Source organism: Vampirovibrio chlorellavorus (assembly GCF_003149375.1).
Lineage (GTDB): Bacteria > Cyanobacteriota > Vampirovibrionia > Vampirovibrionales > Vampirovibrionaceae > Vampirovibrio > Vampirovibrio chlorellavorus_B.
This window is the reverse complement of the sequence record NZ_QFWH01000002.1, coordinates 57,672-114,304: the sequence shown is the minus strand read 5'-3', so window position 1 is coordinate 114,304 and position 56,633 is coordinate 57,672. Positions and strand designations below refer to the sequence as shown.

Below are 56,633 nucleotides of genomic sequence, written 5' to 3'. Positions count from 1 at the left end.
GGAAATCTGCAAGACATCGCCCGCAGCGGACTGGATGGACTTTTCGGAATCCGCCTTAAACGACCTGGAAAGGGACAGGACGGAATGCGCCTGATCCGCGCTGAACGCTGTTTTTGTGGCAGTTTCTTTGGGGCTTCCCTCACCGGAGCGGGGGCCCGGCAAGGGAAATATGGCTGGGGCAATGGCGATGTGGGTCATAATAGAAAACAATCCGGGGGCATTAGCACTGAAATGATTATCGATTCATCTTGTCTTAAACCGCAAACGCCTGAAAATTTGCGGGCTCATCCTGTGGGATTCACTGACAGGGGCAAGCATGGGCAGGCGTGGGCAAAGGGACATTAAGAAAGAGCCTAGCGGCTTGAGCAGGTTAAGGCTTGCCCCGCAAAAGACAATGGCTCTCAAATGGAACTTGATTGCGAAGCCCGTTTCAACCACTCGGAGGTTCGTTTCCAAATGGAGATCGGGTCTGTTTCCATGCGTTCCGGGGAATCCTCAGGAGCCTGCGCGGCAAGGTTCAGTAGGGCCGGACTCTTCTTCAGCCCACCCAGAGAAAAGTAAGCAACCGGCTTTTGATCCGGCTCCTCCTCCAGATCGGATACAGCCGACTCGAAATCCGAGTCACTCCACCCCAGGTCCGAGTCACCCAGGTCGAAGTCCGAATCCAGACTCTGACGGTTCCGACCGTCCTCATGCGTTGCTTGCAGCAGTTCACCCAGTTTTTCCGTGGGGTAATTAAAGCCCCACCCCTTACACCCCGCACGATTCAGAGTGAAGTAAGGCGCAATCTGGTTGGCAAAAAAGCCGTTGTTATTATCGGGCGTCATGTAGGGAAAAGCCAGACTCAACCCGTTATTCTTAAAACCCAAACTACCCACCACACGACACAACACCTGCTGCAGGCCAGGTGAAAGCGCCTGGAACGCGGGGTGCTTTTTGAAGCTCGGCACGACAGAGGCGGACAGATATGTCATATTTCGATCTCCTTGCCGTTCAAGCAGTGTTTGGGCGTTTGTAGTGGAAACAAGGGGGGCAATGATAATTTTTCCGGAAAAATTCTTACTTCGGATAGAGTGGTGAGCCCGGTGGAGACTGAAACCACTACCCGCCACATCATCCAGAACGACCAGAATACTGTCGGCCTGATTTTCAATAACGGCGGGATCTTCAATCAACTGGGCATAGGGTATCTCATTCACCATCAGGTGGTTGGCGCTAACCAGCCCATAACTCTTGGCAATGGTGGGAATGTAATAAAAAACACGCTCGGCAGGAACCTGATGCGCCCTGGCATAGTCCATGATTTTGAGATGCAGGGCCTGAGCGGTCAGGCTCAACCTTAGCGGGCTGAAGATTTCCGCCTGCTGGGCCAAAACCTCCAACGCCCCCTTTCGATAGGCGGGCTGCTGAAATTTTTTAAGCGCGCTGTCAAGATCATCTTCGGAAATACTGGCAGGGGCCAGTTGCTCCACAATAGTGTCACTGGAAGGAAAACGGTTCGAGTGAGTGAGCGTGGGGTTTAAAAGCGGACTTGCAGGAAAACCCGGCTCCAGCACTCTCAATCGTTTTTTAAGCCCCCAGCTTGCCAACAGGGATCGCGTGGGATACAACACTGCCTGCTTAACCGATTGCTCCTCGCTCAATCCTTGTTCTTGCTGTAACTGCTTGGCAATGTGCAACAATTTGGCCAGTTTAACGGCTATCCCTTCCACAGATAGCTGGTTAAACGGATTCACCCCTTCGTTCCAGCCCCGAGGGTACAACAGTCGCAGCTTGTGCTTCAGGACGTGGGCTCGCAAGGCCGGCGATTGGGCTAACTGATCCAGGGTTGCCGCATCCAGTAAAATGGCGCCCCGCGTCACTCTATCCAAAGATTTTTGTTTCAGCACGTTGTTTTGGAATGGAGACTGTAACGCTCTTAACTTGGACGGATGTTCCGGCAAGTCTGCATGTTTTTTGGCCAAGTAGTTCAGTGTACTCCCTAAAGAGCCTTCTCGCTGATAGTAAATATCCAGCTTCTTTTGCTGGTTTTTATGAACCAGAAGGCCTTGTAAGCCATTCAGGCTTTTCATACTGGCAAAGCGGGTCATCTCCTCCAGCAGTAAGGAGGCCAGCCGGTGATCCTCAGCCGGGAAATTGCTGACAATAATGTCTTCGATATCGGTTGCCTGAATCACCGCTTGTTGTTTTCGTATTTTTTCAACCACATCGCTGGGAGTGGCCGTCCAGAGACGCTCAAAAGCGTCCCCAGCGCCCTTAGTCGTATGCGCCCCCCCGGGAGCGGAGGTCTCCTGTTCCGCCGCTTGAAGCAAGGAGTGCCACAAGGATGCCCGGGCAGAGGCATCGGGGGAGACCGACATGGTGTCCGGTCGGCTTGAGGCAACCGAAGGATCCTGAGGGACACGAGGCAGGGGGGCGGGGGTCACACCCCGCAAATGATAGACAGACATTGAAAATATCCCGCTGATAAGGGCAAAAAAACAGGGAGAGCAGTGATGAAACGAATGGATCGCCCGGGTTGAGAGGTTGCTGGGCGTTGAACGTTTAAAGACGGAATGGCCCTAAAAAATGATACGCATTCCGTTTGTTTAAAGTGTGATCTCAGTGACACTCAAAATGATGAACGAAGTAGAAGAGAAATGGAGCGGGCGACGAGGCTCGAACTCGCGACCCTCAGCTTGGGAAGCTGATGCTCTACCAACTGAGCTACACCCGCATCCGGTGGTGGTTTGACACAGGGGAATTGCCATTGTTCCATAAATTGGGGCTGGCAAAACCCTGTATTGGTAATAGAATTATTCTCCCCTCCAAACGCTCCTGTCAAGTTTTCAAACCATAACCATCCGCTTGTTTCGCTTTGCCAGATACATACAATAGGACTGAGCCCCCCACTATGTTTGCCGCCATCAACCTCTATAAGCCCAAAGGCATCACCAGTCACGACGTGGTTTCCCGCTTGCGCCGGGTCTATGGCCTCAAGAAAATCGGTCACCTGGGGACTTTAGACCCCTTGGCAGAAGGCGTATTGCCACTTTGTTTGGGGCAGGCCACCCGCCTGATTGAATATTTCCCTTCCGATAAGCGCTACACGGCAGCCGTAACCTTGGGACAAACCACCGCCACCCTGGATAGCGAGGGCGAAGTGCTGACTGAGGTTGATTGCAGCGCTCTGGCGTTATCAGAAGAGCGCCTGCAATCGGTTCTGGCCCAGTTTCGGGGCGTCATCCAGCAGCAGGTGCCCTTGTATTCCGCGGTGCATGTGGGCGGCAAAAAATTGTATGAATTGGCCCGTCAGGGCAAAACGGCGGACTTGCCGGTGCGGGAAACGGTGATTTATGAGTTGACCTGCACCGGCCTGAACCGGGACAACCCAGCGCATCCGGTACTCACACTGGATGTCAAATGCGCCTCCGGCACCTATATTCGTTCTCTGGCCAGGGATATTGGGGAGGCCTTGGGCTGTGGCGCTTACATGTCCAGCCTGGTGCGCACGGAGCATGGCCAGTTTACCGTGGCGGACAGCGTGTCGCTGGAAACCCTTCAGCAGAGCGAAACCCCGGCGGCTTATTTGCAGGACCCCACCGCCTTCCTGAGTGTGCCGGTTATTGCTTTATCTCATGAGGACGAAGCCAAAAAGCTGTGGAACGGCGTGAAGGTGCTGCCTGCCGCTGATGACAGCGGTAAGGACAATACCTTGGTGAAACTGAAGCCAAACGCCCTGTATCTGGCCACCTGGCAAGGGAAGCCATTGGGCGTGGTGCAGTGCGTCAGTCATTGGCTCAAGCCCGTTAAAATCTTCCATTTGGATTGAACGCTTACATCCGCACAGGCGGTTACAAGCGCGCATATCCGCATAATTCCTCACCAAGACTTTTTAGGCGTTTGTCATTCCCACGCAGGCGGAAATCCACTTTGACAGGCTGCAAACGCACGCCAACTGGGAAAGTGCTGCTTGAGCATTGGGGTAGGGCTTGCTGACACAAAAATGCCCAATGACGGTTTTATGCCAACAGGTTTTATACCTAAAGTCACAGGATCCATTTTTTGAGTTGGGATGGTGCGTATGTCCAAGGTCGATTCATCATACGGGAGCAACCCGGATTACGACGTCTGGCGTTTGTCCCAGCCGCCCACGGCAAGCGATGGCGCGGATTTATACATAGAAAAGCTACTGACCCAAGCCGGTTTGGCTCCGTCCAAAGCCAACAAGGACAAGTTTGAAAAGGCCGGGGTGGCTTCCGCCCAGAAGAACAAGACCTTTGCCGATCAGGCCCTGAAGTGGGCCAGCATTATCTTTGCCGGTGCCTTGGGCGTGGTGGGCTTACGCTACGCCCTGGGCTCGGGGACGGCCAAAGCCGCTGCGGGAGCCGTCGAAAAAACCACCGGAGCAGTCAAAGTCGCTGCTGAAACCGCCATAAAAGCAACCGAGGCGGCTGTTAAGGCTTCTTAAACAAAGGTTTTTTCGTAGCTGTGTAGGCCATGGACGCCGCCTTCCACCTGAGCGGCATGGGTGCGCATCTCAAAGGCCAACCGTCCGGCGTACAGGTTGCTGTGCAGGTTTTTCAGGCTACGTGTGCCCAGATCCTGCAAGCCATGCTTGATGCCTTGCACCAGATAGGGCAGGAAGCGCTGAATGGAGCCTTTATCCACCACGGCGCCGGAAACGCCCTGAGCCACCCGAATTTTATCGCCTTCGCTGAAGTAGCGCTTGGCGCTGCCTTTTTTCATGGCCTCCAGAGAGCCCATGCCCCGGTATTTCTTGAGGCGAATGCCATCCTGATAGAAGTACTCGCCCGGTGCCTCTTCGGTTCCGGCCAGCATAGAACCCATCATCACACAGGAAGCCCCCAAAGACAGGGCCTTAATGATATGACCAATGGTGGAAATACCGCCATCGGCGATGACGGGCACCCCGAATTCCTGGGCGTACAGGGCAGTTTTGTACACGGCGGTGGCTTGAGGACGTCCACAGGCCATTACCTCCTGCGTAGTACAGATGGAGCCCACGCCCATACCGATGCGCAAGCCGTCCACGCCCGCCTGAATGAGGCTGCGGGCCTGATCCTGCGTCACAATATTGCCGCCAATCACTTCCAGATTGCTGTATTGGTGCTTGATATACTCGATCATCTGGATTTGATAGATGGAATCCCCTTGGGAGGAGTCCAGCACCACCAGATCCAGGCCCGCTTCCACCAAGGCGTCCAGCCGCTCCCGATCTTCCGGGCGGGTGCCGATGGCGGCCCCAGCCAGCAAACGTTTATTGACCGGATCTTTGGATGCCAGCGGGAAGTCTCGGTTCTTTTTCAGGTCGTTTCGCGAAATCAGGGCCACGATTTCCCCATTTTGATTGACGATGGGCAGCTTTCCCTTCTTGCTCTCCCGCAGAATCTGGTTGGCCTCTTCCAGGGTGCAGCCTTCCTTGCCCACCACCAGATTCGTGGTCATGACCTCGGATAAGCGCAAGTCACGATCCTGCACAAAGTCGATGTCCCGGTTGGTGACGATGCCCAGCAGCTTGGAGCCCATGGTGCCGCTTTCGGTAATGGGCACGCCGGAGAAGTTGAACTTCTTCTTGATTTCATCGATGTCCCGAATGGTGTGATCCGGACGCAGGGTCACCGGGCTGGTGATGAAACCATTTTTGTAGCGCTTGACCTTGGAAACCTCGTCCCGCTGCTCCTCGATTGAATTGTTGTAGTGGATGATGCCCATGCCACCTTGCAGGGCCATATTAATGGCCATCTCCGCTTCGGTCACCGTGTCCATGGGGGAACTAACCAGTGGGGTTTTCAGCTTGATGCGTCGGCTGATTTGGGTGTCCAGGCTCACTTCATCCGCGGAAAAATCGATGTGGCCGGGCAGCAGAATGAAATCGTCGTAGGTGTAGCCGGTGCCTTGCTCAAAAAACTGGCGGGCGCTCATGCCGTCCAGCAGGGGGTGTTGGGTGGAAAGTTCGGAATTGGGAGAAGGCATGGGGCGGTCCTTTCTGAAGGGGTGATTTGGCAGCGGTCTGCGGGGAAGTTGGCTGGTATCCTACCATAGGAAAGGCTTTTAGGCAAAAAATCCTGTTTTTTAATTCTGTTATTTTCCAGTTTTTTCTAGCCGCGTTCTACTGTTACAACAAAACCCCGGGATTGAAATTGATCGGGGGGGGGCCAATGGCTGGCATGTAAATGCTGGTGCGGCTCACCTGTTATTCACCGAGTGTTATCAAATCGGATGGTATAATCGAGGGTGTGGAAAAGAGTGTTGCTAAATTAGGCTATTCCCCCCAGCTGGATGGTTTGCGGGCGTTGGCTTTTTTTCTGGTGTTTTCAAACCATTTAAAACCCCTTCCTGAGGTTGGCCCCATCATTTCACCGTTCTGGGGGTTCCTGCAATCCCTGATGGGGTGGGGATGGATGGGCGTTCAAATTTTCTTTGTTCTCAGCGGGTTTCTAATCACGTCCTTGCTGCTGCAAGAGCGTGCTGACAAGAGCCGCATTGATTTACCCGCCTTTTTCATCAAGCGGGCTTTAAGAATTTGGCCGCTGTATTATTTGATGATTCTGATTAATTTTTTAATCCTGCCTCTGGTTTTAAGTCACGGGTCGCTGGGCTTTGGCGGGCCGGTCTGGTCGGCCATGTGTCAAACCTACCTATTACCCTTTTTGGGCTTTGTGGGAAATTTCTGGATGCCGACGCATGATGGCGTGAAGTTGCCGTTGTCGCTGGTTATCTTGTGGAGCGTGTGTGTAGAGGAGCAGTTTTACGTGTTCTGGGGATTCACGCTGGCCCGATTTAAAACGTTTCGGGCCTTGGGGCTGCTGCTGGTCGGCATCCTGACGGCAGCGGTATTAATCCGGGCGGGCTTGTATTATTTATCCAGAGACAACGGCGCATTTTATTTCCATACGCTGGCACAAATGGACACGCTGGCCGTGGGGGCCGTCATCGCCCTATTGAGGCATTGGGGTCAATTACCCGCGGCAGCAATCTCCCGGCATGGGGTTCTTTTTTTCGGCTTGCCTGTGGCCTATTACGCCTTTCTGGCCTCGGCGGTTCCCAATGTAGGCACGAATCACCCGTCCCAGATTTTGGTTTTTACGGGGAATGCCGTTTTTTCGGGGTGCCTGTTGCTTTCGTTGTTATATTGGCGGCCTGCCAGCCGGTGGTTTTCCCTGCCGTTTTTTGTGCTTATCGGACGCCATACCTATGCCATGTACCTGACGCACTTATTTGCCTTTATTCTGGCAGAGTCGTGGTTGGGTGGGCGCTTTCACCTGCTGGGCGATGTGGGTCACTGGTTGCTGCATACGGTGCTGGCGGCGTTATTGACCGCTCTCTTCGCCTTCCTGAGCTGGCATGCCATGGAAAAGTGGTTCCAGCGACTGCGGCAGTCATTCATTCGGTGAGTCGTTTCTGAGAGTCGTTTCTGACCTTTACTCATTTTTCCGCTAGAATAAGGAGGCCTTTGGGCCAGCGACAGCCTGAGCGCTGCGCTGCGTTTGATAGGGTTTGCATAAGGAATCGATTCCATGACCACCGCCACCGAAGTAAAAACGGCCACCCGTCAGGAGAAGGACTCGCTGGGCTACAAGGACGTCCCGGCGGACGTGTACTACGGCATTCAAACCCTGCGGGGCAAGGAGAACTTCCCCATTTCCGGGCTGACCGTGTGCCAGATGATGCCGGAACAGATTCGGGCGTTCGGCTGGATTAAAAAGGCCACCGCCAAAACCAATATGGAACTGGGCTTGCTGGATAAATCCGACGCCGCTCACAACAAGGCCATCGGCGAAGCGCTGATGAAGGCCGCCGACGAGATGATCGCAGGCAAATTCAACGATCAGTTCGTGGTGGACGTGTATCAGGGCGGCACTGGTACCTCCAACCACATGAACGCCAACGAAGTGCTGGCCAACCGGGCCACCGAATTGCTGGGCGGCAAGCTGGGCGAGTACAAGGTGCATCCCAACGATCATGCCAACTACGGGCAGTCCACCAACGATGTGACCCCCACCGTGATGCGCCTGACGTTCTTATCCATGCACGGCCCGTTGATCGAATCGTTGCAGACGTTTGAAAAGGTGCTGCGCCAAAAGAGCGTGGAATTCAAAAGCGTACTCATCCCCGGTCGTACCCACATGCAGGACGCCGTGCCGCTGACGCTGGGTCAGCAGTTTGGCGCTTACGCTCAGGCCATTGAAGATGCCATTGAGAACGTAGAGCATGCCAGCAAGCGTCTGCACTTTATCGGCTTGGGCGCATCGGCGCTGGGGACGGGCTTAAACACCCACCCCCAATACCGGGAGGTAGTGACCAAAAACCTGTCGGTCATCTCCGGTTTCCCCCTGTTGCAGGCCAAGGATTATTTTCAGGCCACCAGCAGCTTTGGCCTGTTTGGCGATTATTCCGCGGCCCTGCGCAGCGTGGCCCTGGAGCTGGAAAAAATCGCCCACGATATCAAGCTGTACTCGATGGGGCCGCGCACCGGTCTGGCGGAAATCAGCATCCCCGATTGGCAGCCGGGTTCCTCCATCATGCCGGGTAAGGTCAATCCCATTTACCCGGAGTTGATGGATCAACTCTCCTACATCGTGCAAGGCAACGATCACACCATTTCGTTGGCCGTGCAAAACGGGCAACTTCAGCTGAACGTGATGATGCCCACCATTCTGCTGAAAATGACCGAATCCATGCGCATTTTGACCAACGCTTTACCGGTCTTCGCCGAAAAGCTGATTGCGGGCATTCAGGCCAATCAGGAAATCGCCCAGTACCGTCTGGAAAACAGCGCCCAGATGGTCACGGCCCTGAACCCCATCATTGGCTATGAGCAAGCCGCTCAGGTGGCCAAAAAGGTGAATAAGGAAGGCAAAAGCGTTCCGGATGCCGTGGTGGAACTGGGGATTAAGGATCACGCGGGCAATCTGCTGACCAAGGAAAGCCTGGCCGCCATTTTATCCCCGGAGGCAATGACCGAGCCGCCCAAGGCCTAAGCGGATTCTTCGGTTTATCCGACTTCTTTATTTCTCAAGAAAGCAGCGATCTGATTTTATAATCGGGTCGCTGCTTTTTTGGATGGACTCATTGGATGGGCTCAGGGGAAACGCCCAATGCGGAATACAACGGTTACAATAGTAATACGAAATCCCATCAACCCCTGAAGCGGGTGCAGCGTGAGGCAAAGGCAGAGTGAGGTAAAGTATGAAGCATTCCCTGTGGCGCACCAAGCCGGTGGCTCAAATTCTGAGTGAGGCGGAGGGCAAAGAAGGCGGCCTGAAACGGGTGTTAACTGCCGTGGATTTAACCGCCATCGGGGTGGGGGCCATTATCGGGGCGGGCATTTTCGTGCTGACCGGTACCGCCGCCCGGGATGCCGCAGGCCCGGCCATCATGCTCTCTTACGTGTTTGCCGGGCTGGCCTGTATTTTGGCCGCCTTGTGCTACACGGAATTCGCCACCCGCTTGCCCATTTCCGGTTCCGCCTACAGCTACGCCTACGCCAGCGTGGGCGAACTATTCGCCTGGATTATTGGCTGGGATTTGATTCTGGAGTACACCATCGGCTCTTCCACGGTCGCTGTAGGCTGGACGCATTACCTGAGCGAGTGCTTAAAGGGCTTTGGACTGACGGTGCCGAACTGGCTGCTGGCCTTGCCGGTGGGCCCCGTGCAGCTCAATGTGGCCGCCGTGCTACTGATTGCCTTTCTGACCGGCCTGCTGTGCTTTGGCATTAAGGAATCGGCCCGCTTTAACGCCGTGATGGTCTTAATCAAGCTGGCCGTGGTGCTGTTTGTGATTGTGGCGGGCATTCCCTGGGTGCAACCGGCCAATTGGCATCCCTTTTTCCCGTTTGGGGTGGCCGGGGTGTTTCAGGGAGCCGCCCTGATCTTCTTTGCCTACATCGGCTTTGATGCCGTTTCCACGGCTGCCGAAGAGGTTAAAAATCCCCAGCGAGATTTGCCTATTGGCATCATCGCTTCCCTGTTAATTTGCACGGTGCTGTATGTGGCGGTTTCCGCCGTGATTACCGGGATGGTCCCCTTTGCGCAGATTGATGCGGGCGCTCCTTTGGCGGCCGCTTTTGGCAGTGTGGGCAATCCCCTGGCCCAAAAGCTGATTGGCCTGGGCGGCTTTGTGGGCCTAACCACGGTGGTGCTGATTCTGCTGATGTCCCAGCCTCGTATTTATTACGCCATGGCGCGAGATGGCTTGCTGTTCCCCTGGTTTGCCAAAATTCATCCCACCTTCCGCACGCCGGTAAACGCCAGCGTGGTGACCGGTCTGATTGCCGCGATCATGGCCGCCGCGGTGCCCATGGAGGACTTGCACCACATGGTAAGCATCGGGACCCTGTTTGCCTTTGTGGTGGTTTCGGCCAGTGTGCTGATTATGCGCTACAAAAGCGAAGACACCCCGCAACAAAGCGTGTGGACTGTTTTGCAGCTGGGCTTGGGCTTGACTGTATTTTGCTATGGATTGGCCCACGATTTTAGCAAGCCCTTGGCCCTGTTCGGCATGACCTGGCCCACCCCGCCAGTTTTTCTCACCCCGCTGGGCGCATCAGGCCTGTGTCTGGCTCAGGGGCTGAAGATGCTGGCCGGGCTGCTGATAGTGGCCAAGCCCCTGTGCGCCCTGGCCAACGCCAAACAGACCAATATTCCCACGGGCTTTCAGTGTCCCTGGATGCCCTGGGTGCCCATTTTAGCCATGGCCGGTAATATTTACATGATGGCGAATTTAAACATAGAGGCCTGGGTGCGCTTGCTGGTCTGGCTGGCGGTGGGGTTAATCTTCTATTTCCTCTACGGACAAAAGCGCAGCAAACTGGCTTCACCCCCGACCTCCGGGCAGTAAGTTATGCCTCCGGCCGCTTATTCGTCTTCTTGGCCGGTCGGGTGTTACGATACCCCCGCCAGTAGTAGGTAATGGCTGGTGGCAGGCCCAGTGCATCCGCCAGATGCTTGGTGGGTGTCGTGGGATTCTCTTGGGCCGCCCGGTGAAACAGTTGCTTCACGCTCTGGGGATAGCGATCGTTCTTTGATATTTTATAGCTCTGATATTGGGCCAGCAGGGGGGCGATTTCCCTGCGATAAGCCTCTAGCTGAGGTAGGGAGTTTGCGCGTTCTTTACTGCTTTTGCGGATTTTTTTCGTTTTGTGTTCAGCGGGCTCCAAATCGGTGTTAGGCATTTTATAACGCCGGGTCTGCGCAGAGAAGGGATTATCCTGCTGTCTTGGGGTTTCCGGCTGCTGATGCGGATGCCTGACAAAGGTGTCGCTGGCTTCTTGGTCCAAGTCGATAAATTCCAGTTGCTGCGGGGAAAGCCGGAGTATAGGCGGCAAATCAAAGTCTTGCGTGTCATTCAGGATGATAGGCGGTGACTGCATGTCCTGACCGTGCAAAGCCCGTGTTTGCGGTTGCAGGTGGAAAGACGGAGCAAAAACACGCATAAAAAACCCTCCCGATGTATGAATCAATGAAACGCCAGCGCCAATGAAAACAAATGCCTAGACAGCGAGCAAGCTCGCACAATATCTGAAACCCAATCCATTGGCTTATCTCAGGAAGCGGTGGGGATTTGACAGATGGTTTGAAGCCACTGCCCCTCTTCCGGCGTGAGTGTGTGAACCAACAAGCTGAGAATATCACAGTAGTACTGGGCAAGCCACTCTTTTTGGGCGGGTTCCAGAAGGCCCCAGTCGATCAGTTTCGAATCGAAGGGGATGTAGGTCAGGCTTTCAAAGCCGTACCAGCGTTGGCCCTGAGCATCTTCGCTCCGCTGCACGGTGAGATATAGATTCTCCAGGCGAATGCCGCCCCAGCCGGGCTCGTAAAACCCGGGTTCAATGCTGGTGATCATCCCCGGCTCCAGCGGCTTATGGGCCAGCTTATGGATACCATTGGGCCCTTCATGCACGTTTAAAAAAGCGCCTACCCCGTGCCCGGTGCCATGCCCATAATCCAATCCCTGTTGCCACAGGGTGGCCCGGGTAATCCCATCCAGCCTTGCTCCGTCCGTCCCTTTCGGGAACTGTTGTTTGGCGCAGTTGATATGGGCCTTCAACACTTCCGTGTAGCGCAGTTTTTGGGTGGGGGTGGCGGTGTCTCCCACCAACAGGGTGCGGGTGTCATCGGTGGTACCGCCCATAAACTGACAGCCGGAATCGATTAAAAACAACTCGCCCGGCTCCAGCCGTTTGTGGGGATTGGGGGTGCCGTAATGCACGATAGAACCGTTGGGCCCGGCTCCGGCAATGGTGTTGAAACTGAGGCCGAAAAAGCCCGCTTCCTCGGCGTAAAACCGTTCAATGGCCTGCTGAAAATCCACCTCGGTCACAGGTGTTCCCGCTTTGAGCTGTGTATCCAGCCAGGCCCAGGCCCGAATTTTCCCCCGGCTGGCCTTCAGGTTGGCCGCCTTCATCCCGGCGATTTCCACCGGATTTTTGAGGGCCTTCATCAGTTCAACCGGATGCTCTCCCTCTTGAATCTGGCCCCCACCGTCTTGAATCAGGCGCCAGGTGCCCTCCGTGGTGTGCTTGGGGTCGATCAGGACGGTTTTTCCGGCGCTGAAGGCTTTAAGCGTGTCTGCGTAGGCCGGGTAGGGATGGCAGGTGACCAGTCCCCCAAGGGCGTTCAGGGCCTCGGGCTCAACCCGCCTGCTGTCCATAAACAAATGGGCGGCCTCGGGCGTGATGAGGGCGTAGGCCGTAAACAGCGGGTTATAGGGAATATCCTGTCCCCGCCAGTTCAGCAGCCAGGCCACCTGATCCAGCTTGGTAACAGGCAGTAAATCCGCTTTGAGGGCCTTCAGTTTGGCTTGCACCGCCGCAATTTTATCCGCCGCGCTTTGCCCGGTTAGCGCTTCGGGAAGGGCGAAGACCTTGGAGCGCTGGGCGGGAGGGACCTCCTGCCACAGCGGATCAATCAGGTTCCCGGCCACCGGAACCAATTGAATGCCCGTATTTTTAAAGGCCTTCTGAAAACTCTGGAACTGCAAAACAGTCAGGGTAAAGGGATCAAAGCCCAGCTTAAAAACACGGGCGTCTCCGGCCATTTTTTTGACCGCTTCCGTCAGGCTGGGATAGCCTTCCAGTCCCAGTTTGCTGATGTGGATCTGCTCCGTGTCCACTTCGGAGTCGGCTTGCTCGTAATAGCGGGAATCGGCAAAGACCCAGGCCTCCGTTTTGCCAGCCACAAAGTCCCCGGCGGATCCGGTGAAGCCGCTAATCCAGGCCCGGCGCTGCTTGTTTTCCGGCAGGTACTCGTTAATATGCTCATCCACCGAGGGCACCAGATAGGCATCCAAGCCGTGGCGGGTCATGGCATCCCGCAAAGCCTGCAGTTTTACTTTCGTTGTGGTCAGCGACTGGCTCCCTGCGCCCATGTCATGGTGTCCTCTCATCGGTAGATGATTTGAATAGGGGCCAGCGGCCCCTTCATCTTCATTATAGCGATTCCTGACCCTGATTGCTGGAGCAGGAATAGATCGAGAGGCTTTGACACCCTGAAAGCAAACATGAATCGTGGCCCAGTAGGCTAGAATTAAAGTTTGTGGACTTTAAGCCGATAATCCAAAGCAGGTGAGTTCTGGCAGGAGATAAACAAGTCAAAAATGGGAAAACAGGCTTTACCAGCTCCAGGCTTTACCCTGGCCGAATTACTCATTTCCCTGGCTATTTTGGGGGTGATTGCCACCTTTACCATCCCCAAAATCCTCAGCACTCAGCAAAATTCAAGCAATATCGCTAAAATGAAAGAGGCCGCAGCCACTTTAAGCGCCGCGTTCCAGCAGGCCAAGCTGGCTGGAGCCATTACCACTTCCACCAAGCCCTCTGATCTGACGGCATACATCAATTATGTTTCCATTGATACCAGTGGTACCGTCATTGACGACTTGAATGGAGGGACCTCAACAATATGTAACAACTCTTACCCCTGCATAAAGCTGCATAACGGGGTCATTATAAGGGCTGATGACTTGGCTGCCTTTGGAGGCACCGCCACTACCAACTGCATCAATTTCCGTATCGATCCAGAGCCCGGGTATTCGGGGACCACCAACCCCGCTCGTGCTGTTGGTATTTTTCTTTATTACGATGGCTTTATGACCTCCCAATCTTTCATAAGAGCGAATAGTTACACTTCCGCAGGAGGGCCCTATAATCCGGGCAATTTCGATCCACCGTGGTTTAGCTGGCAGTAGAGCGGCTGAACGTTATTTTACGGAGGGTTCGCTGCAGTAACTGCCCCCCGTGACTGAGGAGTCTCAGTAAACACCAGTGATAAATGACGCTGAGAAGCAGGCACAGCAGCACGACGGGCAATAGCTGGGTCAGCAACACCACCGAGCCCAGGGACTTCAATTGCAGCACCAGCGCATAAAACACGCTGGCATCGGGAGCCGAGGCGTTGGACGCGCTCAGAAAACTTTTCCAGTCCAGCCAGCGGCTAAGACACAGCTGCAGCAACCAGAGCGAGGGAGACAGCACCGTTGAAAACAGGGTGGCCAGCATCACACTGCCCAGACTGGCTGGCTGAATGCGCTTGGGAATAGGAAACAACTTGGGCATACCTGAGTCATAATGGTTGTGGGCCGTATATAAAATAAAAAATTCCGGGCGGGCCGAAGTGCGGCAATATAACGCAGTGTAAAGGGTTCAGGGAAACCGCCTGACAGCGCCGCCCGGATGAGCCTGTGGCCCTGTGGGTCGGGGTGGACTTTACGGAAATCCGGGCAAGGGCGATTATAATAAAGGGCAGTTGGGCCTCCTCCCAATGGGAGTTATGGGGGCGGCGCGACATTGTTGGTAAGTCCCTAAGCCCCCGCAAGAGAAGGACGTTCGGCCTTGGCCGATGAGAATAAACAGTTTGAGGCCTCCGCCCAAAAGCTGAAGAAGGCCAAGGAAGAGGGTCAGGTCTTTAAAAGCAAGGATCTGTCCACGGCGCTCTTTCTCATGCTGATGTTTATGATGCTGTTTGGCATGGCCCCTTTCATCTGGAAGGAAATCGCCACCCTGTTTATTCTGGTGTTTGAGCAAATCCCCAATAAAAGCATTGAGAACATTGGCTGGCAGTACCTGACCCTGATTACCCTGAAGGCGGTGGCCTTTTTGATTGCCCCGTTTATTCTGGTGGCCGCCCTGCTGGGCATTGCCGGAGACTTTTTTCAGGTGGGGCCTATTTTCGCCACCAAGGCGGTCAGTCCCAAATTCGATAAACTGAACCCGGTCAAGGGCTTCCAGAATATTTTTTCCCAGCGAACGGTTATCGAACTGGTGAAAAACATCATCAAGATGCTGGTGCTGGGGGTGATGGCCTGGATCGTCTTTCAAAAGTATCTGGGGCACATGTTGGCCGTGGGCGGCACGGAAAATATCTTCGCCATTCTGGGCCTGCTGGGCGAAGTGCTGATGCAGTTTATTTTTTACGCCGGTGGAGCCTTCCTGGCCCTGGGCATGGCCGATTTTTTGTATCAGCGCTGGAAGTTCATGCAGGATCAAAAAATGTCCTTCAAAGAGGTGAAGGATGAGTTTAAAAACACCGAAGGCGATCCCATGGTCAAACACGCCATCCGACAGCGCCGCATGCAAATGCTGCAGCAAAGTATGCTGGAGGCGGTTCCTACAGCTGATGTAGTTACAACCAATCCCATACACATCGCTGTCGCCTTAAAGTATAATGCTGATGTAATGGAAGCGCCCCGAGTGGTGGCCAAGGGTACTGAGTTATTCGCGGAACGCATCAAGAAAATAGCGGCCGAGAATGGCGTGCCCGTGGTGGAAAACCCGGTGGTGGCCAGAGCGTTATTTCGGTTGGTAGAGATTGATCAGGAAATCCCCCCCGATTTATACCAGGCAGTGGCTGAGATTTTAATGTTCGCCTGGCGCGCCAAAGGAAAGACGCCTCCCTTGCAGAATTAAGGTACCCGAAATGGTTGGACTGAGCTGACGTGTCATCATCACCCAAAAAAGTACCCGGCAAAGTAAACATTACCCAGTTTCTCCCCCTGGTGGAGCGGGTGGCCAAGGTGGAATACCGCCGTATCCCCTCGCACATGGTGGATTACGAGGAACTGGTCAGCATTGGAGCCATTGCCATTCAGGCGTTACTGAAAAACAAAACCGCAGAAGAGGTGGAAAAACTCAACACCTCCTATATGGCCACAGCCACCCGCTGGGCCATCCGGAACGAATTGCGCTCCCGCTACAAGTGGTACACCCTGAAACACGCCAAAAGCGATGAAGAACAAGAGGGTGCCCCTGCTTCCGGCGAGGAGGGCGGTACGCCCATTAACGGGGCCACGGCCAACCCCTCTCAGGAGAACGTGCGGGAAGCCATTTACGAGACCATTCTATCCATTGAAGGCATTCAGGAAGGCCAGGACGGCGACACTTCCTACGATTTTATCAGCGATGGCTCAGCCACCCCGGAAGAGAGTCTGGAAATCGTGGAGTTGGGGCGGGCCATCAAACGGGCCATTGAAAGTTTACCTCCCAAGGACCGCACCATCATGGAGTATCGCTTTTACCGCAACATGCAGGTGAAAGATATCGCGGCCATGGTAGGCTTGTCCAGCTCCCGAATCACCCGCATCGTGCAGGCTTCGCTCAATCAGGTTCGGGAATACCTCCGGGAAAACAATCATCTGGACTGACCTGTCTGAGAGGGTGACACCCCCTCCAGAGGCTTCAGGTCAAATTTCCGTCAGAACGGCGGCTTTCGGACGATGAATGGGCCATGGCCACGGAACTTTTCCGCCGCCAATCATCCATTCAGTCATCCATCCAGTCATCCGTACGGACAAAAGGGGTTCGATTCCGGGCCACTTTCTGTATAATGATGGCTAACCGTCAATTGAAAAAGTTTTCTGATTTGCATGCGTAAGCCTTTCTCGTTCAAACTGGTGTTAAGCGCGGTTCTGCTTCTGGGCCTCATTGCATTGGGGGTTTCTTTTTCCGGGCTGTGGCCCTCTCAACCCGCCTTTAAACTGGCCGGTGAGGTACAGGCCCGTGAGTTCCGCAACGGCTCCCGCTTTGGTGGGCGTGTTTTACAAGTGCTGGTGCAGGAAGGGCAGGTTGTCCAGAAGGGTCAGCCATTGATTGTGTTTGATGAAACCGATTTGCAGGCCAAAATCGCGGAGGCCAAAGCGACTCTGGCTCAGGCGATGGCCCAGGAAACCCTGCTGGCCAAGGGCGCTGATACCGGGCAGCTGCGTCAGGCCAGCGCCAGCGTCCAGCAGGCGGAACAGCGCCTGAGAATTATCACCACCGGGGCCCGCCCGGAAGAGATTGCCCAGGCCCAAAGCAAGGTGCAAATCGCGGAATCGCAAGCCGATCAGGCCCAACAGGCATTGGATGGGGCCAAGTCCATGCTGGATGAGGGGATTATTTCCCGCCAGAAGTATGAAGGTCTGGTGGCCTCGGCGGAATCGGCCCAAAGCAACCTGAATGCCGCCAAGGCCGCCTTATCCCTGATGAAGTCCGGCGGACGGCCAGAGGAAAAGCGGATCGCCCGTGCCCAGTTATCAGCGGCAAAAGCCCAGTATGGGCAATTGGCCAAAGGTGCCCAGTCCGAAGAGTTGAGCATCGCCTCTGCCAATGTGGAAAAGGCCCGCAGCAACGTTAAAGCGCTGGAAGCCCAGTTGTCGGAACTGAGAATTCAAGCCCCCGCTGCCGGATACGTCAGCGTGGTGGCCGTGGCTCCCGGTGATTTGGTGGCCCCCGGTCGACCGGTGATTACCATCATCGACTATGACCACCTGTGGGCCGATGTGTTTATGCCGGAGTCCAAACTGGCCAGCCTGTCTGTTCAGCCGGGCCAGTCGGTCTCGGTGACGCCTCGCAGCAACCCCAAAACCCATTTTCGGGGCCAAGTGGCTATCGTCAACCCCAAAAGTGAGTTCATTCCCAACAGTGGGGGCGATAGCAGCAGCGAGGAATCCACATTCCGCCTGAAGATTACTGTGGCCAACAAGGATGAAACGGGTAAAGTCTCTCTCTATCCCGGCATGAAGGTGGATGTCTCCTTTGCCCGCTGATGAAGTGTCCCGCACCATTCGGCCACCAAAACTAAACCTGATTTTGGCCCACGCCACTCCCCAATTTTCAAAGTATTCATGATGACCCTTCCCGCCGAAACCCAGCCCCGCCAACCGTTGTCCGAACCGGCTATTCTCACTGAAGACCTGGTGCGCAGCTTTGGCGAGAAAGTGGCCGTGGATCACCTCAATCTGCGGATCGATAAGGGTGAGATTTTCGGCTTTCTGGGGCCCAACGGCTCTGGCAAGTCCACCACCATTAAAATGCTGTGCGGTCTGCTGGCACCCACCTCCGGGAAGGCCTTGGTTAGCGGCATTGATGTGCGCCGCGATCCCGAGCGGATTCGCTCCAAAATCGGCTATATGCCGCAAAAGTTCAGCCTGTACGAAGATCTGACGGTCAAAGAGAACATCGATTTCTACGCCCAGTTGTACGGGGTCAAGGGCTCCGGGGCCAAACGGCGCAAGGATGAAGTGATTGATCTGGTGGGCATCGGACATTACCGGAGCTTTCTGGCCCGGCAGTTATCGGGCGGCTGGAAGCAGCGACTGGCCTTGTGTTGCGCACTGGTACACCAGCCTGAGATTATCTTTCTGGATGAGCCCACCGCCTCCATGGACCCCGTGGCCCGACGTGGGTTGTGGGATTTATTGTTTACGCTAGCCAGCAATGGGGTCACGCTGTTTGTCACCACACACTACATGGATGAAGCCGAGCGATGCAGTAGCCTGGGCTATATTTATAACTCGAAACTGATTGTCAGCGGCGGACTGGAAGAATTGAAGCATGCCAAGGCCGTGGTTGGAGAAGGAAACGTTCGTCTGGAAGTGCTATGCAAACCACTGGTGAAGACCTTTAACCAGATCAAGGCACTTCCCTATGTGCAGGATGTGACCATTTTCGGGCAGGCCCTGCACGTGGTCAGCGAGGATGCCGAGGTGTTGGCCCGGCTGACCCGGGATCTGGACAGGGCTGATGTGGCCGTGCAGCAGATTCGAGAAATTGAACCGTCGCTGGAAGACGTGTTTGTGACCCTGACCAAGGCCAGCATGGCTGAGGACGAGATCCGCCAGAAGGATTTGGGCCACAAGCTGGCGCAGACCCATGCCAGTGGCTTTGATGACGATGAGGACGGCAACGATGCTTGAGGCCCTGAAGCGCGGCGAATTTTTGGGCCTGAGCTGGTCTGGCATACAGTCCATCTTCCGCAAGGAAATTATCCAGCTGTTGCGAGACCCTTATCTGGTCATGTTTATCATTGCCTTGCCGGTCATTCAGCTGATGGTGACGGGCCTGGCCGTGCAGAGGGATCTCAAGCACATTGCCACCGTGGTGGTGAACTACGATCAGGGCAGTGCGTCCCGCGATCTCATGGCGGATTTCCAGAACAGCACCCTGTTTGATCTGGATCAGGTGCCTTCGGATGCGGTCATGATGCAAAAGATCCGCAATGGGAACTACCGGGTAGGCATTATCATCCCCCCGGATTATTCCGAAAAAGCGTTGGCAGGCATCACGCCCCCGCAAATTAACATTATCGTGGATGGCACACAGGGCACCATTGCCAAAACCATTGTGGATGGGGCCAGTCAGTTGGTGTTTAACCATAACCGCAAACTGCTGGCGGAAGCCGGTCTGGGGAGCGGCGAAAGCGGCGGCCTGCCCGCGGGTACTGAGCTGAAAACCAAGGTGCTGTACAACCCCAAAATGTCCTCGGCTTACTATCTGGTACCGGCCATTCTGGCCATTGTCATGCACATGTTGACCATTTTATTCACCAGTTTTGCCGTGGTTCGGGAGCGAGAGTCGGGCACCTTGGAGCAATTAATGGTCAGTCCGGTCAAAGTCCCGGATCTCATGCTGGGAAAAGTCCTGCCCTATGCCTTTATCGGCTTTCTGGACATGCTGCTGACCCTGGGGGTGATGGTCTGGTTCTTCAACATCAGCATTAGCGGCAGCTTCTGGTTCCTGTGTCTGGCTTCCTTCATTTTTATCCTGACCTCTCTGGGCATTGGCCTGTTGATTTCCATTCTCTGCCGCACTCAGGTGCAGGCCATTCAGCTGACTGTGGCCATTTTCCTGCCCAGCCTGCTGCTCACCGGCTTTGTTTTTCCGCTGGAGCCCATGCCCTGGTTTATCAAGATTATCAGCTTCTCGCTGCCCCTGACCTACTATCTGGATATCATTCGCGGGGTGGTCATCAAGGGCATTGGGGGCGGCGATCTGTGGTTCCAGACCCTGATTTTACTGATTATGGCCGTGATCACCCTGGGGGCCAGTATTTTGCGTTTTAATAAGCAAATTACCTAGGGAGCCCGTACAATACTTTCAGCACGATAGAGGCAGTCATGAGTCCAATTTTCACACCGGATCTTCCAAATCGCCCCCTGCGCCTGACCATTGGGACTGGCCTGATTCTGATGCAACTGTTTTCCCCGGGTTTGGCTGCGACGCCAGTCCGTGAAGCCATACCGCTGGATGTGATGGCTCCCATGCCCACCGTCAATGGCCCCTTGGAGAAGCCTGCCAAACTGTCTCGTTCTTCTCGAAAACCCTTCGCCAGAACTGAAAAAACGGACGCCAAAACGGCCGCAGCCCCCTCAGATTCTGTCATTGCGGAAGTGTTGAAGCTAAAGTGGCAAACGGCCCCGTTATATGGGGCGGTGGATGATCTGCAAAAAATTGGCCTGGAAAAAGTGTTAAAGACAGCCGCAGAACGCAATTTATCTGTGCGTCAGGCCGAAGCACAGGCCAAAGAGGCTGAGACGCAGGCCCGGGATCTGGTGGAATCAAACCCCTTAATCCTGCTAAACCCCATTCAGCTAGGACTGATGAAGCAGGCGGAAAACGCCAACGTTCAGGCGGCTCAGGCGCATGTGCAGGTGGCTCGTCAAAAGGCACTGTTGGAAAGCGCCTCTCGGTATTACACCCTGACCCAGGCTTATTTGGCCAAATACTCCGCCTTTCAGGCCATTGAGCAAGGGAAAACCCAGCTCAAGGTAGAAGAAAGCCGCTTCATTAACGGGGAAACCGACCGCTTTGGGGTGACCCAGACGGAAATGGCACTGATCGACCGCTACAGCCGCTATATGAGCGCCGATCATGCCTATTACTCGGCTTCGGTAGCCCTGTGTAACTTTCTGGATTTACCCGAAGACAACGTTCTGGTGCCCGAGGAAGTCAGCCTGCAAAGCGAAATCAATATGGTGCCCACCCTCAAGCTGTTCCCGGACAGCTTAACCTTGGAGAAGGCCCAAAAAATCGCCCTGACCCGCCCGGACATTCAGGAAGTCGTGCTGCGGCGGGAGGCGCTGCAAAAACTCATCAAGGCCAGCTTTGGGCAGGAAAAGCGCAAGCGGGAAGCCGATTTAAAGCAACTGGATCTGCAGGCGGAACAGGGGCTGGACTTGGTATCAGCGGCGGTAAACCGGGCTTACGCGCAGGTGCAAACGGCTAAAAAGAACCTTCAACTGGCCCAACAACGCTATGAACTGGCGATTTCACTGGTACGCCAACTGGAAATCAGCAATAAGGCTGGCTTTAGCAGCACCAAAGACGTACTGGACGGCCAGCTGGAGTTGGCTCGCAGCAATGCCAACCTGATTGAGGCCAGACTTGGCAGCAATCTGGCCCAGATTCAACAGGCTTACGAGTTGGGCTTGTTACAGGCGGAGCTGATGTCGCAGCCTTTGCCCATCAATTTACTGTAAGCCCGGCAAAAGCGTCCGTGGGCGCCTTACACTGAAAACCGCCTCAGGCTAATGACCTCAGGCGGTTCAGGATAACGATGGCCTTTGTAACGGCCGTTAATTAATGCTGTGCCAGGGCAACAAGTCTGCCCAGAAATCCGGATTGGCTCTGCCCACTTCTACCGTTTGCAGTTTATTGATACAGAAAACCTGCTTGAGATACATAATTTCCGCTTGCAGCAGCGGATCGATATAAACTTTGTTATGCTCAGGCTCCACCACGAGTCCTAACGTTAAAGACAGTTCAGTTTCGGTCATGTGTCCTGCTCTCTCTTTCTTATCCTATGGTCCGGCAAGGCCGCTCAAGGCTTACTTCATCTCCATATATATAAAAAAACAAATAAAAGAGGCTGATTGCTTCCATGTCCGCATCTTGTTACGAAGTGCAATGTAAGCCGTTAAACCTGCTCCCCTGACAGAATACAAATGAGAACACCGCTCCGCAGGCCTGCCCCAAATCTGAAATAACCGGCAGAAAGTCCCGGCAACGCCGATATCCACTCCTAAATGGCCCCTCCGCAATGCCAACTCCTCAATGGCTCGTCCTCAGTGACCTTTCCTCGATGACCTCATCTCAATGTCCTCTCAGGAAGGCCTTCCCAAACACCAAGCGGCCCTGTCACTATTTTCGTGGCTGGGGGGGGGAGCGCTACCCCAGTTCGGATTGAGGCATCATGCGGGCCTCGGACGTCTCTTCCCAGCTGGGCAACTCGCTCAGGTCGCCATCCAGAATGTAGATGTAGTTGATCAGCTTCACCGCCATTTCCTGCTGATCCTCCGGGGCCAGGTGCTTGAGTAACTCCACCAGATGACGGGCATGCATTTCAAAGCCACTACGCCGGAAGTTGGGAAAGATGAAGCGCACGCGCTCGGTTTGGGTGCGAAGCTCAGCAGAATCGAGCAACCCACTGGCATCCATCACCGAAAACAAGTACCGGGCGGTCATTTCCTGATGCGTGTGCGAGGCGTTTTGCAGCAGGCTGATGGCCATCGACAGGGTGGGATCTTTGTCATACCAGCGTTGCTTCATAGGCACTAAACTCCCGCTTTGCGCGCTCAATAAAATGTCCAGCCTTGAGGGATATTAATCTCTATCGGTTCAAGGCGTTAAAAAGTTTAGACCTTAAAGACCAAATTTTAACAATTGGAAACAATAAGGGCCCTAAACTCAGTAAACTTCGGTGGGGGCCAGGGAAAACAGGCGGGTCAACCGGCCTGCGGCGGAGCCCCGGGTAAAGCGGGGGGGATCCAGATAAATATTGTAGAGCCCCAAGCCGCACCATAACCAGTTCTGGGCGTAGTAATCGTTTTTGGTGTTCCATTGGCCACCCGGCTTCAGATTGGGCACAATCTTTTTTTGCAGCAATTCCTCGCCCAACCGCGTATCTTGCAGGTATAAACCGGGGAAAACCGCCCCGTAAATGGCCCCGGACTGCAATTCAGGATGGCGGACAATGCCATCCCAGGTAATGGAAATGGGCAAATCCTTGCGGATTTTCCAGTAACGGGGCAGCATGTTTTTGGTTTTCAGCAGCTGGGTGGCCCGCTTTTCCAATGGATTCATCAGGGCATCCAGCGCTACCCGCCAATAGACCCGAATGGCCTCGTACCCAAAGTCACTGCGGGCATCCAGCGGATCGTTGTACAACTGGATGTTGTCATTGTCCAGCGAAATTTCCACCCAGTCCGGCATCAGACCGCTTTCGGCCTGGGTGACCGCCCGGCTCATAATCTCGTAGGAAGAATCGATCAACAACGTCCAGTCGTGGTTGTCGTCCGCTTCCGCGAACACCCGGTAGGCGTAAGGCGCAAAGTAGGAGGGATTGATCTGGTAAGTGCGCCCTTTTTGGGGCCAATCGCCCGGCAGTAAAACCCGCCCCAATGGCGCATTCAGGGTCAGGCGATCCCAAATCTCGTTGAGAATGGGCATGGCTTCACTTTGATACTGCGGCTCATTCCACACCTTTGCCGCCAGCAGCAAAGCCAAGGCGATATCCTGATCGGCGTCCGTGGCGCTGGTGGTATCCAGGGTGCCCCAGCTTTTATCGGCCTTTTGACCCCATTTCCAGGAGAACAGGTGATCGCCCCGGGGGATTTGCAGGTTGTCCTTGGCCCAGCGATAGGAAGCGTCAAAGGTGGCCTTGTCCCGCATCCACAGGGCCCGCAACATGGCGTAGGCCTGCCCTTCGGAGGTGCTGATATTGCCGTTGTAGTCGATCACCCGGCCATCCGCCTGAATGAAGGTGGTTTTATACTGGGCCCAGCTGCTTTGCAGCAAGCCCCGAACTTCCAGCTCATTCAGCAGGGGGGCGGCGCTGGCCCGGGACAGGCCAAAGGTTGCCAAAAACAGCAGCAGGGCAAGTACAAGCCCCATCCAGACAGGGTAGCGATGACCAGACCGGACAGAGCGCATCAATTAACCCACCTGTTGGGGCACGTTGACCATCTGCTTGCCTTTGGTGGTGATTTCCGCTTGCAGTTGCTCGGCAAACAGGCTGAGGGACACCGCCCCCAGGTCGCCTTTGCTACGGCTGCGGACGGCCACCTGATAGGCTTCCAGTTCCTTGTCGCCAATGATCAGCATGTAGGGCACTTTCGCCAACTGGGCCTGCCGGATTTTATGGCCGATGCCCTCGTTGGAGGTATCCGTTTTGGCCCGCACCATATCCGCCCGCAGGGTGGCTTCCACTTGCTGGGCATATTCCACATGTCGATCGGCAATGGGCAAAATGGCCACCTGTTGGGGGGCCAGCCACGCCGGGAAAGCGCCGGAGTAATGCTCGATCAGCGTGCCAGCGAAGCGCTCCAGACTGCCAAAAATGGCCCGGTGAATCATGATGGGCCGCTTGGCCTGACCATCCCGGTCGGTGTACTTCAGGTCAAAGCGCTCTGGCAAGTTGAAATCCAGCTGCACAGTAGAACATTGCCAGGTGCGGCCAATGGCGTCCTTCAGCTTGAAGTCGATTTTGGGGCCGTAGAAAGCGCCATCGCCTTCATTGATTTGATAGGTCAGGCCATATTCTTCCAGGGCTTCCTTCAGCGCCTGCTCAGCCTGATCCCAAATGGCGATATCCCCAATGCACTTTTCCGGACGGGTGGACAACTCCACCTCAAAGCTCATATCAAACAGCTTTAGGGTGTCATCCACAAAGCGAATCACTTCCACCACTTCGCTGCGAATCTGATCGATGCGGCAGAACAGGTGGGCATCATCCTGCGTGAAGCCCCGCACCCGGCTGAGCCCGTGCATGGTGCCGGATTTCTCGTAGCGGTACACGGTCCCCAGCTCGCTCAGGCGCAAGGGGAGTTCCCGGTAGCTGCGAATGCGCCCCTTGAAAATCAGCACGTGCATAGGGCAGTTCATGGGTTTGACGATGTATTCCTGCTCGTCGATTTCCATGGTGTACATGTTTTCCATGTAAAAACCGGTGTGCCCGGAGGTGTCCCACAGGTCCCGCTTGGCGATGTGCGGGGTGTACACCAGGTCGTAGCCCCGCTTGCGATGCTCACGGCGCCAGTAGTTTTCCAGCTCTTCCCGCACCGTGGCCAGGTTGGGATGCCACAGAATCAGACCGGAGCCCACCTCCTCTTCTATGCTGAACAAGTCGTATTCCTTGGACAGCTTGCGGTGATCCCGCTTGTCGGCCTCTTCCATCTGGTGCAGGTAGGCGTCCAGATCTTTTTGCTCCCAAAACGCCGTAGCGTAAACCCGTTGCAGCATGGGGTTATTGGCATCGCCACGCCAGTAGGCACCGGCCACGCTGAGAATTTTAAAGGCCTTCAGCCAGGAAGAATCCGGCAAGTGCGGACCTTCGCACAGATCAAACCAGATGTCCGCGCCGGTTTTGGCGTCTTTATTGATGTACAAGGTGCTTTCCGGGGCGTCTTTGTATTTTTCCAAAATCTCGGCCTTGTAACGCTCTCCGGTGGTTTTAAATTCAGCGATTTTGGCTTCAACATCCGGAATCACGAAGCGTTCAAACAGTTGCCCTTCTTTGGCGATGCGCTGCATTTCCGCTTCAATTTTGGGGAAATCATCGGGGCTGAGCTTGTGGTTGGGAATGTCCAAATCGTAGTAAAAGCCGGTTTCAATGGAAGGGCCGGTGGCCACTTTGGTGCCCGGCCACAGGGTTTGCACCGCTTGGGCCAAAATATGCGCGGCGGAGTGGCGCAATACATCCAGTGCTTCAGGATCTTTTTTGGTGAGGATGCGCACGGTGTCCCCATCGTTCAAGGGGGTTCGCAAATCCCGCACGGTACCGTTAATCACGGAAGCCATGGCCGCGCGGGCCAGCCCTGCCCCAATGGCGGCAGCCAGATCCTGCACGGTAGCCCCTTGGGCCAATTCTCTCACGCTACCATCGGGAAGTTTTACCTGAATACTACTTGTCATGGGAACCATCGCCGTTTCTTGCTGATTAATAACAGGCCTGACCCGGACGGGTCAGCGTAGGGGCACGCAAAGGCTATCCTACTTTACACCACTCATTATATGCACAACAAAAGGAAACCCCAAATCAAGGCCGGACAGCTTCCAGAGCAAAGACAATCCCGCAGAGCCGAGAGAAAAACAGAAGCGGCTACGGGCTATTCTGTTCGTATTGCTCCAGCCAAGCTGACAGCTCCTGAGCAGCCGAAGAAGGGTTGACTCGGGCATAATCGGCGGCAGTGTAGCCTTCATGATCCTTTTGCTGAGCCTTGGCCCCATTCTCCAGCAGAAGGTTGGCCAGCGTGACATTGCCGTGCAGGGACGCCCACATTAAAGGGGTCCTCCCGCACCAGTCCCGAGCGTTAAAGTCGGCCCCAAAAGTTTTGCACAACCGGATAATGCTGCGAAGCGTCTCAAAGGAACGCTCCGGCTGTAAAAGCCGTCCATTGGCCAAGAAGTGAAGCGCTGTCTGGTTTGCAACATCCTCCACCGTGTTAAACAAACTGCTCTGGCGCACCACGGAAGACTGTGTTCTCAGAATCCTCAGAATGCTGGGCAGATCAGCCTGATGCATGGCGTTTAAAAATTCGGCGTGGTTCCGTTCCCAGTCCCTGACATTCAACGCTTGCTGAAACCGGTGGCGCGGGGTGTCGGACAGCTTGGACATTTCCGACTGCCCTGCACTCACAGAATCACGAGCCCCAAAACGTGGAGATGGAGCAAGGGGATCCCTGGGACGACTACGATGGGACCCGGAGGCCAAAGGAAGGGGGCTGGATCGATGGGAGGAAAACGTAATCATGGCGTTCTGCCGAAACTCCTGTGGTGTTTTAGGGTGAAAAATAAAAAGACAGGTATTCGAGACTAGCGCAGACCCATCGCCTGTTTCAGCCCATCCACCCACTTGCCAATGATATCTTTGTCCTCATGGGCTTTAATGCGCTTCAAAGCCTCCTGGGCGGTTTGGTTGGTGGCGTTGATTTTGGAATCCAGATACGCCAGCCGATTGTTCAACTCGCCCAGCGATTGCTCTTGAGATTCCAGGCGGTTTTTAACGTCGCTGGCTTTCAGGGCGTCGTTCATAGTGGCCAGCTGACCAGACAACTGACTGATCTGGAATTGCTGATAAGCCACCAGCAAAACAAGGGCCACGGCAAGGCCTGCCAAAACATAAGTGGATTGCTTGCCCAGACGATTCTCCGGAGCGGGAGAGGCGAATGAGGTGCCACCGGGATGGGCAAACGGTTTTACGTTGGAAGCGGCAGGGTGTTGGGTATCTGTCATAAGGCATCTCCTCTGGATGAATGGCCGATGGGTAATAAAACCGGATCAGACTGGCGCGTTTGGCAATTACTAGAAAACAAAACCGACGCCTGAATTGTCGGATGCTCGTTCAAGGTTAACATCCCGTGCAACCCGGCCCATTTTTTTTTGATTAATGAAAAAGTTGCTGCAAACTGTCCAAAATCCCCCCTGACTGTTTTTCAGGAGGATTCTCCTCGGAGTCACCCGATGATTCAGCCGCCGTCTCTTCCGACTGCCGCAGTCGATCGCTGGCGGCTCGTTTATCAATCACTTTGGCCACCTTACTGTCCATATAGCCAAGCCGGGCGTTAATTTGCTCCAGTTGCGCCTGCGTTTGTTCATTCTGGGCCTCCAGATTTCGCAGGCGGTTCAGCAAGTCCAGATTGTGGCTGTTAAGCACTTTGTACTCATTACCCAGCTGTTTGAGTTGTCCCTGCTGATAGAGGGTAATCAGGGTGAACGCCAGTGCCAGGGCAATCAGGGCTTTATTTCGCATGAGGAGAACTCCTTATAAAACGGTGCCACCCGGTGTGTGTGTCAGCAATGGACGTTTTCCGGGGTGGAACGAAATGGTTTGCCCCATCGGGGCAGGCGGCCTAAGGCCTGTCTGCTCTATAGTGTAGCGGAAATACCGGCAAACCGTGGGCAAACGTTAGAGCTGAGCGGAGGAGGTCGCTGCGTTTTTTGATTCGTTTTCAGGTAAAATGCCCCTGAATCCGTTTTATTTTGTGAGCGAGAGGCTTTATTTTTTATGTCTGCCACCCTAAGCGCCCCGGTACTGCCGGAATATTTAAAAGGCCGGGATTTTTTAACCTTTCTGGAATACTCCCCTGAAGAATTGCAGGAATTGCTGACCCTGGCGGCCCAGCTCAAGCAGCTCAAGCGCAACCGCATTCCCCACAAATTGCTGGAAGGCCTGAGTGTGGCCATGTACTTTGAAAAACCCAGCAACCGCACCCGGGTCAGCTTTGAGGTGGGCATTTACGATCTGGGGGCGCATCCCTTTATGTTGCGTAAAGATGAAATCAATCTGGGCGTGCGGGAAACCATTGCCGACACCGCCCGTACCCTTTCCCGCTATGTGGATTGCATTATGATTCGTACCTTTGCCCAAAAGGACGTGGAAGAACTGGCCCAGTGGGCGGATGTGCCAGTGATCAACGGGCTGACGGACGATTACCACCCCTGCCAGGTGCTGGCCGATTTGTTGACCGTTCAGGAACGCTTTGGCAGCTTTAAAGGACGCAAACTGACCTACGTGGGCGATGGCAACAATATGGCCAACAGCCTGATGCTGGGTTGCGCCATGGTGGGCATGGATGTCACCATTGCCAGCCCCTCCGGCTACCAGCCTCAGCCTGCCATGGTGGAAAAAGCCCAGAGCATCGCGGCCCAAAGTGGGGCCACCGTGGCGGTGTCGGATGATGTGAAGGCCGCCGTGAAAGACGCTTCCGTGGTGTACACCGATGTGTGGGCCAGCATGGGGCAGGAAGCGGAAGCGGAGGCCCGCAAGCAGGTCTTCAAGGCTTATCAGGTCAATGCGGAGAATCTGGCGCTGGCCTTGCCGGAGGCCATTGTGCTGCACTGCTTACCCGCCCACCGGGGCGAGGAAATCACCGCCGAGGTGCTGGAAAAACACGCCGATGTGATTTTTGAGCAGGCCGAGAACCGCCTGCATGCTCAAAAAGCAGTTATGGCGGCCATTATTCGCTAATTCAGAGGTTTACTAATTTAGAGACAAATCCCCGCCGGTGCGTGTATTGGCGGGGATTTTTTTATTTTGTTCTTTAGGGTGACATTAACGCCCTGGCATCCACCCATGGATCAATCATGTCCCCCGCCAAAGTTCGGCCATGAGGTGGTCATTTTTATATGAGACTTTGATTATGATTTGAATGTGAGCAAGCCGAAAGAGAGGTCACCCCAGATGTTGAACTTCAATCAAATCACCAACTGGTTCCCGCAGTTCAGAAACCCTTTTGTTAGCGTCCGGGTGAAATGGCTGTTTCATCATAGTTATCAATACTAAGCCTGCGCCTGATTCTTTTCAGGCTGGCACTTCCCTAGAATGGCCGAGCCGTATTAGACTAGGGGTATGCTTAAAGTTTTAATCTCCAACGATGATGGCATTTACGCCACCGGCCTTCAGACATTGGCCGCCAAATTATCCCAGCATTACGAGGTTTATGTGGTGGCCCCGGATCGGGAGCGCAGCGCCATGGGTCATGCCCTGACCCTGCACAAGCCCATTCGTATTGACGAAGTGGAAATGAAGTTTCCGGTAGCCAAGGCCTTTTCCACCAGCGGCACCCCCAGCGACTGCGTCAAGCTGGCCTTGAACGCCTTGCTGGATGTCAAAATCGACGTGGTGGTCTCTGGCATTAATCATGGCCCTAACCTGGGGTCCGATGTCATTTATTCCGGTACGGTCAGCGCAGCGCTGGAAGGGGCCATCCATGGCATCCCCAGTATCGCTGTGTCCCTGGTCAACGGCTCGGACAAGCTGGCCGACTTTACCCACGGGGCGGAATTTATCGCTGAGTTTTTGCCCACGGCCATGAAGGTGGGCATTCCGGCCAAAAGCATCCTGAATGTGAACATCCCGGCGGTGTCCAAGCACCACTTCGCGGGCGTGCAAATCACGGAACTGGGCACCCGCATGTACACCGACAGCTATGAGCGTCGGGTGGATCCCCGTGGTGGGGTCTATTACTGGCTGGCCGGGGAAGTTATTGAAACCGGCGAGGCCGAAGGGACAGACGTGGAGGCCATTCGCAACAATATGGTGGCGGTATCCCCGGTGCATTACAACTTGTCCAACTACAGCGCCATGACGCTGCTCAAGGAAAAACTGGACGTTCAGCACTAGCCAGCAAATCCCCAGTCACCGGGCTTGGCCCTGCCTTCAGCCTGATTGTTGGTCAGGCTGGCTGACCTGATTTTGCTTTGTCCATTCTGCGTTGGAGCATAGGCAGCGCCGACCGTTTAGGGCACAATATAAGCTGATCGTTTTTTATGGTGACCTGCTTGTTTGCGTGTGTTTATCAGGAGGAGAGTAGTCATGACCCAATCGCATGAAGAGTTAACGCTGCCCATGGCCCAACCGATGGCCCGCCGGGAATTTTTAAAACTGGCCGCCGCGATGGGTGGTAGCGCCCTGGCCCTCAGTCAGTTCCGGCTGAATGCCCAGGCCGCCGCCAAGCCCGCCCCCAAAAGCATGTCCGGCAAGGGCCTGCCCAAGGATCACCCCATGCACCCTTATGATGCCAAGGAAAGCATTCAGGCCAAGACCTTCGAGAACCTGTCCACCGTGGAAGGCATCAGCCAGAATCAGCTGGAGCAGCACTTGGGCCTGTACAAAGGCTACGTCAGCAAAATCAACGATATTGAAAGCCAGATCAGCGCCATGCAGCCGGATCTGGAGAAAATGAATGCCACCTACAGCCCTTACCGGGAATTACACGCCGAGCAGACCTACGCCCTGAACGGGGTGATTTTGCACGAGTATTACTTTGAGAACATTGGCGGGGCCAAGACTGCGCCCACCGCCACAGAGATGGTGCATAAAATTTTCACCCAGGAATTCGGCAGCTGGGAGAATTACGTCAATCACCTGCTGGCCGTGGGCAAGTCCTCCCGGGGGTGGGCTTTAACCGGCTACAACATGCGCGATCACCGGGTGCATAACTACGGGCTGGATCTGCACAATCAGGGCGTGCCGGTGAATGTGATTCCCCTGCTGGTGCTGGATGTGTACGAGCATGCCTACATGATCGACTTTGGCACCAAGCGGCCCGCTTACCTGCAGGCCTTTATGAACAACGTGGACTGGGCTGTGGTGGAGGCCCGCCTGAAGACTATGATTCTACACGGCTAGGTCCTGCCTGGAAAATCCTAAATGGATACATCCCGCACGGATAAAGTCCGTTCCTGAAATTTAACGCCCAGAACCGCTTTAAACCCCGGTCACTTGCTGAGTACCGGGGTTTACGCTTGGCAAACAGTCTCCATACCGAGACAATCACTTTCATTCTCTAAAATGCCCTGTAAAATAGAATGCGCCGTAATAAAATGCGCTGTAAAATGAAAAGAATCCCCCATTACAGGGCGTCAAGCGTATGACCGTAGAAACCCCGGAGCAACTCGCCAGCCTCCGTAAAATTGGCCGCATTGTGGCCCAAACCATTCAGCTGATGGGCAAGCATATTCAACCCGGCGTGACCACGCTGGAACTGGACGCCATTGGCCGCCAGTATCTGGAAGCCCACGGGGCACGCTCCGCCCCCGAGTTGATTTACCAGTTCCCCGGCGCCACTTGCATCAGCGTCAATCACGAAGTAGCCCACAGGGTGCCGGGGAATCGGCGCATTCAACCCGGCGATCTGGTGAACATTGATGTCTCCGCGGAGCTGGACGGTTACTTTGCCGACAGTGGGTACTCCTTTTTGGTAGGCACGGTGTCAGACGTCAAGCGGGCGGTTACCCGCACGGCTCAAAAAGCCCTCAACCGGGCCATTGCCGTTGTTCGGGCCGGGGTTTCTCTCAATGCCATCGGCCGGGCCATCGAAACCACCGCCCGGGAGGCGGGTTGCAGCATTATTTTAAACCTGGGCAGCCACGGAGTAGGCACCGCATTGCATGAAGAACCCTTTTTTATCCCCCCGTACTTTGATGCCGCTGATACCCGAGTACTTGCGGAGGGCATGGTCATTACCATTGAGCCCTTTATTTCCAACGGGGCCTGGGAGGCCGCCCAGGCTGAGGATGGCTGGACACTGTACACCGCGCCGCATTTCGTTACGGCCCAGTACGAGCATTCCATGGTGGTGACCCGCACCGGAGTGACCCTGTTAACCGCCGCTTAACCGGCATGAAAGCGGAAATTCGGTGCCAAAAGAGCAGTCTGAAGATTTAACCCAGTTTTTCCAGACTTTTTTACTGGTGGGCTTTGGATAAGCGGGGATTCTTGGTTTCTTTGAGCGGTATTGTAGATACTGACTGCGTCTGCCCCCCGTTTTTCAGGCGATCATTTTCACGATCCAGCGGAGAGCCTACCACCTGAGTGGCCAGCCCCAGCCTACGGAACAAAGCGATGATCCAGTAAGTCACATCCAGCTCGTACCAGACAAAGCCCATTTTGGCGGAACGGGCATGGGCGTGGTGATTGTTATGCCAACCCTCTCCCCAGGTGAGCAGGGCCACCCACCAGTTGTTGCGGCTGGTATCCGGGGTGTCATAACGCCGGTATCCCCACAAGTGGGCGGCGGAATTAACCAGCCAGGTGACATTCAGCCCATAGATAATTCGCAAAAAGCCGCCCCACACCAAAATGGACAGCCCCATTTTAAGCCCCCCGCCCAGCCAGTAGCCCAAGCCAAACAGCAGCCCCAGAAACAGGACGTTAATCGCACTGTAATACCGCTCCAAAAAGCGCAGGCCCGGATCTTTCCACAAATCGGGGGCCAACCGGCGCAAGGTTTCCTCAGACTCATCCAGCTGAGGATGCCAGAAAAAAGGCCACAAAAAATGGGCCCACCACACGCTGTACTTTGGAGAATGCGGATCGCCCGCTTTGTCCGTCTTTCCGTGGTGCAGGCGATGGGTGGCCGTCCACCAGATGGGGCCTCGCTGAAAAGCCAGACAGCCCAAGAGGGCCAGAACATACGTGAGCGGTTTGGCCAGTTGATAACTCTGGTGGGCCAACAGGCGATGGTAACACAGGGTGATCCCCAGACAAATGGTAGAAAAGGAAAGGATTCCCATCACCAGCAGGCCTTGCCAGCTAAAAGTGAAAAATCCGGCCAATGCCACCCCGTGCAATAGCACATACAGGGAAAACAAGGGGGCGTTAAAACGCTGCCAGGTAGCATAAGCGGGTAACGCGGAGGAGGGTAGAAAACGGGAAAGAATCAAAAAAGTCTGCTCTCTCGATAAAAAACAAATTGGAGTGCGGTTACTATATATGGAAACATCATACCGCAAATACCCGAACATCCCCGTAGGATAGTTTTTTCTTGTACGGCCACCCTGTTTAAGATACAAGGAAATGCTAACAACTTTGAAACCTATGAAAAGATTGGAAAAACCCCTCATGACAGATCATCAGAACCAAGACGCATTGATTGATGCCTTGAACAACATTGCCAGCGAACTCAAACGCATCAATCAGGCTTTAGCTGGATTGGGGGGACAAACCGCTTCCAGACCGTCCGCGCCCAGCGCATCCCGAGGCCCTGCCTCTTACCGAAGCACGGCAACCGGCAGAGGCCCGGCCCCCCGTGGCGAAAAGCCCGCCTATGGCAAGTCCCGCCGAGAAGGCTTTGGGGCGACGGAGTCCGACAGTGAAGAGCGTGAAGGCGCACCCCGCTTTACCGGCAAAAAACCGCCCCTGCGTTCCGGCATTAAAAAGAAGCCCACCAAAAGCCCCTTGTCTTTCAAGAAAAAAGAAGGCTACCCCAAGCGCCCCAAATAGGCGTCTGACCAGCCACACCATACACAAACTGGGCCCAGCACTCACGCTGAGGCCCAGTTGGCGCATGAATCAAAAGCCTGGGTGAATATCCGCAATGAAGGCGGCACTGTCTGTCATCAGAGCTGAGTGCTATCAGGGCTGGCGCAGGCAGGTTTTACGGGTGACTTGTCTACCCTGCTGCAGTCTGGTTTTGCTGCTGCTGGTCAGTCCGGCGGGTGCAGTTGGCCTGATGCTGTTGCGATTAGGGCTTGCCGCTGGATTGAGTGACGCCGGTTCCTGGAGTGATAGACACGCCCAGATGCTTGGCTCTTTTCTCGGCCTGACGGCGCCAATTTTTCTCGTCCCTGGACTCCGTGGCATACTGGACGGCCAATCGCTGATGCAGCAAGGCCAAAGCCTCTTGATCCCGACGCGCCAGACTTCGGGCCACCTGCGCATGAACCCGCCCATGGGCATAGCCAACCTTGAGGGTTTCCGTGACCGCGTTTTGCCAATACGCGTTGGAAATCCGCCGGGGAAGAATGGACAGGGAAGCCACATGCTCTTCTAGCAGGTTCTGACTGTGCTGTACACGTTGCTGCAATATCTGGGCCGCATCCGCTTGCGCCGTCCCCTTGAAACTTTTTGCCGACAGCAGCGCTTGCGCCCCACTGTAATCCCCCAGTTCAAACAGTTGCCGGGCCAATGCCAGGCCATTGACGGACGAGGTTCTGGCATAGTTCAGCAAGCGCTGGTATTGGGCATGATTCCCCTGTAAGAAGTGCAGTTGGAGGGTTTCTCCCAGCTGGGCATCGGCGGGCGTGTAGTTGTCCGGCAGGGGGGGCAAGGCCTGTAAGGGGTCCAGAAACAGCAAATTTAAACGATTGGCAATATCGTACCCCTGCGCGGATTCGCCATTGGCCACCGCCGTGTTCAATCGGGCCTGCGCAAACTGACGAGCCTGGGCCGTAGCCGGGTCTTTCAGCAAGTCCAGCCGGTTAACAAGGCCCCGGCCATGCTGGTAGGCCGCCTGCAGAAAGAGATTGACCACCGCTTGCTGAGCGTCTGGATTGACATTGCTGTCGGACAGCACAGGCCCCACAAAGCCCAGCCCTTCGCTGTAAGCCTCATCCCATCGCTCTGCGTCTGCCAGACGGGATAACAGCAATTGAGCCAGGTAAGGCTGGCTCGGGCGATCCTTCAGCAGGGTTTTCAGCAAGAGGATACCGCGATCCACCTGCTTGCGCTGATCGTAAATCTTGAGCAAGGCGTCCACGGAATCCATATCCGCAGGATTCAGGGCAATGGCCTTCTCCAGAGCCTGAGCGGCGTCCTCCGGCTTCATTTTCAATTCGTAGGACTGGCTGAGGAGCTTCAGGCCATCCGCGTCTTCCGGGACAATCTGTAGCATTTGCTTCAGATTGATGATGGCGTCATCCACCTTGCCCGTCTCCAGAGAAGCTTTAGCCAACAGCAGGAAAATCTCCGGCTCCCGGGTGGTGGCTTTCTTAATCCCGTACAAATGCTGCAAGGCCTCTTCCGGCTTTTTCTGGGCCAGCAGCAACTCGGCTTCAGCCAGTTGAACGCTGAGGTTGTTGGGGCCATAGCTTTTGGCCTTTTTGACCCACTGTTCGGCATCACTGACCCGACCGCCGGAAAGCGCCACCTTGGCCAGACCCGCCCAGGCATAAGAAAGCCCGGGGGAAAGCCGGGTGGCCTGTCGAAACGCCCCTTCGGCAGCAGAAAGCCCTGATTCAAAACCTGCCTTGTCCCCGTGTTTTTGGGCGTACAAAGCGTGGGAGTAATGCGTCCAGCCCAAACCGTTCAAAGCGCCGGCCCGCAACCCCTGAGGCTTGTTACGACTTTTTTCCAGTACTTCGTTATACTGCAGGATGGCTTCCTGAAAATTCCCCTCGGCGCGTAGAATTTGCCCCCGCATCATCTGCAACGTCAGATTGTTTGAAGATTTTGCCAGGCGGCTGTTCACCAAGCGCAGGGCATCGTAATACCGGTGTTCATCCAGCAGGATCAACAAGGGATCGCGTGGTTTGGGCGGCCTGACCTTTTCCACGGCGATGGTTTTGATGATGACCTGTTTACTCCCGGGGACCGACTGAATAATGACCGTGGGGGCCGGTTCGGCGGGAGGCGAGCCCGTGGGCAGTAATTTCTGATCCGAGGGGGGCACAAAGCCGGGCGGATAATATTTTTTTGCGGCGTGTGCCGGGCTCTGAACAATCTGCACAGTGGCACTCAGCAACAAGCCGGTCACACACAGCAACGCTCCCTGATTCTTCATCCATTGCTCCCCGATGAAAAAACAACTCTTGAATACTGCAATGACTCACGCCTCTGGCAAATTACCGACAAGCCTTGATCACTCGATCATCCTGAGCAAGACGCTGGCTCATCACAAAAGTTTCTATGTATTTTATACGGCTACTCAATTTTGTCTATTGTACGAAAAAAATCGGGAAGCAGAGTATAATAATCGGACATTCAAAGTGCTTGGGCATTTTGAGGTACTGGTGAACGCTGGAAAGGACAACTAACCATGGAAAACGTCACGTCCACCAAATCCCAGGTAATCCGTCTCTTTATCGTGGAAGATTACCACCTGACACGCATGGGCCTGATGGCTGTGCTGGGAGAGTTCCCCCAAATTCAATTTATCGGGGAAGCCGAATCGGCAGAAGAAGGGTTGAGCAAACTGGAGCAGAACTGTCCGGACATTTTGCTGCTGGACCTGGGCCTACCGGGCATGAACGGCATTGACATGGCGCAAGAAGTGCGCAAACGCTACCCGGATGTGAAAATCGTCATCCTGACCTCTCACAGTGAGGAGCAGGAGGTCATTGCCGCCCTTGGGGCAGGGGCCAACGCCTATGTGCTGAAAGATGTTAAACCGGAACGGCTGGTTCATATAATTGAAACCGTTCAGGACGGGGCCGTGTGGCTGGATCCGGCCATCGCATCACTGGTGCTGACGCTGGTGAACGACCCTGCCGCCCTGGCCCAGCAAAAACGGCAAATCCACCAGGCCGAGAACCCTTCTATGGAATCCGACCTGACCGAACGGGAACTGGAAGTGCTGCAGCTGATTGTAGAGGGTAAAAGCAATCCGGAAATCGCGGAACAACTGTGCATCAGCATCCACACCGCCAAAGCCCACGTGGGCAGTATTTTAAACAAACTGTGCGTCAACGATCGCGTGCAGGCGGCCATTAAGGCCTTGAAGGAAAACATTGTATAACCCCGTATAATCCCAAAAATCCCCATATCATTCACCCAGGAGAGAGGACATGACTCAAAAATATGTTGGCCTGTTGTTAGGCGTGGCCGTCTGTGCCAGCAGCCTTGTGATCCTGTCGGGCTGCGATGAAAAAGCGGCCAGTCAGGCGGCAGCGCCTCAAAAAGAAGCGACCGCGTCTCAGCAGGCCAGTGAAGCGAGTGAGACCAGCGAAACCGGCAACGCAGCCTCCGTCAGAACCGTCAGTGGCATCCGGATTGAAGACGTGGAAGTGGGCGACGGCACGGAAGCAAAACGGGGCAACACCGTTTCGGTGAACTATCTGGGCACCCTGGCCTCCAACGGACGGAAATTTGACAGTTCCTACGACCGCAATCAACCCTTTACCTTCAAACTGGGTTCCGGTCAGGTGATTGAGGGCTGGGAAAAGGGGATTGTGGGCATGAAAGAAGGCGGCAAGCGCATTTTGACCATCCCTCCGGAGAAGGCCTACGGCCCCAACGGCTACCCCCCGGTTATTCCGGCCAACGCCACCCTGCAGTTTGAAGTCGAACTGGTTGAAGTGCAATAAGGACCTCTCATTTTGCTAGAGCTACTGCAACAGCCCCAAACCTACGTCAGTCTGGCCAGTTTAACCCTGCTGGAAATTGTTCTGGGGATCGATAACATCATCTTCATCTCCATTCTGGCTGGCAAGCTCCCCCAAGAGCAGCGCAACAAGGCCCGAATAGCAGGACTGGTGCTGGCGTTGGCAGGACGACTGGGACTATTGCTGAGCATTGCCTGGCTAACCAAGCTCACCCAGCCTTTACTGAGCCTGGGTGGGCTTGCGTTGTCCGGTAAGGATCTGGTTTTACTGGGCGGAGGCTTGTTCCTGATTGTTAAAAGCGCTCAGGAAATTTATGATAAGGTGGAAGGCGAACATCGTGAGGGCAGTACCGCCACCCCCAAATCGGTGACCATGGCCAGCGTCATTTTCCAGATCATTTTGATCGATATGGTTTTCTCCCTGGACTCCATCATCACCGCCGTGGGTCTGGTCTCTCAAATTCCCATTATGGTTACCGCCGTTGTCATTTCGCTGATCATCATGATTATTGCCGCCGGGAGCATTGGTGATTTTATCGATCGGCACCCCTCAGTTAAAGTGCTGGCCCTCAGCTTTTTGCTGATGATCGGGACGCTGCTGGTTGGTGAAGCCTTCGGCGCCCATATTCCCAAGGGCTATGTGTACTTCTCACTGGCCTTCTCCCTGTTTGTGGAATTTATTAACATCCGGGCGCACACCCGCCCACCCGTTACAAAAATAGAGACCCAATAAAAGCGAAAAACAGCGACAATGCTGCAAGTAAGCGCCTGAAAAGCACTGCCTCCCTATTCTATTTTTTTGCGAACGGTCAGCCAATAACGCTGGGGACTCTCTTTAAAGGGATAATACCAGGCTGGATTCTTGCGCAGGCCCTTCACCAGCACTTCAAAGTGCAGATGCGGCCCGGTGGAATGACCCGATGAGCCCACTTTGGCAATGGGCTGGCCTTTCATAACCCTGCTACCAACCGGCACCAACAATTGGGAGCAATGGGCATAGCGGGTCTGCAGGTCGCCGCCGTGATCCAGAACCACACTGTACCCATAGCCAGACTCCCAGCCGCTGTGGGTAACCGTACCATCCGAAATGGCGAAAATTGGCAGACCCGCCCGGGCGGCCAAATCAATCCCCTGATGGGGGCGTCCCCAGCGCTGACCATAGGGTGAGGAAATATGGGAATAATCCACGGGCAAGGGGACCCGCACCGTCTGTAAAGACGGATGAAAGCGTCCCAACCCCAGGGTCTGAAACACCGTTTGCTGCCAGGGCAAGGGCAGCAGCGCAAAAAGCATCAGGGCGATCAGGCCACGAGTGGCCAGCGTGGTGACAGCAGCCGTCAGGAAGCCGGGCCGTCGCCGGGTAATCCCGCCATGGCCAGCCTGCCCACCGCAAACAAGAGGCTCCCCTTGCCCCTGAGGGCCACGGGTCTTTGTGCTTTGCCGAACAAACACGGATGGCTTGACTTGCGAGAAAGGGTTCTCCACCGGGCTGGGCTTTGTCTGTGCTGAAAGGGGCATACCTGGCCTTCAAATGAATTGAGGATCGTTCCTCTGACAGTAATCTGGTGACAGTAATCTGGCGCCTGAGAGTCATCCGGCTGGATTCAGGCCGTTCGGCAGCATATATAAGTACACAAAACAAAGCCACACGCCAAGCAAAAACCGGGCAACGACAACACCACAAAACACAACAGGGACACCACTGGCCACAGGGCAAAAAAAAGAACCCCATCAGACGAGAAGAGGTTCCGCGAATTGATTCAACCAACGTAGAGCTCTACTATAAAGAATGAACAGCCCGGTGTACCGGATAAATCTTCGGTTTTACCAAACCGTCAGAATCCGCCTATCAGAAACCCTCCACGCAGCGACCATCCGGCCGGTTTTCGGATCGGCGTGGCGACAAGGCCTTAACCTCAAGCCCGGATAGGGCAAGCAAGACGTTTACAAGCCTCAGGAGAGCCTGAAGAGGACAGGAAGCCGGAAAACCCCAGAAATGGCAGATTTTGGGGCCCTCTTTCCGAAAACGTAACAAAATGGAGGGCTGAGGTTTAAGATAATCGGCTCCCGGGAAATAACTCCCTATCATGGATAATCAAGAGCCGCCTCTTCCCGCTGCAATGAATGAATCGCCCGATTATATTCGCTGGTACGATCGACAACCCAAACTGTCGCAGGCCTGCAAACTGCTGTTCAGCTTTCCGGATGAAATCAAGAGCCTGATCAGTGAGGCGGTGCTGATTATCGCTGAGCGGGAATTCAAGCAAAATAAAAAGCCGGAGCAGGTGCGCACCCTGGGCGGTGAAAAAATCCTGGGGCTCCATAAATCCAAAAACCGGCGCCGGGAATACGACATTAATCCCCACTTGCATCAAGCCATGAACGACATATACCTGCTGTCGGACAGCCAGCGTGATTTGATGGCGGAACGTATTTTAAACATGGTGCAGTACATTCAACACGAGCTGAAAACCCGAAAAATCAGTCAGGCAGAGCCCACATTGGCGGAGGCGCCAGCCCTGGCCAGCGCGTACCTTCAATCGGGAGATCCGGGTGTGGCCCTGTTCCTGAGGCACTTGCGGCTGGAGTTTTGTCAGAAGTCAAAAAACGGAGAAACACTCACTTTCAACACCCCCGCATTGCAGATTGTTGAATACGACGTCCAAACAAACGGAACGGATATGAAAATCCGGCACAAGGATTTGCCCCTGTCATAAAATCCAGAAAGTCGTCACAGGGAAAAGCCTTTCCACCAATCTAAACCCACTGAGCCTTTCTCATGGGGCCTTCTGACGCCTTCAAGCGGGGCTCCGCTGGGAAGCGGCTTCATGCTCCCCATTTTGGACAGGGCAAACCGATCGCTTGACGGCAGTGCTAGGTTTGCAATACATTACTGAGACTGCATTGGGATCAACATGCGGACTGTTCTTGATTACAAAATTCGTAATCCGTAATCACTGGCTCCACCGTCCAGACAAAGATGACTTCCCACCCTTAAAGTTTCTATCACTGGCTCTCACAAAAAGGATTGCAAACAATGACCACTGAGCTCATTAAAGAAATCGAAAAAGAGTATCTGAAACCGGAAGGCGAACTGCCTGCCCTGAATCCCGGCGACTCCGTCAAGGTAATGGTTCGCATTCGGGAAGGGAACAAAGAGCGTTTGCAGGGTTACGAAGGCGTCATCATCAAGTTGGCTGGCGCTGGCGTAAGCAAAACCATCACCGTGCGTCGTGTGTTCCAGGGTGTTGGCGTAGAGCGTGTGTTCTTGCTGCACTCTCCCAAAGTAGAAAGCATTAAAGTACTGCGCCGTGGCGATGTACGCCGCGCTAAATTGTACTACCTGCGCGAGCGCACTGGTAAAGCCGCCCGTATTCGTGAGAAAACCACCCAGAAATAAGGGTCTCACGCCACTTTACTCCACATTTCGCAAAGAACGAAGAGTTTCCTCTTCGTTCTTTTGTTTCCAGACCCGCCTCACCAGAACGCAACCCCGCCGGAGCCCTCATCCATGCAACAGTCGGACGTCATTACTCCTAAAATCCAGTGGTACCCTGGCCATATTGCCAAATACGAACGCAAGCTCAGCGAGCTTTTAAAATTGGTGGACGTGGTGGTCGAAGTTCTGGACGCCCGCTTGCCGGTGGCCTCCGTCAACCATCGGCTGGAAGCGACCATTCGCAACAAGCCCACCCTGATTATTCTGAATAAAAGCGATTTGGCGGATCCGGTGCAAAATAAGCGCTGGCAAAAAGCCCTGGCCGGAGAAAACCGACGGGTCATGCTCTATGATGCCAAGGGAGGGCAGGCCAAAGCCCAGCTCATTCAGCATGTACTGGCCCTGGGAGAGGCCGCCATGCAAAAGCTGGTGGCCCGGGGCCGCAAGCGTCGGCCCGTTCGGGTGCTGGTGGCCGGCATGCCCAACGTCGGCAAATCCACCCTGATCAACAGCATTGTGGGCCAGAAAAAAACCAAGACCGGACACCGGGCAGGGGTGACCCGAGACACCCAATGGGTTCGCATTCACCCCGAGGTGGAGCTGATGGACTCTCCGGGGGTCATTCCGCCCCAACTGGACTCGGATGAAGCCGGCGCCTTGCTGGCCACGGTCAGCTCCATTGGCGATGCGGCCTTTGATGAAGAAGAGATCGCCCGCTTTTTAATTGAAACCATCGACCGACTCTACCCCGGGCAATTGGCCCGTTACTTCAAGCTAGCGGACGGGGAAGCCCCGACCCTTGAAAATATGGCGTTGGCCCGGCATTATAAACTGAGTGGGGATCAGCCGGATTTACTGCGCACGGCCCAAGCCCTGCTCACCGAGTTTCGTCATGCCCGTCCGGGAAGGATCACCCTGGAACATGCCCAGCACACCCCCAAAGAGCCAGAGTCCGAAGAAGCGGAATGCCCTCCCCGGCAAACGCCAGAGCCAGCTGAGCCGCCTGCTGAAATTTGATCAGGCGCTTTTAAAGCAGCGTTCCTCGGCGTGTCACCTGATCGGTCTGGATGAAGTCGGTCGGGGCAGCCTGATTAGCAGCGTGGTCGGGGGAGCCGTCTGCCTGCCCCGCCAATTAACGCCCAGCCAAAAAAGGCTGCTGCATTGGCTCAATGACTCCAAGAAACTAACCCCCGCCCTGCGGGCCGAACTTTCAGAGGGCATCCACAGCTTTTGCTGGACGGGCATTGGTGAGGCCAGCCTGGAGGAAATCCAGACGCTGAACATTCACTATGCCTCCTTGTTATCGCTATACCGGGCTTTGGAACAACTATGCCGCCAAGCAGGTCTGTCCCTTGAGCAGCAGGATTTATTGGTCATCATGGACGGACGGGCCACCATCCCGGATCTGCCTGCCGATATGCAAGCCGCCATTGTCAAAGGGGACGGGTCCTCCGCGGCCATTGCCGCCGCTTCGGTCATAGCCAAGCACCATCGGGATCGGGACATTCAACGTCTGGCCGAGCAATATCCCGGCTACGGCTGGGAAGTCAACATGGGTTACCCCACCCCAGCTCATCTGGCGGGCATAGAGACACTGGGTGTGACCTCGCTTCATCGCAAAAATTTCAAAAAAGTGCATCAACAACTGGCCCTGGCCCTGAACGCTTGAACGCCCGCTAAGAGACGATCCGAAAAGTCCCCAGGCACGTCCACGCCGGAGGCGTAAATCAGGCTGAATCCCGGCTATTCCCGGGGAGAGCGGTACCTCATTTTTAAAGGCATGGACTTACTTGTCACAGGATGTAACAGTTCGTGGCGCGGAGACAATTTAGCCTAATTGCTTGTTTTTATTTTTGTACGAACAGTTTTTTTTGAAAGCGCAATTTTGAAAATATACCCACACTAAACGCCAGTCAATTTTTACTGGCAATCATCACTTGCGTTCACCCATGAGCCAAGTTCTTCCCTGTTTGAGTGTTAGATTTGAGGAAAGCGCATGATCGGTCCAATATCTTCTTTCGGTTTTAACCAGCTCCAACCTCCACTGCAAAACCAACTGCAGAGTCAGCCTGTTGTCTTACAGCAAACACCGCTGTTCACTCAACCAATGGTTCCCTCATTAGCGCCACAAGTCGATTTGAGCGCCGCCCAACTGGATCGCAATGCCGGTATTGCAAAAGCGATTGGCAGCGTCCTTCAGATGCTCAGTGTCATCCTTGCAGATATTTCAGGCACAAAAGGCTACCCTGCCCCTGCCCCAGCACCCCAGCCCATTCTTCCCGCCGCTCAGAGCGCCACTACCAGCGCTGCGCCCCAATCCATCTCCGCCTCACCGGATGCGCGCCTGAACAGTACCCTAAGCGCCATTGCCAATGACCCGGAAGGTGCCAGACTATTGGCGGCAGCGCAAGCCAACGGGTATACCATTGAAGTCGGAGATCCTTCCGCAGCCATTGGCGGCTCCTTCGACAAGGGGAATATCAGCTGCCCAGGTTGCCAAGCGGCCCTAGACGCCGGTCAGCAAATTAATGGTGTCACGCTACCAAGCCAGAAAAAAATTATCATCAACCCCAACGCGCCCGACTTTGAAAAAACCGTGGTCCATGAACTGGTACACGCCGCCACCCCCGGAGATGGCAACTCTCAAACGGAAGAAGGCATTGCCGATGTCATCGGGTACCGGGTCGCCAACCGGATTACCGGTAAAGCCGTTCCCGGCGACGCCCGTTCCATCTTCTTAAACAAAATTGCCAATTATCCGGGCCTGACCGGCGCTAATGGCATTAGAAACACCCTGGCCAACCTGGGCCTGAATGCCGGAATCTAGTAGCGGAGACGTCCACTCTCCGCCGCAGGATCACTGGCAGGAACCGGAGAGGCTCCGTAGCTTTGAGCCGAGGTAGCCGGTGAATCGGAGCGTCCCCGACGTCCCCGGTCCAATGGGATAACCCCATAACCCACCCGGGAGTTGGAGGCTGGGGGTGCGCTGCCATACCCGGGCAAGGGTTGCTGCTGCACGGGGGCCGGAGGCTCAGACGGAATGACCGGAACCAGCGGACGCCCCGTATTTTCTGGCGGCATAACCGGGTCCAGCGGCGGGCGTGCGGGGTTGTTCACCTCTGCGCCTGTACCGGGCTCCCCTGAAGGTGTATTTTCGCCACCGACCGTGGCATTGGGATCAGCCACCGGCTCCAAAGCCGGGTCCTGCTGAATTTCGCCGTTCTTCATTTCGCCAGTGGCCAAACTATTACTGGCCTCGTTGGTGGTGAGATTCTTGATGTCGTAGGTCACAAAGTCGGCGTCATCCAGGGCTTTGCTGTAGGCCAGGTCAAAGTCTTTGGCCGGACGGCTGGCCATGTATGGCTGCATAAAAGAACGCCAGATGTTGGCCGGTAAAGAACCACCCGTCATGCCCGGCATGGTGGTGTTATTGTCGTTCCCCACCCAAACGCCGGTCACCACATCCGGGGTGAAAGCCACAAACCAGGCATCCCGGTAATCATCACTGGTTCCGGTTTTACCCGCCACAGGGCGACCAATGCCGCCAGCCTTACCCGTACCGCGGGTCACCACCCTTTCCATCATCTTAACCATGGTATCCACGGTGGTGCGGTTGAGTACGTTAGTTTTAACCGGATGTTCCCGGTAAATCTCATGCCCGCTGTCATCCACAATACGGTCAATGGCGTATGGCTCCACCCGAACACCCTGGTTGGCCAGCACCCCAAATGCCGAGGTAATGTCCATCAACTTCACCCCGGAGCCCCCCAGAGTCAGGCCCAAATAAGGCTCCATAGGGGTATGAATGCCCATTTGCTCGGCCATGCGAACCACAGCGTCGGCCCCCAGCTCGTGAATCACCTTGACCGCCACGATGTTATTGGAAGTGATCAGCGCTTTGGCAATGGTCATGTAACCGTGATAGGACTTGTCATAGTTTTTGGGCTGCCATTCGGCAATTTTAATAGGCTCATCCAGATAAACCCGGGTGGGCTCGTATCCACGATCGATGGCCGTGGTGTAAGTGAAAATTTTAAACAGGGAGCCCGGGGAGCGCACCGCGTCGATGACCCGGTCAAACTGGCTGTTCTGGTAATTTTTACCCCCCACATAGGCCAAAATAGACCCGGATTGCGGGTTAATGGAAACCAGGGCCGCTTGTTGATTTTTACCGGTTCGCCCATAGACGGCAGACTGCCGAGTGACAGCCTCCTGCGCCAGATTTTGAGCCCGCAAATCCAGCGTGGTGAAAATCTTCAGGCCACTTTGCCAGAATGACTGCTCATCCAGGTTGAAGTAACGCATCACCTGGGTCATGACGTAGCGGTTAAAAAAGGGAGCCCGATCGGAAGAGGACAGGCCTCGACCGCTTTGATTCAATACGATGGGCTGATTTTTATAACGTTCAAACTGCTCCTGAGAAATTTTGCCCACTTCCAGTAAGTTGTGCAAAACCTCATCCCGGCGGGCTTTGGCCCCTTTCATATTCTGAAACGGGTTATAACCCGAAGGCGCCTGTGGCATCCCGGCCAACATGGCCGCTTCCGGCACGGTTAATGTGGCAGGTTTTTTGCCAAAATAAATTTCGCTGGCCGCCTGAATACCATAGGCCCCTTCCCCAAAATAGGTGTTGTTGACATACAGTTCCAGAATTTGCTGCTTGGTCAGCTTCTTTTCCAGCTCCAAAGCCAGAGCCGCTTCCCGCATTTTACGGCTGAAGGAGCGTTCGTTGCTCAAAAATACATTGCGGGCCAGCTGCTGGGTAATGGTGCTGCCCCCTTCTCGCAGTTTTTGATGGGTGATATCGCGAACCACGGCCCGCAAAACAGCCACCGGGTCCACCCCGTTATGCTCATAGAACCGGCGATCTTCCGTGGCGATGAGGGCATCGACAAAGTAGGGAGAGACATTTTTCAATCGAACATTAGTGTGACGGAACTTCCCGAAGGACATAATTGGTGTCCCGTCAGCGGCAAATATCTGGGTCCACTGGGTCGGATTAATCCCGTCTCGCAGCACTTTTTCCACCGAAGGCAGTTCCTGGGTCACTGCAAAAAAGTAGCCAAAAACAACCAAAACGCCGGTCACCAGCATAGCCATCAAAGAGCGCAACATGAATGCGGTTTTCCTTCAAGTTGAGTGAGAGGGTGGGGAATGGCCTGGAACGGGTTCGCCTCCGTCAAGAGCGTTCCCTCATTGAAACTGTGCCCATTGTACTCGAAAGATTAACGCGCAAGATCAACTTGAGAACTCAAGCCCACAAATCAACCCCCTGCTCCCTGCTCCCAAAACAGATAAACACCCGTTACCGCTTGGCATCCTGACTGACTTAAACTTAAAACTTAAAATGGTACGGCTCGTCCTAACCGGAAGCCCAGCAACACCAGCAGCAGCCCCAATACCAAGCTGCCCAACAGATAGATCAGGGCCCTCTCCCAAGCGCCTTGGCGCAGCATGACAAAGGCTTCCAGCTCGTAACTGGAAAACGTGGTAAAAGCGCCCAGAAAGCCAGTCATCAACATCAGTCTTAATTCCACAGGCACTGCGGCCAAGGCCTCAAAGCGGCGTTCAAACCCGCCCAGCAACAGCCCAATCAAGAGGCATCCCAATAGATTGACCAGTAAAGTCCCGAAGGGAAAAACGACACCCCAGCGGCTTTGTCCCCAGTCCGCCAGATAGTAGCGACACAAAGTGCCCAGGCTTCCACCCACAATCAACAGCACCGCCTTGTTCATTTCACCTTCATTCGGCTAAGACTTTAATTCTATCAGGGCATCAAACAGGAAATTACCACTTTTTCCCCTGCCGTCGCAACTCATTTAACTGGGTCAAAAAGCGGGGACGCAACTGATTGGCATAAGCCAGCAGTTTCTCCTCAAAAATAACGCTTTCAATCTTCATTTCCATCGTACGACTTTGCTCTAAAGCCCGTTCCACAACCGCCTTAACCAGTGGCAAAGGCAGGGAATGCACTTGATACGTCCGTTTCAAAACTTTAATGACCACGCTGGACAGAGCGGGGTTGTTCGGTACAAACTTAAAAACGCAACCTTGTATGTCGGGCGGCATCAGTCAAAAGCCTTTTAATAACAAACACGCTTACTGATTTTAACAATTGCCCTCCTTAAAAATCGTCAATCACCTGATGGAGTGAACTACCGCTCATCACACAACCAGCAACCCTACACCCACTCTTCACCCTCCACGCAATCCCTCCGCAAGCGCTCTGCAAGGCACTCAGATTCCGGGATAGCCGTTTGACAAATGAATACCCGTTCATACATTCTATGATTTGAAAAGGCAGGAGAACAACTCAACAATGGCTAAGAAACGAATACTGGTCATGACCGGCGGCGGCGATTGCCCTGGTTTAAACGCAGTAATCCGTGCAATCGTACGACGCACCGAACAGGAAGATGACTGGGAAGTCATCGGCAGCATTGAAGCCTTCAACGGCTTGCTCAGAGACCCCATGGAAGTGGTGTTGCTTGACAGCAAAACAGTTTCCGGCATTCACATTCGGGGCGGCACCATATTAAAGACCACCAACAAGGGTGGCCCTTTCCACTGGCCGGTCAAAAACGAGGACGGCACCTTTTCTTACGTGGATCGTTGCGATGACTTGATCAATCGCCTGGAAAAACTGGGCATCAACGCCGTCATCAGCATCGGCGGCGAAGGCTCCATGGACATCGCCCAGCGCCTCTTTGAAAAAGGCATTCCCATCATTGGCGTGCCCAAGACCATTGACAACGACTTATCCTCCACCGACTTGACCTTTGGCTATCAAACCTCCGTTCAAATCGCCACCGAAGCGGTGGATCGACTGATTACCACCGCAGCCAGCCACAATCGCCTGATGATTCTGGAAGTGATGGGTCGGGACGCTGGCTGGATTGGCCTGAGTGCCGCCATCGCCGGTGGCGCCCACGTGGCCCTCATCCCGGAAATTCCGTATGACATTGACAAAGTGGCCGCTGAAATCAACGATCGGGTTGAAAACGGGCGTGGTTTCGCCATTGTAGTCATCTCCGAAGGGGCCAAGTCCATCGGGGGCAACACCTTCTCTCGTGACAGCGACCAGCCCGGCTACCAGAACAAGATTCTGGGCGGCGTCGGTCACCGCTTGCTGGAAGAAATCAAGGACAAAATTGATGTCGAGGCCCGGGTTATGATTCTGGGCCACTTGCAACGCGGTGGTTCTCCCATTGCCTACGACCGGGTGCTGGCCACCCAGTTCGGGGTCAAATCGGTGGAACTGGTACTGGAAGGCAAGTTTGGCCACATGGTGTCCTACCGTCACCCCAACGTGGTCTCCGTCCCCATTGCCAACGCCATTGAAGAGTACAACTACGTGAAGCTGGATAGCGCCCTGGTGCATACCGCCCGTGGCGTGGGCATCTCCCTGGGAGACTAACCGCACTATCCCCATTCACCTCCGATTGAAAAACCGCCTGAAACCATTCACATTGGGATTGGGCGGTTTTTACATGCTTATTGCCCAAAGCCATTCGACGTTCCCAGCTCCGAAAAAGCCCACACGCACAGTGAAAGCCAGCACTTCAAGAACATGACTCGTAAAGAGGTCGACTTTTATTGGGCTACTGGACGTTTTTATTGAGAGTTTTGGAACGCCGCTAGTCGGAAGCCGTGGACATGGTCTGCAAGAAGCGCCGCATGGGCAAGGGCAGCAACAACAACACCCCCATACCTAACCAAAGCCAGGCCTGATGCTGGGCCAAAGCCGCCCCCAAAATCACCAGCAAGGTATTACGCACCAGACGAGCCGCCGTAAAGATCACAGCCAGCCGCACCCGGCTATAATCGCTGATTAAGGCCAAAAAGCGCATAAAATCCACCGGCAAGGGCAGGGCATTGAACACAAACAGCCACAGCCCCAAACGCTTCAGGAACAACTGACGATAGGCAGACGGAATCCGCTCCAGCAGCTGGGGCTTGCGCTGCACCCAACGCTTTAAAACACCATCCAGAGAAAGCCAGCCCAGGAGAGAGCCCAAAGTGGCCACAAAAACAACCACCACCGGCGTTTTAAACTGGCCCAGCCACAAGACGGTGGCGGTCAACGGCAAAGGGACCGGCGCACTACCCAGAAAGCTGATGCAAAACAGGATCAATAACCCTGAAAACCAGCCCACGCTCATGGGATCAAAGGCTCAAGGGTTCCCTGCGAACGACTTTGCCGACGCCGCTGCAAAATCGTTTCGGCCAGCGCTTTGTCAGAAGGCTTATCCACGTCCATGCAACACTCGGCAAAGGGCATTACCACCACATCGGCCCGGCAACCCAACAGGCGAGAGGCCTCCTGAGCCACCTGAGACATGGTGAGTTGACGACATAAAATTTTAAACAAAGACAGCGGATTCAGCATAAAGGCGTTTTTCCAGGGCTTTTTGCGGTTGGCGTCAATGGTTTCCATCACCGCCACATTGGCCTGAAACCGAGCGCGATTGATTAAAAACAGGTTCCCGCCCGAAAAAGCCCCATCCCGGGCGTGAAAATAGGTGCGCTGACTCTCGGGGTAAGCAGCCTGAACCACCGAACGCTCCACCACAGCCACTATCAGATCCAAGTCCTTGCGCAAGCCATCTCTCACAAAATAGTTCAGCATCTCCGGGGTCAGCAACGGGTGATCGCCGGAGACGAACAGAACCCACTCTGCTTCCGCCGGAAGCGCCTGCAAGGCCTTTAGCAGGGAGCGAACGGCTCCAGACGCATTGGGGATGACTTCAAAGGCATATTTTGCGGACAAAGCCCGTACTTGCGGGTCCTGGGTACTTACCCAAATTCGGGCGGCAAAGCCCGAATCCGCCACGGCCTTCAGCACCGAGACCAGCATAGGCTGACCTGCCACCGGCAGTAACGGCTTACTGCGCAAACCCGTACCGGCCAGCAAAGGCCCATGCGCTTCTCGACTCCCGGTCAGAATGACCACATGAAGATTCTCAGGAAAGATCATGCGCTCGATAATAACACAGCAGGCGGCCCCCTCGAACGTTAAGCCCCTGAAACTTTCCCGATTTTTTTGAAAAGAGACTTGAGTTCAAATCACGCCTTCGATACAATAAGCCCACTTAACAACTTGATACTTTTTATGGCGGGTGTCGCCAAGAGGTTAAGGCCCCGGGTTGTGGTCCCGGTATTCGTGGGTTCGAGTCCCATCATCCGCCCCATTTATTTCTTAAATATCAATCCTAAACATCCATCCATTGACAGACCATTCAAATTTTTAACGAGCCAATACGCACCAAGAGGGTGGAAGGTAACACATCAGGCCCCTCAATTTTATGATTTGAGGGAGAAAAGACGGAATTAATGCAGGCTGCGTCGTTACCGGTTCTTGTCAAAAAAATAAAAATTGCCGCAGTCCGGGGAATGCTTCTGCGTCTGGGCATTGCCTGCTTACCGTTACTGGCTGTGATTCTGCTGTGTGTCATCATGTTCAGCGGGCTGGGCAAGTCCCGGGCCTTGCAAACGTTTCCCCCTTCCCAACCGCTTCTACCATCAGATCAGGCCACTCAGGCCATCGTGGTGGAGCCCACCAACGTGGTTGAGGCCAACGGAGCGGCCAGACCCGCCCTGATTCAGGCCGACTTCAGACGCCTTGGCATTACCCACGCCACCATTCACGTGCCGGACTGACAAAGCGACGGGCGTTTTTCAGTCCAGCAAGGCATAACGCCCAATGACACCAGCCTGCTTTTGGGCTACCCTGCTGCAATGGGTAACAAACACTGTGAGGTAATTCATGACCACGCTTTCTTCCGATGAGGCCTACCGGCAAGCCGGTGTTGACCTAAAAAGTGCTGAGGCCGTGGTCGATATTGCCAAACAAGCGGCGTCTAAAACCAGAAAGCCCTGGCTCCTGGGCGGCATTGGGGGATTCAGCGGGGCTTTTGAAATTCCGCCGGGCTATCAACAGCCAGTCTTACTGTGCGGCTGCGATGGCGTGGGCACCAAGCTGAAACTGGCCTTTCAGGCCGACCGCCACGATACGGTGGGCGTCGATCTGGTGGCCATGAGTGTCAATGACATTCTGGTGAATGGCGGACAACCGCTGGTCTTTCTGGATTATCTGGCCACGCAAAAAATTCAGGGAGAACAACTGAGCCAAATTCTCAACGGCATTGCGGAAGGCTGCCAGCAGGCCAATTGTGCTTTGATCGGTGGTGAAACCGCTGAAATGCCCGGCTTTTACGAGCCCAACGAGTACGACCTGGCGGGCTTTTGCGTGGGCGTGGCCGAAAAAGAAAGTCTCTACCCCCGCAAAGCGCAAATCAAGCCTGGCGATGTACTGATTGGTTTGGCCAGCAACGGCCTGCACAGCAACGGGTACAGCCTGGTACGTAAAATCCTGTTTCAGGATCACTCACTGGACTTGCAGACGTTTATCCCCGAACTAAAAGCCCCTTTGGCCGATGTGCTGCTCACTCCCACCCGCATTTACGTGCAACCGGTTCTTAAAATTCTGGAACAACACCCCCAGGCCGTGCGTGCCATGGTGCATGTGACTGGCGGTGGCTTCTACGACAACATTCCTCGCGTGTTGACCCCAGCCGTGTCCGCCCAAATCAACCCGAACAACTGGCCTATGCCGCCCATTTTCCAGTACCTCCAAAAACTGGGCAATCTGTCCAACGAGACCCTGTGGCACACCTTCAACTGTGGCATCGGCTACATTCTGGTGGTGGCCGCCGATCAGGCGCAGGCCGTGCTAGAGAGCTTCCGGCAAGAAACCGAGGAGCAGGCCTTCCTCATTGGGCAGCTCATCCCCGCCGCCGAGGGGCAAGCTCAGGTCATTCTGCAATGAGTTTTTCCAGACAGCAGGCAGAGCCGTTTCGGCTGGGAGTCCTTCTTTCCGGTCGAGGCAGTAATTTTTTGGCCATTCAGCAGGCCATCGAGTCCGGCCAACTGCCCAATACCCGCATCAGCGTGGTTATTTCCAATCAACGTGAGGCCGTGGGACTTCAAAAAGCCCAAGAGAAAGGCCTACCCACGGCCATTTTTGAAAAAGCCGACTACCAAAACCGAAACGCACTGGATGAGGCCATTGCCCAGTGCCTGAAATCGCATCAGGTGGATCTGGTGGTGCTGGCCGGATACGATCGCATCATCAGCGCCCCCATTCTGGCGGCTTTTGAGCGGCGCATCCTGAACATTCACCCCAGCTTATTACCCGCTTACGGGGGCAAAGGCATGGTGGGCCTCAAGGTGCATCAGGCCGTACTGGCCAACGGAGAGCGGGAATCCGGCTGCAGTGTGCATTTAGTCACCGCTCAGGTGGATGAAGGCCCCATTTTGGGACAAAGCCGGGTACCCGTATTAGCGGATGACACCCCGGAGCGTCTGGCCGCCAGAGTGCTGGCCGAGGAGCATCGGCTGTACCCCAGCGTCATTGGCCAGTATCTACAAAATCATTTGAATCGGGAGGAGAATCAGGAAGCCCATGACCCAGTCCTTCAGTAACGGCGTGAAAGCCATTGCCCTGTCCGTGGCCGTTGTCGGCATGAGCCTTGTATTAACCGGCTGTCAGCAAAATGTGGTCTACCAGCGCTCTATGGCCGAACTTAACGAAAAGGCTGAGGCCCTGATGGCCTCTGGCGATATTGATGGCGCGGTTTCCCGCTTGGAAGCGGCCCACGATCTCCAGCCCGATGAGCCCAACACCACCTACAATCTGGCCATCGCCTACCAAACCCAGGGCAGTTACGACAAAGCCATTCCCCTGCTGAAGCAACTGGTGGAAAAATCGCAGTTAGATAAGGCTCAAGTGCAAAAAACACTGGGCATTACCTACGAGGCCAAGGCCGATCAATTGGCCTTTAAAGCAAGTGAGGCCGAGAGCGATCCCAAGGCGGACAAGGCCAAAATCCCGTCCATGAAAGCCGAGGCGCAACAGGCCTATGAATTGGCCATTGAAAGCTATCAGCAAGCCCTGCCCGGCCTGAAAAACGCCGCTGAAGTGGAGAAGCAGATTGAGGCGCTGCAAGCCCGATTGAAAAAAACGCAGGCATCCGCCGGGGCAGACAGCGAAAGCTCAGCCACCGCCAATCCGTAAGGCTTGGCCCGTAAGGCTTTACCCGTGAGCCGCTTACGGGTATGATTAACCCTATGAAAGAGACGTTGAGCAAAATTATTTCCCGACTCAATCAGGGCCGTGTGCTGGTGGTAGGCGATATGGTCATAGATGAGATGGTCTACGGCACCACGCATCGCCTGTCCCGGGAAGCCCCCGTGCTGATTTTACGCCACGAGCGGGCCGATATTATTCTGGGAGGCGGAGCCAACGCCGCCCACAACGTGTCCAAACTGAAGGCCAAGCGCACCACCGTGGTGGGCATTTCCGGGAAAGATTACTACGCCTCACTCCTCAATGACGCCTTACAACGGGATGGCATCGACACCGCCGGGCTGATTCAGGATGAAGACCGCCCCACCAGCACCAAAACCCGCATCTCCGGCATTGCCAACCATTCGGTCACCCAGCAGATTGTGCGCATTGACCGGGAATCCAATGCCCCCATCTCGGCCAGGATTGAAAATCAGGTGCTGGACACCCTGAGTCAATTAGCCCCAGCCTTTGACGCCCTGCTCCTCTCCGATTACGGCTTGGGGGTCTTCACCCCGGCAGTGATTGCCCACTGTCAGGCACTCAGCAAAAAACACGGCTTGATGATGGCCGTAGACAGCCAACAGGATCTCAGCGCGTTTCAGGGGGCTACCATTCTCACCCCCAACCAGCCAGAGGCGGAAAAGAACGTGGGTTACCTGCTGGACACCCCGCAGGCGGTGCTGCAAGCCGGACAGGATTTACTCCGCAAGACCAACGGACAAAACGTGCTAATCACCCGTGGGGAATCGGGGATGAGCCTGTTTGAGCGGCAGGACGGCAGCGCAGAGCCCGTGGCCACCAATATTCCCGTGTTCAACCACAGTGAAGTGTTTGATGTGACCGGCGCGGGCGATACCGTGGTAGGCACCCTGACCCTGGCCCTGACCGCCGGCGCGACCTTGCTGGAGGCTTCCATTTTGGGGAATTTAGCGGCCAGTATTGTGGTGAAACGCTTTGGGGCAGCCACCACCAACCCGCAGGAACTACAGGCCGCCCTGGAAAGTGTGGATGACGCCCTGCTCAAGCAGGTTCAGCAAGCTGTGGCCAGCGCCTAAATCTTTACCCCGTTGACAGTTTTATCTGGCAAATGTAACCACGAGAGGCACAGGACGACGTTCATGACATTGCTCGACCCATCCGGCAGATTATTTGGCAAAATCAATATTTTCGACTTTGGCGGTCTGGCCCTTGGGCTCTTGGTGGCGGGCGGCATTCTACTCACCCAGTCCGGCATGTACCGCACTTCCGGGCAAGTCATTCAGGGAGAGGGCGACATTCAGTACACGGTTTACATCCGTAACCTGAAAACCTTGCAACCCAATCTGTTCCAGCCCGGCAAGAAGCTGTCCATCACCATTCGCAACCAACCCCGGGGGCAGGTGGAAATTCTGGACGTCAAGCAGACCCCCAAGCGCAGTTCCTATCTGTTGCCCAATGGCAGCCTGAAAACATTGGAAGATCCCGCCGATCCCTACGGCTACGACTATCTCATCACCCTCAAGGATCATGCCCTGTTTAGCGCGGACGGCTATGTGACCGAGGGCATCAAGGTAAAAATCGGTCTGGGCATTGAAGTGGAAGGGCATGATTACCGGGTTTCCGGGGCCATTGTAGACATTAAACCCACCCCTTCACCGGCCAAACAATCGGCGTCCGCCCCGGCCAAAGCGCACTAGGGCAGTATTGGAAGACCCCATGATTCTGAAGGACGCTCTGGAAAACTCTCGACTGCTGGGCCCCTGGGCTCGATTGGCGGAAACCAGCGGCTTGCAAATCGCGGAATGGTTGCGGGCCTCTAAAATTTTGAACGGGCCGACGCAAGTCCTCAATCGCCTGCCCCATCAACAGGCCAGCGCCATGTGGTATGGTTCCGCCGTGCGTTTTTTATTGACGCTGGGGGTTTTTGGCTTACTGGTGCTACTCACCTTCAGCGGCACCGGCATTATTGGGGCGGTCACCTGGCTGTTGTTCGGGGTGACGCTGCTTGCGGCCCTGCTCCTGCGGCCCAACTGGCTCAACCAACTAACCATTGTGGATGTGCTGGTGGTCTGCTTTCTGGGCTCGGCGGCTTTATCCACGGCCTTTTCCTCGTTTTTCTTCACCAGCCTGATTGGCTTGGCCAAAATGCTGACCTTTGTAGCGGGCTATATCGTCTTTCGGACCATCAGCCAAAGCGGTAGCGGCACCCTGGCCGCCATTATGGGCTTATTGGTCTGTCTGGGGCTGGGAGAGTCCCTGATTGGCTTTTACCAGCACCTCAACCACATTCAGCCGCTGGCCACCTGGAGCGATCCCACGATTAACCCGGAACTGCAAATGGATCGCATCTTTGGCACCTTAAAGCCCTCCAACCCCAACTTGCTGGCCGGATTTCTGGTGCCCTGCTTTGCCGCCGCAGCCGGAATTTGCGGCATTTTCGCCAAACCCAAAACCTGGCTCATTTCTCTCCTCAGCTTGTTCTCCGGGGTTTTGATACTGATTGCCCTGGTCTTAACCGGCTCTCGGGGCGGATTCCTGGCCATGGGCAGCATGTTTATTTGCCTGTTTGCCTGTGTGGGGCACCTCATCTGGCATCATCCCACCCTGCGCGCGTTCAAGTGGATGAAACCGACTTGGCTGATTGTGTTACTGGTCAGCGTGATGGCCGTGGGCGGCGGGGTGATGAGTTCCGAGAAAATCCGCACCCGGGTAGCTTCCATTTTCGCCATGCGAGAGGACAGCAGTATTTCTTACCGGCTGAACGTCTACAACAGCGCCAGCCAAATGGTGCGAGATAACCCCATTGTGGGCATTGGGCCGGGTAACAGCACCTTTAAACTGGTATACGGCCTGTACATGGTGCCCGGTTATAACGCTTTAGGTGCCTACAGCGTCCCTCTGGAAATTGCCGTGGAACAAGGGTTTATTGGGCTGGCCATTTTCCTCTCCTTGCTGTTTGTGCTGGTATTGCGGGCCTTTCTGGCTCTGGATGCTGTCTACTTATCGCTTGCGGAAAAGCTCTTGGTCAGCGCCCTGCTGACAGGCATTGTGGGCTCCTTTATGTACGGCATCTTCGATACCATCTGGTACCGCCCCTCGGTCAACTTGCTGTTCTGGTTCATGGTGGCCGCCTTGGCCAAACTGACCGAACCCCAGCACCCCAACGCCTTTAAGGGCAAACTGTAATGGGCAAGCAACGACTCCGGCCCGACGCCATCAAACCCGATGCCATCAAGCGCATCGCCTTCATCAACTTTGGGGGCATTGGCGATGAAATTCTGTTTG

The 56,633-nt window shown here is 54.9% G+C and carries 55 protein-coding genes and 2 tRNA genes (2 of these 57 cut by a window edge); 35 read left to right on the top strand and 22 right to left on the bottom strand.

The genetic code is table 11. The features are described 5' to 3' along the window. The 3 genes from DF283_RS02875 to DF283_RS02865 all read right to left on the bottom strand — a co-directional run. Positions 1–198: the 5' portion of a phosphoribosyltransferase-like protein gene (locus DF283_RS02875; protein WP_303673206.1), read on the bottom strand. It extends 1,638 nt beyond the left edge of the window; only the first 198 of its 1,836 coding nucleotides appear in the window; its start codon is at positions 196–198; its stop codon lies beyond the left edge, outside the window. A gap of 203 nt (positions 199–401) precedes the next feature. Continuing rightward, a complete protein-coding gene (locus tag DF283_RS02870) occupies positions 402–2,450 on the bottom strand; it encodes a hypothetical protein (RefSeq protein ID WP_303673205.1) in 2,049 nt (682 codons plus the stop codon). 190 nt (positions 2,451–2,640) lie between these two features. Continuing rightward, positions 2,641–2,716, bottom strand: a tRNA-Gly gene (locus DF283_RS02865). A 177-nt stretch (positions 2,717–2,893) separates the two neighbouring features. On the opposite strand from DF283_RS02865, the gene truB reads away from it, so the two are divergent. Both truB and DF283_RS02855 read left to right on the top strand, forming a co-directional pair. Further along, the gene (truB, locus tag DF283_RS02860; protein WP_303673204.1) at positions 2,894–3,811 is read left to right on the top strand and encodes a tRNA pseudouridine(55) synthase TruB; all 918 of its coding nucleotides are present in this window, start codon (positions 2,894–2,896) and stop codon (positions 3,809–3,811) included. Between the two features lie 252 nt (positions 3,812–4,063). After that, positions 4,064–4,450 carry a hypothetical protein gene (locus DF283_RS02855; RefSeq protein WP_303673203.1) on the top strand — a complete coding sequence of 129 codons (387 nt, stop codon included), beginning with the start codon at positions 4,064–4,066 and terminating at the stop codon, positions 4,448–4,450. On the opposite strand, the gene guaB is transcribed toward DF283_RS02855, so the two are convergent. Beyond that, a complete protein-coding gene (guaB, locus tag DF283_RS02850) occupies positions 4,447–5,976 on the bottom strand; it encodes an IMP dehydrogenase (RefSeq protein WP_303673202.1) in 1,530 nt (509 codons plus the stop codon). The genes DF283_RS02855 and guaB overlap by 4 nt on opposite strands. Before the next feature lie 200 nt (positions 5,977–6,176). Between guaB and DF283_RS02845 the strand changes: the two genes are divergently transcribed. The 3 genes from DF283_RS02845 to DF283_RS02835 all read left to right on the top strand — a co-directional run bounded on the left by DF283_RS02845 (position 6,177) and on the right by DF283_RS02835 (position 10,845). Further along, on the top strand, positions 6,177–7,397 hold the full coding sequence (locus DF283_RS02845) for an acyltransferase family protein (protein ID WP_303673201.1): 1,221 nt from the start codon (positions 6,177–6,179) through the stop codon (positions 7,395–7,397). 123 nt (positions 7,398–7,520) lie between these two features. Further along, positions 7,521–8,984, top strand: a complete 1,464-nt coding sequence (locus DF283_RS02840; protein WP_303673200.1) for an aspartate ammonia-lyase — start codon at positions 7,521–7,523, stop codon at positions 8,982–8,984. A gap of 208 nt (positions 8,985–9,192) precedes the next feature. Then, on the top strand, positions 9,193–10,845 hold the full coding sequence (locus DF283_RS02835; protein WP_303673199.1) for an amino acid permease: 1,653 nt from the start codon (positions 9,193–9,195) through the stop codon (positions 10,843–10,845). A 1-nt stretch (position 10,846) separates the two neighbouring features. On the opposite strand, the gene DF283_RS02830 is transcribed toward DF283_RS02835, so the two are convergent. Together DF283_RS02830 and DF283_RS02825 are read right to left on the bottom strand one after the other, a co-directional pair. Continuing rightward, positions 10,847–11,440, bottom strand: a complete 594-nt coding sequence (locus tag DF283_RS02830) for a hypothetical protein (RefSeq protein WP_303673198.1) — start codon at positions 11,438–11,440, stop codon at positions 10,847–10,849. Between the two features lie 110 nt (positions 11,441–11,550). Further along, entirely contained in the window at positions 11,551–13,374 is a 1,824-nt protein-coding gene (locus DF283_RS02825) for an aminopeptidase P family protein (RefSeq protein WP_303673197.1), read from the bottom strand. 228 nt (positions 13,375–13,602) lie between these two features. Between DF283_RS02825 and DF283_RS02820 the strand changes: the two genes are divergently transcribed. Beyond that, positions 13,603–14,193: a type II secretion system protein gene (locus tag DF283_RS02820; RefSeq protein ID WP_303673196.1), complete on the top strand. Its 591-nt coding sequence runs from the start codon at positions 13,603–13,605 to the stop codon at positions 14,191–14,193. Here DF283_RS02820 and DF283_RS02815 read toward each other — a convergent pair. Beyond that, positions 14,180–14,560, bottom strand: a complete 381-nt coding sequence (locus DF283_RS02815) for a hypothetical protein (RefSeq protein WP_303673195.1) — start codon at positions 14,558–14,560, stop codon at positions 14,180–14,182. The two genes, DF283_RS02820 and DF283_RS02815, sit on opposite strands and share 14 nt — an antisense overlap. 276 nt (positions 14,561–14,836) lie before the next feature. Between DF283_RS02815 and DF283_RS02810 the strand changes: the two genes are divergently transcribed. From DF283_RS02810 to DF283_RS02785, 6 genes are all read left to right on the top strand, one after another. After that, complete coding sequence (locus DF283_RS02810) at positions 14,837–15,910, top strand: EscU/YscU/HrcU family type III secretion system export apparatus switch protein (protein ID WP_303673194.1); 1,074 nt, start codon at positions 14,837–14,839, stop codon at positions 15,908–15,910. A 29-nt stretch (positions 15,911–15,939) separates the two neighbouring features. Then, on the top strand, positions 15,940–16,644 hold the full coding sequence (locus DF283_RS02805) for a sigma-70 family RNA polymerase sigma factor (RefSeq protein ID WP_303673193.1): 705 nt from the start codon (positions 15,940–15,942) through the stop codon (positions 16,642–16,644). A gap of 222 nt (positions 16,645–16,866) precedes the next feature. Then, positions 16,867–18,027 (top strand): HlyD family secretion protein, encoded by a 1,161-nt coding sequence (locus DF283_RS02800; protein ID WP_303673192.1) that lies wholly within the window; start codon positions 16,867–16,869, stop codon positions 18,025–18,027. 78 nt (positions 18,028–18,105) lie between these two features. Continuing rightward, positions 18,106–19,176, top strand: coding sequence for an ABC transporter ATP-binding protein (locus tag DF283_RS02795; protein ID WP_303673191.1), 1,071 nt, complete (start codon positions 18,106–18,108; stop codon positions 19,174–19,176). Further along, positions 19,169–20,338: an ABC transporter permease gene (locus DF283_RS02790; RefSeq protein WP_303673190.1), complete on the top strand. Its 1,170-nt coding sequence runs from the start codon at positions 19,169–19,171 to the stop codon at positions 20,336–20,338. Before DF283_RS02795 ends, DF283_RS02790 begins: the two co-directional genes overlap by 8 nt. 38 nt (positions 20,339–20,376) lie before the next feature. After that, entirely contained in the window at positions 20,377–21,738 is a 1,362-nt protein-coding gene (locus DF283_RS02785) for a TolC family protein (RefSeq protein ID WP_303673189.1), read from the top strand. Positions 21,739–21,834: 96 nt separating this feature from the next. Here DF283_RS02785 and DF283_RS02780 read toward each other — a convergent pair whose 3' ends face one another. From DF283_RS02780 to DF283_RS02750, 7 genes are all read right to left on the bottom strand, one after another. Next, positions 21,835–22,035 (bottom strand): hypothetical protein, encoded by a 201-nt coding sequence (locus DF283_RS02780; RefSeq protein ID WP_303673188.1) that lies wholly within the window; start codon positions 22,033–22,035, stop codon positions 21,835–21,837. Positions 22,036–22,426: 391 nt separating this feature from the next. Continuing rightward, complete coding sequence (locus DF283_RS02775) at positions 22,427–22,807, bottom strand: hypothetical protein (protein WP_303673187.1); 381 nt, start codon at positions 22,805–22,807, stop codon at positions 22,427–22,429. 138 nt (positions 22,808–22,945) lie between these two features. Further along, positions 22,946–24,190, bottom strand: coding sequence for a family 8 glycosyl hydrolase (locus tag DF283_RS02770; RefSeq protein WP_303673186.1), 1,245 nt, complete (start codon positions 24,188–24,190; stop codon positions 22,946–22,948). 3 nt (positions 24,191–24,193) lie between these two features. Next, complete coding sequence (thrS, locus tag DF283_RS02765; RefSeq protein ID WP_303673185.1) at positions 24,194–26,170, bottom strand: threonine--tRNA ligase; 1,977 nt, start codon at positions 26,168–26,170, stop codon at positions 24,194–24,196. A 187-nt stretch (positions 26,171–26,357) separates the two neighbouring features. Continuing rightward, the gene (locus DF283_RS02760) at positions 26,358–26,873 is read right to left on the bottom strand and encodes an ankyrin repeat domain-containing protein (RefSeq protein WP_303673184.1); all 516 of its coding nucleotides are present in this window, start codon (positions 26,871–26,873) and stop codon (positions 26,358–26,360) included. Between the two features lie 197 nt (positions 26,874–27,070). Then, complete coding sequence (locus tag DF283_RS02755; RefSeq protein ID WP_303673183.1) at positions 27,071–27,490, bottom strand: hypothetical protein; 420 nt, start codon at positions 27,488–27,490, stop codon at positions 27,071–27,073. A 151-nt stretch (positions 27,491–27,641) separates the two neighbouring features. After that, positions 27,642–28,007 carry a hypothetical protein gene (locus DF283_RS02750; RefSeq protein ID WP_303673182.1) on the bottom strand — a complete coding sequence of 122 codons (366 nt, stop codon included), beginning with the start codon at positions 28,005–28,007 and terminating at the stop codon, positions 27,642–27,644. A 255-nt stretch (positions 28,008–28,262) separates the two neighbouring features. Between DF283_RS02750 and argF the strand changes: the two genes are divergently transcribed. The 4 genes from argF (at position 28,263) to map (ending at position 32,376) form a co-directional block, all read left to right on the top strand. Next, positions 28,263–29,225, top strand: a complete 963-nt coding sequence (argF, locus tag DF283_RS02745) for an ornithine carbamoyltransferase (RefSeq protein WP_303673181.1) — start codon at positions 28,263–28,265, stop codon at positions 29,223–29,225. Between the two features lie 381 nt (positions 29,226–29,606). After that, positions 29,607–30,380 carry a 5'/3'-nucleotidase SurE gene (gene surE / locus DF283_RS02740; RefSeq protein ID WP_303673180.1) on the top strand — a complete coding sequence of 258 codons (774 nt, stop codon included), beginning with the start codon at positions 29,607–29,609 and terminating at the stop codon, positions 30,378–30,380. A 192-nt stretch (positions 30,381–30,572) separates the two neighbouring features. Further along, entirely contained in the window at positions 30,573–31,388 is an 816-nt protein-coding gene (locus DF283_RS02735; protein ID WP_303673179.1) for a superoxide dismutase, read from the top strand. 241 nt (positions 31,389–31,629) lie between these two features. Beyond that, positions 31,630–32,376 (top strand): type I methionyl aminopeptidase, encoded by a 747-nt coding sequence (gene map / locus DF283_RS02730; protein WP_303673178.1) that lies wholly within the window; start codon positions 31,630–31,632, stop codon positions 32,374–32,376. Positions 32,377–32,446: 70 nt separating this feature from the next. Here the strand turns inward: map and DF283_RS02725 are convergent, their stop codons facing one another. Continuing rightward, positions 32,447–33,424, bottom strand: a complete 978-nt coding sequence (locus DF283_RS02725; protein ID WP_303673177.1) for an acyl-CoA desaturase — start codon at positions 33,422–33,424, stop codon at positions 32,447–32,449. A 178-nt stretch (positions 33,425–33,602) separates the two neighbouring features. Here DF283_RS02725 and DF283_RS02720 point away from each other — a divergent pair, with 178 nt between their 5' ends. Beyond that, complete coding sequence (locus DF283_RS02720) at positions 33,603–33,983, top strand: hypothetical protein (protein ID WP_303673176.1); 381 nt, start codon at positions 33,603–33,605, stop codon at positions 33,981–33,983. Between the two features lie 241 nt (positions 33,984–34,224). On the opposite strand, the gene DF283_RS02715 is transcribed toward DF283_RS02720, so the two are convergent. Next, entirely contained in the window at positions 34,225–36,261 is a 2,037-nt protein-coding gene (locus tag DF283_RS02715; RefSeq protein WP_303673175.1) for a tetratricopeptide repeat protein, read from the bottom strand. 255 nt (positions 36,262–36,516) lie between these two features. Here DF283_RS02715 and DF283_RS02710 point away from each other — a divergent pair, with 255 nt between their 5' ends. From DF283_RS02710 to DF283_RS02700, 3 genes are all read left to right on the top strand, one after another. Further along, positions 36,517–37,215: a response regulator gene (locus tag DF283_RS02710; protein ID WP_303673174.1), complete on the top strand. Its 699-nt coding sequence runs from the start codon at positions 36,517–36,519 to the stop codon at positions 37,213–37,215. 247 nt (positions 37,216–37,462) lie between these two features. Then, on the top strand, positions 37,463–37,783 hold the full coding sequence (locus DF283_RS12780) for an FKBP-type peptidyl-prolyl cis-trans isomerase (RefSeq protein ID WP_443082986.1): 321 nt from the start codon (positions 37,463–37,465) through the stop codon (positions 37,781–37,783). A gap of 12 nt (positions 37,784–37,795) precedes the next feature. Further along, on the top strand, positions 37,796–38,533 hold the full coding sequence (locus tag DF283_RS02700) for a TerC family protein (protein WP_303673172.1): 738 nt from the start codon (positions 37,796–37,798) through the stop codon (positions 38,531–38,533). Positions 38,534–38,586: 53 nt separating this feature from the next. On the opposite strand, the gene DF283_RS02695 is transcribed toward DF283_RS02700, so the two are convergent. Then, a complete protein-coding gene (locus DF283_RS02695) occupies positions 38,587–39,318 on the bottom strand; it encodes a M23 family metallopeptidase (protein WP_303673171.1) in 732 nt (243 codons plus the stop codon). A gap of 569 nt (positions 39,319–39,887) precedes the next feature. Here DF283_RS02695 and DF283_RS02690 point away from each other — a divergent pair. From DF283_RS02690 to DF283_RS02670, 5 genes are all read left to right on the top strand, one after another. Next, positions 39,888–40,517: a hypothetical protein gene (locus tag DF283_RS02690; RefSeq protein WP_303673170.1), complete on the top strand. Its 630-nt coding sequence runs from the start codon at positions 39,888–39,890 to the stop codon at positions 40,515–40,517. A gap of 320 nt (positions 40,518–40,837) precedes the next feature. Continuing rightward, complete coding sequence (rplS, locus tag DF283_RS02685) at positions 40,838–41,200, top strand: 50S ribosomal protein L19 (protein WP_303673169.1); 363 nt, start codon at positions 40,838–40,840, stop codon at positions 41,198–41,200. Between the two features lie 111 nt (positions 41,201–41,311). Further along, complete coding sequence (gene ylqF / locus DF283_RS02680; protein ID WP_303673168.1) at positions 41,312–42,256, top strand: ribosome biogenesis GTPase YlqF; 945 nt, start codon at positions 41,312–41,314, stop codon at positions 42,254–42,256. Continuing rightward, the gene (locus tag DF283_RS02675; RefSeq protein ID WP_303673167.1) at positions 42,162–42,908 is read left to right on the top strand and encodes a ribonuclease HII; all 747 of its coding nucleotides are present in this window, start codon (positions 42,162–42,164) and stop codon (positions 42,906–42,908) included. The genes ylqF and DF283_RS02675 overlap by 95 nt, the downstream gene beginning before the upstream one ends. Before the next feature lie 438 nt (positions 42,909–43,346). Then, positions 43,347–44,066, top strand: coding sequence for a hypothetical protein (locus tag DF283_RS02670; protein WP_303673166.1), 720 nt, complete (start codon positions 43,347–43,349; stop codon positions 44,064–44,066). Here DF283_RS02670 and DF283_RS02665 read toward each other — a convergent pair. The 3 genes from DF283_RS02665 to DF283_RS02655 form a co-directional block, all read right to left on the bottom strand. Next, on the bottom strand, positions 44,063–46,354 hold the full coding sequence (locus tag DF283_RS02665) for a transglycosylase domain-containing protein (RefSeq protein WP_303673165.1): 2,292 nt from the start codon (positions 46,352–46,354) through the stop codon (positions 44,063–44,065). The two genes, DF283_RS02670 and DF283_RS02665, sit on opposite strands and share 4 nt — an antisense overlap. A gap of 227 nt (positions 46,355–46,581) precedes the next feature. Then, positions 46,582–46,974: a fluoride efflux transporter CrcB gene (gene crcB, locus DF283_RS02660; RefSeq protein WP_303673164.1), complete on the bottom strand. Its 393-nt coding sequence runs from the start codon at positions 46,972–46,974 to the stop codon at positions 46,582–46,584. 52 nt (positions 46,975–47,026) lie between these two features. After that, positions 47,027–47,308, bottom strand: coding sequence for a hypothetical protein (locus DF283_RS02655; protein ID WP_303673163.1), 282 nt, complete (start codon positions 47,306–47,308; stop codon positions 47,027–47,029). Positions 47,309–47,558: 250 nt separating this feature from the next. On the opposite strand from DF283_RS02655, the gene DF283_RS02650 reads away from it, so the two are divergent. Next, positions 47,559–48,656: a 6-phosphofructokinase gene (locus DF283_RS02650; RefSeq protein ID WP_303673162.1), complete on the top strand. Its 1,098-nt coding sequence runs from the start codon at positions 47,559–47,561 to the stop codon at positions 48,654–48,656. 220 nt (positions 48,657–48,876) lie between these two features. On the opposite strand, the gene DF283_RS02645 is transcribed toward DF283_RS02650, so the two are convergent. Continuing rightward, positions 48,877–49,401 carry a hypothetical protein gene (locus DF283_RS02645; protein ID WP_303673161.1) on the bottom strand — a complete coding sequence of 175 codons (525 nt, stop codon included), beginning with the start codon at positions 49,399–49,401 and terminating at the stop codon, positions 48,877–48,879. After that, positions 49,398–50,216, bottom strand: coding sequence for an NTP transferase domain-containing protein (locus tag DF283_RS02640; protein WP_303673160.1), 819 nt, complete (start codon positions 50,214–50,216; stop codon positions 49,398–49,400). The genes DF283_RS02645 and DF283_RS02640 overlap by 4 nt, the downstream gene beginning before the upstream one ends. A gap of 138 nt (positions 50,217–50,354) precedes the next feature. Between DF283_RS02640 and DF283_RS02635 the strand changes: the two genes are divergently transcribed. The 9 genes from DF283_RS02635 to DF283_RS02595 all read left to right on the top strand — a co-directional run. Next, positions 50,355–50,430: transfer RNA gene (locus tag DF283_RS02635), tRNA-His, on the top strand. A gap of 202 nt (positions 50,431–50,632) precedes the next feature. Next, positions 50,633–50,899: a hypothetical protein gene (locus DF283_RS02630; protein ID WP_303673159.1), complete on the top strand. Its 267-nt coding sequence runs from the start codon at positions 50,633–50,635 to the stop codon at positions 50,897–50,899. A gap of 106 nt (positions 50,900–51,005) precedes the next feature. After that, positions 51,006–52,067, top strand: a complete 1,062-nt coding sequence (purM, locus tag DF283_RS02625; protein ID WP_303673158.1) for a phosphoribosylformylglycinamidine cyclo-ligase — start codon at positions 51,006–51,008, stop codon at positions 52,065–52,067. Beyond that, a complete protein-coding gene (purN, locus tag DF283_RS02620) occupies positions 52,064–52,723 on the top strand; it encodes a phosphoribosylglycinamide formyltransferase (protein ID WP_303673157.1) in 660 nt (219 codons plus the stop codon). Before purM ends, purN begins: the two co-directional genes overlap by 4 nt. After that, the gene (locus tag DF283_RS02615) at positions 52,704–53,315 is read left to right on the top strand and encodes a tetratricopeptide repeat protein (RefSeq protein WP_303673156.1); all 612 of its coding nucleotides are present in this window, start codon (positions 52,704–52,706) and stop codon (positions 53,313–53,315) included. The genes purN and DF283_RS02615 overlap by 20 nt, the downstream gene beginning before the upstream one ends. Positions 53,316–53,356: 41 nt before the next feature. Continuing rightward, a complete protein-coding gene (locus DF283_RS02610) occupies positions 53,357–54,424 on the top strand; it encodes a bifunctional heptose 7-phosphate kinase/heptose 1-phosphate adenyltransferase (protein WP_303673155.1) in 1,068 nt (355 codons plus the stop codon). Positions 54,425–54,487: 63 nt separating this feature from the next. After that, positions 54,488–55,045, top strand: coding sequence for a DUF4330 domain-containing protein (locus DF283_RS02605; RefSeq protein WP_303673154.1), 558 nt, complete (start codon positions 54,488–54,490; stop codon positions 55,043–55,045). A gap of 19 nt (positions 55,046–55,064) precedes the next feature. Further along, positions 55,065–56,534 carry an O-antigen ligase family protein gene (locus DF283_RS02600; RefSeq protein WP_303673153.1) on the top strand — a complete coding sequence of 490 codons (1,470 nt, stop codon included), beginning with the start codon at positions 55,065–55,067 and terminating at the stop codon, positions 56,532–56,534. After that, a protein-coding gene (locus tag DF283_RS02595) for a glycosyltransferase family 9 protein (RefSeq protein ID WP_303673152.1) crosses the window boundary here: on the top strand, positions 56,534–56,633 show its start. 1,037 nt of this gene lie beyond the right edge of the window; 100 of the gene's 1,137 nt are visible here — the first part of the coding sequence; the start codon lies at positions 56,534–56,536; the stop codon falls past the right edge of the window. The genes DF283_RS02600 and DF283_RS02595 overlap by 1 nt, the downstream gene beginning before the upstream one ends.

What these genes read in the sequence shown, in the direction of transcription:
- DF283_RS02770 (WP_303673186.1), bottom strand. Translation starts at nt 24,190, where the DNA reads ATGCGCTCTGTCCGGTCTGGTCATCGCTACCCTGTCTGGATGGGGCTT.
- ylqF (WP_303673168.1), top strand. Translation starts at nt 41,312, where the DNA reads ATGCAACAGTCGGACGTCATTACTCCTAAAATCCAGTGGTACCCTGGC.
- purM (WP_303673158.1), top strand. Translation starts at nt 51,006, where the DNA reads ATGACCACGCTTTCTTCCGATGAGGCCTACCGGCAAGCCGGTGTTGAC.
- DF283_RS02710 (WP_303673174.1), top strand. Translation starts at nt 36,517, where the DNA reads ATGGAAAACGTCACGTCCACCAAATCCCAGGTAATCCGTCTCTTTATC.
- DF283_RS02840 (WP_303673200.1), top strand. Translation starts at nt 7,521, where the DNA reads ATGACCACCGCCACCGAAGTAAAAACGGCCACCCGTCAGGAGAAGGAC.
- DF283_RS02640 (WP_303673160.1), bottom strand. Translation starts at nt 50,216, where the DNA reads ATGATCTTTCCTGAGAATCTTCATGTGGTCATTCTGACCGGGAGTCGA.
- surE (WP_303673180.1), top strand. Translation starts at nt 29,607, where the DNA reads ATGCTTAAAGTTTTAATCTCCAACGATGATGGCATTTACGCCACCGGC.
- DF283_RS02845 (WP_303673201.1), top strand. Translation starts at nt 6,177, where the DNA reads ATGCTGGTGCGGCTCACCTGTTATTCACCGAGTGTTATCAAATCGGAT.
- purN (WP_303673157.1), top strand. Translation starts at nt 52,064, where the DNA reads ATGAGTTTTTCCAGACAGCAGGCAGAGCCGTTTCGGCTGGGAGTCCTT.
- DF283_RS02735 (WP_303673179.1), top strand. Translation starts at nt 30,573, where the DNA reads ATGACCCAATCGCATGAAGAGTTAACGCTGCCCATGGCCCAACCGATG.
- DF283_RS02755 (WP_303673183.1), bottom strand. Translation starts at nt 27,490, where the DNA reads ATGACAGATACCCAACACCCTGCCGCTTCCAACGTAAAACCGTTTGCC.
- DF283_RS02815 (WP_303673195.1), bottom strand. Translation starts at nt 14,560, where the DNA reads ATGCCCAAGTTGTTTCCTATTCCCAAGCGCATTCAGCCAGCCAGTCTG.
- DF283_RS02665 (WP_303673165.1), bottom strand. Translation starts at nt 46,354, where the DNA reads ATGTTGCGCTCTTTGATGGCTATGCTGGTGACCGGCGTTTTGGTTGTT.
- DF283_RS02715 (WP_303673175.1), bottom strand. Translation starts at nt 36,261, where the DNA reads ATGAAGAATCAGGGAGCGTTGCTGTGTGTGACCGGCTTGTTGCTGAGT.
- DF283_RS02820 (WP_303673196.1), top strand. Translation starts at nt 13,603, where the DNA reads ATGGGAAAACAGGCTTTACCAGCTCCAGGCTTTACCCTGGCCGAATTA.
- crcB (WP_303673164.1), bottom strand. Translation starts at nt 46,974, where the DNA reads ATGAACAAGGCGGTGCTGTTGATTGTGGGTGGAAGCCTGGGCACTTTG.
- DF283_RS02720 (WP_303673176.1), top strand. Translation starts at nt 33,603, where the DNA reads ATGACAGATCATCAGAACCAAGACGCATTGATTGATGCCTTGAACAAC.
- DF283_RS02870 (WP_303673205.1), bottom strand. Translation starts at nt 2,450, where the DNA reads ATGTCTGTCTATCATTTGCGGGGTGTGACCCCCGCCCCCCTGCCTCGT.
- map (WP_303673178.1), top strand. Translation starts at nt 31,630, where the DNA reads ATGACCGTAGAAACCCCGGAGCAACTCGCCAGCCTCCGTAAAATTGGC.
- DF283_RS02780 (WP_303673188.1), bottom strand. Translation starts at nt 22,035, where the DNA reads ATGACCGAAACTGAACTGTCTTTAACGTTAGGACTCGTGGTGGAGCCT.
- DF283_RS02695 (WP_303673171.1), bottom strand. Translation starts at nt 39,318, where the DNA reads ATGCCCCTTTCAGCACAGACAAAGCCCAGCCCGGTGGAGAACCCTTTC.
- DF283_RS02630 (WP_303673159.1), top strand. Translation starts at nt 50,633, where the DNA reads ATGCTTCTGCGTCTGGGCATTGCCTGCTTACCGTTACTGGCTGTGATT.
- DF283_RS02760 (WP_303673184.1), bottom strand. Translation starts at nt 26,873, where the DNA reads ATGTCCAAGCTGTCCGACACCCCGCGCCACCGGTTTCAGCAAGCGTTG.
- DF283_RS02855 (WP_303673203.1), top strand. Translation starts at nt 4,064, where the DNA reads ATGTCCAAGGTCGATTCATCATACGGGAGCAACCCGGATTACGACGTC.
- DF283_RS02800 (WP_303673192.1), top strand. Translation starts at nt 16,867, where the DNA reads ATGCGTAAGCCTTTCTCGTTCAAACTGGTGTTAAGCGCGGTTCTGCTT.
- DF283_RS02830 (WP_303673198.1), bottom strand. Translation starts at nt 11,440, where the DNA reads ATGCGTGTTTTTGCTCCGTCTTTCCACCTGCAACCGCAAACACGGGCT.
- DF283_RS02785 (WP_303673189.1), top strand. Translation starts at nt 20,377, where the DNA reads ATGAGTCCAATTTTCACACCGGATCTTCCAAATCGCCCCCTGCGCCTG.
- DF283_RS02790 (WP_303673190.1), top strand. Translation starts at nt 19,169, where the DNA reads ATGCTTGAGGCCCTGAAGCGCGGCGAATTTTTGGGCCTGAGCTGGTCT.
- DF283_RS02835 (WP_303673199.1), top strand. Translation starts at nt 9,193, where the DNA reads ATGAAGCATTCCCTGTGGCGCACCAAGCCGGTGGCTCAAATTCTGAGT.
- argF (WP_303673181.1), top strand. Translation starts at nt 28,263, where the DNA reads ATGTCTGCCACCCTAAGCGCCCCGGTACTGCCGGAATATTTAAAAGGC.
- DF283_RS02645 (WP_303673161.1), bottom strand. Translation starts at nt 49,401, where the DNA reads ATGAGCGTGGGCTGGTTTTCAGGGTTATTGATCCTGTTTTGCATCAGC.
- rplS (WP_303673169.1), top strand. Translation starts at nt 40,838, where the DNA reads ATGACCACTGAGCTCATTAAAGAAATCGAAAAAGAGTATCTGAAACCG.
- DF283_RS02775 (WP_303673187.1), bottom strand. Translation starts at nt 22,807, where the DNA reads ATGAAGCAACGCTGGTATGACAAAGATCCCACCCTGTCGATGGCCATC.
- DF283_RS02675 (WP_303673167.1), top strand. Translation starts at nt 42,162, where the DNA reads ATGCCCAGCACACCCCCAAAGAGCCAGAGTCCGAAGAAGCGGAATGCC.
- DF283_RS02615 (WP_303673156.1), top strand. Translation starts at nt 52,704, where the DNA reads ATGACCCAGTCCTTCAGTAACGGCGTGAAAGCCATTGCCCTGTCCGTG.
- DF283_RS02610 (WP_303673155.1), top strand. Translation starts at nt 53,357, where the DNA reads ATGATTAACCCTATGAAAGAGACGTTGAGCAAAATTATTTCCCGACTC.
- guaB (WP_303673202.1), bottom strand. Translation starts at nt 5,976, where the DNA reads ATGCCTTCTCCCAATTCCGAACTTTCCACCCAACACCCCCTGCTGGAC.
- DF283_RS02690 (WP_303673170.1), top strand. Translation starts at nt 39,888, where the DNA reads ATGGATAATCAAGAGCCGCCTCTTCCCGCTGCAATGAATGAATCGCCC.
- DF283_RS02825 (WP_303673197.1), bottom strand. Translation starts at nt 13,374, where the DNA reads ATGGGCGCAGGGAGCCAGTCGCTGACCACAACGAAAGTAAAACTGCAG.
- DF283_RS02795 (WP_303673191.1), top strand. Translation starts at nt 18,106, where the DNA reads ATGATGACCCTTCCCGCCGAAACCCAGCCCCGCCAACCGTTGTCCGAA.
- DF283_RS02600 (WP_303673153.1), top strand. Translation starts at nt 55,065, where the DNA reads ATGATTCTGAAGGACGCTCTGGAAAACTCTCGACTGCTGGGCCCCTGG.
- DF283_RS02605 (WP_303673154.1), top strand. Translation starts at nt 54,488, where the DNA reads ATGACATTGCTCGACCCATCCGGCAGATTATTTGGCAAAATCAATATT.
- DF283_RS02750 (WP_303673182.1), bottom strand. Translation starts at nt 28,007, where the DNA reads ATGCGAAATAAAGCCCTGATTGCCCTGGCACTGGCGTTCACCCTGATT.
- DF283_RS02655 (WP_303673163.1), bottom strand. Translation starts at nt 47,308, where the DNA reads ATGCCGCCCGACATACAAGGTTGCGTTTTTAAGTTTGTACCGAACAAC.
- thrS (WP_303673185.1), bottom strand. Translation starts at nt 26,170, where the DNA reads ATGACAAGTAGTATTCAGGTAAAACTTCCCGATGGTAGCGTGAGAGAA.
- truB (WP_303673204.1), top strand. Translation starts at nt 2,894, where the DNA reads ATGTTTGCCGCCATCAACCTCTATAAGCCCAAAGGCATCACCAGTCAC.
- DF283_RS02650 (WP_303673162.1), top strand. Translation starts at nt 47,559, where the DNA reads ATGGCTAAGAAACGAATACTGGTCATGACCGGCGGCGGCGATTGCCCT.
- DF283_RS02670 (WP_303673166.1), top strand. Translation starts at nt 43,347, where the DNA reads ATGGTTCCCTCATTAGCGCCACAAGTCGATTTGAGCGCCGCCCAACTG.